Origin of the sequence: Mycobacterium talmoniae, assembly GCF_001854525.1 — a bacterium.
In the GTDB taxonomy this organism is placed as follows: domain Bacteria; phylum Actinomycetota; class Actinomycetes; order Mycobacteriales; family Mycobacteriaceae; genus Mycobacterium; species Mycobacterium talmoniae.
Genome location: NZ_MLQM01000014.1, coordinates 1 through 51,308, shown reverse-complemented (window position 1 = coordinate 51,308; position 51,308 = coordinate 1). Strand labels below are relative to the sequence as shown.

General features: G+C 70.0%; 60 protein-coding genes and 1 pseudogene. 19 read left to right on the top strand and 42 right to left on the bottom strand.

Going from position 1 to position 51,308, the window contains the following annotated elements:
- Positions 1 to 663 (bottom strand): annotated as a pseudogene (locus BKN37_RS29735) (protein translocase subunit SecD); the annotation flags it as partial.
- Positions 664 to 785: 122 nt separating this feature from the next.
- Positions 786 to 1,130 (bottom strand): preprotein translocase subunit YajC, encoded by a 345-nt coding sequence (gene yajC / locus BKN37_RS05070; protein ID WP_071022586.1) that lies wholly within the window; start codon positions 1,128 to 1,130, stop codon positions 786 to 788.
- Between the two features lie 164 nt (positions 1,131 to 1,294).
- On the opposite strand from yajC, the gene BKN37_RS05065 reads away from it, so the two are divergent.
- The 3 genes from BKN37_RS05065 (at position 1,295) to gabT (ending at position 3,998) form a co-directional block, all read left to right on the top strand.
- Complete coding sequence (locus tag BKN37_RS05065; RefSeq protein ID WP_071022611.1) at positions 1,295 to 1,981, top strand: nitroreductase family protein; 687 nt, start codon at positions 1,295 to 1,297, stop codon at positions 1,979 to 1,981.
- Positions 1,982 to 2,243: 262 nt separating this feature from the next.
- Complete coding sequence (locus BKN37_RS05060; RefSeq protein ID WP_071022582.1) at positions 2,244 to 2,564, top strand: hypothetical protein; 321 nt, start codon at positions 2,244 to 2,246, stop codon at positions 2,562 to 2,564.
- Between the two features lie 93 nt (positions 2,565 to 2,657).
- A complete protein-coding gene (gabT, locus tag BKN37_RS05055) occupies positions 2,658 to 3,998 on the top strand; it encodes a 4-aminobutyrate--2-oxoglutarate transaminase (protein WP_071022578.1) in 1,341 nt (446 codons plus the stop codon).
- 1 nt (position 3,999) lies between these two features.
- On the opposite strand, the gene BKN37_RS05050 is transcribed toward gabT, so the two are convergent.
- From BKN37_RS05050 to BKN37_RS04995, 12 genes are all read right to left on the bottom strand, one after another.
- The gene (locus BKN37_RS05050) at positions 4,000 to 4,611 is read right to left on the bottom strand and encodes a hypothetical protein (protein ID WP_071022574.1); all 612 of its coding nucleotides are present in this window, start codon (positions 4,609 to 4,611) and stop codon (positions 4,000 to 4,002) included.
- Positions 4,612 to 4,714: 103 nt separating this feature from the next.
- The gene (gene ruvB / locus BKN37_RS05045; protein ID WP_071022571.1) at positions 4,715 to 5,758 is read right to left on the bottom strand and encodes a Holliday junction branch migration DNA helicase RuvB; all 1,044 of its coding nucleotides are present in this window, start codon (positions 5,756 to 5,758) and stop codon (positions 4,715 to 4,717) included.
- Complete coding sequence (gene ruvA / locus BKN37_RS05040; protein ID WP_071022567.1) at positions 5,755 to 6,348, bottom strand: Holliday junction branch migration protein RuvA; 594 nt, start codon at positions 6,346 to 6,348, stop codon at positions 5,755 to 5,757. The genes ruvB and ruvA overlap by 4 nt, the downstream gene beginning before the upstream one ends.
- Positions 6,345 to 6,902 (bottom strand): crossover junction endodeoxyribonuclease RuvC, encoded by a 558-nt coding sequence (gene ruvC / locus BKN37_RS05035; protein WP_071022563.1) that lies wholly within the window; start codon positions 6,900 to 6,902, stop codon positions 6,345 to 6,347. The genes ruvA and ruvC overlap by 4 nt, the downstream gene beginning before the upstream one ends.
- Before the next feature lie 167 nt (positions 6,903 to 7,069).
- Entirely contained in the window at positions 7,070 to 8,479 is a 1,410-nt protein-coding gene (locus BKN37_RS05030) for a DUF2252 domain-containing protein (protein ID WP_071022560.1), read from the bottom strand.
- A 122-nt stretch (positions 8,480 to 8,601) separates the two neighbouring features.
- A complete protein-coding gene (locus BKN37_RS05025; protein ID WP_071022559.1) occupies positions 8,602 to 9,354 on the bottom strand; it encodes a YebC/PmpR family DNA-binding transcriptional regulator in 753 nt (250 codons plus the stop codon).
- Between the two features lie 66 nt (positions 9,355 to 9,420).
- Entirely contained in the window at positions 9,421 to 10,794 is a 1,374-nt protein-coding gene (locus BKN37_RS05020) for an ABC1 kinase family protein (RefSeq protein ID WP_071022557.1), read from the bottom strand.
- 57 nt (positions 10,795 to 10,851) lie between these two features.
- Positions 10,852 to 14,427, bottom strand: coding sequence for a carboxylic acid reductase (car, locus tag BKN37_RS05015; RefSeq protein ID WP_071022555.1), 3,576 nt, complete (start codon positions 14,425 to 14,427; stop codon positions 10,852 to 10,854).
- Between the two features lie 156 nt (positions 14,428 to 14,583).
- Complete coding sequence (pdxT, locus tag BKN37_RS05010) at positions 14,584 to 15,180, bottom strand: pyridoxal 5'-phosphate synthase glutaminase subunit PdxT (RefSeq protein ID WP_071022550.1); 597 nt, start codon at positions 15,178 to 15,180, stop codon at positions 14,584 to 14,586.
- Complete coding sequence (tesB, locus tag BKN37_RS05005; protein ID WP_071022547.1) at positions 15,177 to 16,022, bottom strand: acyl-CoA thioesterase II; 846 nt, start codon at positions 16,020 to 16,022, stop codon at positions 15,177 to 15,179. The genes pdxT and tesB overlap by 4 nt, the downstream gene beginning before the upstream one ends.
- Positions 16,023 to 16,026: 4 nt before the next feature.
- Positions 16,027 to 16,944: a pyridoxal 5'-phosphate synthase lyase subunit PdxS gene (gene pdxS, locus BKN37_RS05000; protein WP_071022544.1), complete on the bottom strand. Its 918-nt coding sequence runs from the start codon at positions 16,942 to 16,944 to the stop codon at positions 16,027 to 16,029.
- A gap of 73 nt (positions 16,945 to 17,017) precedes the next feature.
- The gene (locus BKN37_RS04995) at positions 17,018 to 17,671 is read right to left on the bottom strand and encodes a TetR/AcrR family transcriptional regulator (protein ID WP_071022540.1); all 654 of its coding nucleotides are present in this window, start codon (positions 17,669 to 17,671) and stop codon (positions 17,018 to 17,020) included.
- A gap of 73 nt (positions 17,672 to 17,744) precedes the next feature.
- Between BKN37_RS04995 and BKN37_RS04990 the strand changes: the two genes are divergently transcribed.
- Entirely contained in the window at positions 17,745 to 18,527 is a 783-nt protein-coding gene (locus tag BKN37_RS04990; RefSeq protein ID WP_071022538.1) for a Coq4 family protein, read from the top strand.
- Between the two features lie 74 nt (positions 18,528 to 18,601).
- Here the strand turns inward: BKN37_RS04990 and BKN37_RS04985 are convergent, their stop codons facing one another.
- From BKN37_RS04985 to BKN37_RS04940, 10 genes are all read right to left on the bottom strand, one after another.
- Positions 18,602 to 19,615, bottom strand: a complete 1,014-nt coding sequence (locus tag BKN37_RS04985; protein ID WP_071022535.1) for an alcohol dehydrogenase catalytic domain-containing protein — start codon at positions 19,613 to 19,615, stop codon at positions 18,602 to 18,604.
- A gap of 120 nt (positions 19,616 to 19,735) precedes the next feature.
- The gene (locus BKN37_RS04980; RefSeq protein ID WP_071022532.1) at positions 19,736 to 20,776 is read right to left on the bottom strand and encodes an NUDIX hydrolase; all 1,041 of its coding nucleotides are present in this window, start codon (positions 20,774 to 20,776) and stop codon (positions 19,736 to 19,738) included.
- Positions 20,776 to 21,900: a glycosyltransferase family 4 protein gene (locus tag BKN37_RS04975; RefSeq protein ID WP_071022529.1), complete on the bottom strand. Its 1,125-nt coding sequence runs from the start codon at positions 21,898 to 21,900 to the stop codon at positions 20,776 to 20,778. The genes BKN37_RS04980 and BKN37_RS04975 overlap by 1 nt, the downstream gene beginning before the upstream one ends.
- Complete coding sequence (locus BKN37_RS04970) at positions 21,900 to 22,844, bottom strand: phosphatidylinositol mannoside acyltransferase (RefSeq protein WP_071022526.1); 945 nt, start codon at positions 22,842 to 22,844, stop codon at positions 21,900 to 21,902. Before BKN37_RS04970 ends, BKN37_RS04975 begins: the two co-directional genes overlap by 1 nt.
- A complete protein-coding gene (pgsA, locus tag BKN37_RS04965) occupies positions 22,841 to 23,509 on the bottom strand; it encodes a phosphatidylinositol phosphate synthase (RefSeq protein WP_071022521.1) in 669 nt (222 codons plus the stop codon). Before pgsA ends, BKN37_RS04970 begins: the two co-directional genes overlap by 4 nt.
- Entirely contained in the window at positions 23,506 to 24,072 is a 567-nt protein-coding gene (locus BKN37_RS04960) for an ATP adenylyltransferase (protein WP_071022519.1), read from the bottom strand. The genes pgsA and BKN37_RS04960 overlap by 4 nt, the downstream gene beginning before the upstream one ends.
- On the bottom strand, positions 24,069 to 26,123 hold the full coding sequence (gene thrS, locus BKN37_RS04955; protein WP_071022516.1) for a threonine--tRNA ligase: 2,055 nt from the start codon (positions 26,121 to 26,123) through the stop codon (positions 24,069 to 24,071). Before thrS ends, BKN37_RS04960 begins: the two co-directional genes overlap by 4 nt.
- Before the next feature lie 82 nt (positions 26,124 to 26,205).
- The gene (locus BKN37_RS04950; RefSeq protein WP_071022606.1) at positions 26,206 to 26,829 is read right to left on the bottom strand and encodes a PaaI family thioesterase; all 624 of its coding nucleotides are present in this window, start codon (positions 26,827 to 26,829) and stop codon (positions 26,206 to 26,208) included.
- A 65-nt stretch (positions 26,830 to 26,894) separates the two neighbouring features.
- The gene (locus tag BKN37_RS04945) at positions 26,895 to 27,749 is read right to left on the bottom strand and encodes an aldo/keto reductase (RefSeq protein WP_165618292.1); all 855 of its coding nucleotides are present in this window, start codon (positions 27,747 to 27,749) and stop codon (positions 26,895 to 26,897) included.
- Between the two features lie 52 nt (positions 27,750 to 27,801).
- Complete coding sequence (locus BKN37_RS04940; RefSeq protein WP_071022512.1) at positions 27,802 to 28,137, bottom strand: hypothetical protein; 336 nt, start codon at positions 28,135 to 28,137, stop codon at positions 27,802 to 27,804.
- A gap of 62 nt (positions 28,138 to 28,199) precedes the next feature.
- On the opposite strand from BKN37_RS04940, the gene BKN37_RS04935 reads away from it, so the two are divergent.
- Positions 28,200 to 28,697 carry a DUF1990 domain-containing protein gene (locus BKN37_RS04935; protein WP_071022599.1) on the top strand — a complete coding sequence of 166 codons (498 nt, stop codon included), beginning with the start codon at positions 28,200 to 28,202 and terminating at the stop codon, positions 28,695 to 28,697.
- Between the two features lie 62 nt (positions 28,698 to 28,759).
- On the opposite strand, the gene BKN37_RS04930 is transcribed toward BKN37_RS04935, so the two are convergent.
- From BKN37_RS04930 to fdxA, 5 genes are read right to left on the bottom strand one after another with little or no spacing between them, the layout of a single operon-like run.
- Complete coding sequence (locus BKN37_RS04930; protein ID WP_071022595.1) at positions 28,760 to 29,728, bottom strand: NAD(P)H-dependent flavin oxidoreductase; 969 nt, start codon at positions 29,726 to 29,728, stop codon at positions 28,760 to 28,762.
- Positions 29,729 to 29,736: 8 nt separating this feature from the next.
- On the bottom strand, positions 29,737 to 30,078 hold the full coding sequence (locus BKN37_RS04925) for a cupin domain-containing protein (protein ID WP_071022509.1): 342 nt from the start codon (positions 30,076 to 30,078) through the stop codon (positions 29,737 to 29,739).
- A gap of 26 nt (positions 30,079 to 30,104) precedes the next feature.
- Entirely contained in the window at positions 30,105 to 30,530 is a 426-nt protein-coding gene (locus BKN37_RS04920) for a hypothetical protein (protein WP_071022504.1), read from the bottom strand.
- Positions 30,527 to 31,189 carry a helix-turn-helix transcriptional regulator gene (locus BKN37_RS04915; RefSeq protein WP_071022501.1) on the bottom strand — a complete coding sequence of 221 codons (663 nt, stop codon included), beginning with the start codon at positions 31,187 to 31,189 and terminating at the stop codon, positions 30,527 to 30,529. The genes BKN37_RS04920 and BKN37_RS04915 overlap by 4 nt, the downstream gene beginning before the upstream one ends.
- A 20-nt stretch (positions 31,190 to 31,209) precedes the next feature.
- Positions 31,210 to 31,557 carry a ferredoxin gene (gene fdxA / locus BKN37_RS04910; protein WP_071022498.1) on the bottom strand — a complete coding sequence of 116 codons (348 nt, stop codon included), beginning with the start codon at positions 31,555 to 31,557 and terminating at the stop codon, positions 31,210 to 31,212.
- 47 nt (positions 31,558 to 31,604) lie between these two features.
- Between fdxA and BKN37_RS04905 the strand changes: the two genes are divergently transcribed.
- The 5 genes from BKN37_RS04905 to BKN37_RS04885 all read left to right on the top strand — a co-directional run bounded on the left by BKN37_RS04905 (position 31,605) and on the right by BKN37_RS04885 (position 35,991).
- Positions 31,605 to 32,195, top strand: a complete 591-nt coding sequence (locus BKN37_RS04905; protein ID WP_071022494.1) for a DUF2249 domain-containing protein — start codon at positions 31,605 to 31,607, stop codon at positions 32,193 to 32,195.
- Entirely contained in the window at positions 32,195 to 32,995 is an 801-nt protein-coding gene (locus BKN37_RS04900) for a class I SAM-dependent methyltransferase (RefSeq protein WP_071022491.1), read from the top strand. The genes BKN37_RS04905 and BKN37_RS04900 overlap by 1 nt, the downstream gene beginning before the upstream one ends.
- 44 nt (positions 32,996 to 33,039) lie before the next feature.
- Positions 33,040 to 33,948 (top strand): aminotransferase class IV, encoded by a 909-nt coding sequence (locus BKN37_RS04895; RefSeq protein ID WP_071022485.1) that lies wholly within the window; start codon positions 33,040 to 33,042, stop codon positions 33,946 to 33,948.
- A gap of 191 nt (positions 33,949 to 34,139) precedes the next feature.
- On the top strand, positions 34,140 to 34,931 hold the full coding sequence (locus BKN37_RS04890) for an enoyl-CoA hydratase/isomerase family protein (RefSeq protein WP_071022482.1): 792 nt from the start codon (positions 34,140 to 34,142) through the stop codon (positions 34,929 to 34,931).
- A gap of 1 nt (position 34,932) precedes the next feature.
- On the top strand, positions 34,933 to 35,991 hold the full coding sequence (locus BKN37_RS04885) for a F420-dependent hydroxymycolic acid dehydrogenase (RefSeq protein WP_071022480.1): 1,059 nt from the start codon (positions 34,933 to 34,935) through the stop codon (positions 35,989 to 35,991).
- A 28-nt stretch (positions 35,992 to 36,019) separates the two neighbouring features.
- Here the strand turns inward: BKN37_RS04885 and BKN37_RS04880 are convergent, their stop codons facing one another.
- Genes BKN37_RS04880 through BKN37_RS04865 form a run of 4 tightly spaced genes read right to left on the bottom strand, consistent with a single transcriptional unit; the run spans position 36,020 to position 39,262 of the window.
- Positions 36,020 to 36,586 (bottom strand): hypothetical protein, encoded by a 567-nt coding sequence (locus BKN37_RS04880; protein WP_131823523.1) that lies wholly within the window; start codon positions 36,584 to 36,586, stop codon positions 36,020 to 36,022.
- A 47-nt stretch (positions 36,587 to 36,633) separates the two neighbouring features.
- Positions 36,634 to 37,023, bottom strand: a complete 390-nt coding sequence (gene pcaC / locus BKN37_RS04875) for a 4-carboxymuconolactone decarboxylase (protein WP_071022474.1) — start codon at positions 37,021 to 37,023, stop codon at positions 36,634 to 36,636.
- Positions 37,024 to 37,067: 44 nt separating this feature from the next.
- Positions 37,068 to 38,153, bottom strand: coding sequence for a calcium:cation antiporter (locus tag BKN37_RS04870; protein ID WP_071022591.1), 1,086 nt, complete (start codon positions 38,151 to 38,153; stop codon positions 37,068 to 37,070).
- 8 nt (positions 38,154 to 38,161) lie between these two features.
- Positions 38,162 to 39,262 carry a PPE family protein gene (locus BKN37_RS04865; RefSeq protein ID WP_071022472.1) on the bottom strand — a complete coding sequence of 367 codons (1,101 nt, stop codon included), beginning with the start codon at positions 39,260 to 39,262 and terminating at the stop codon, positions 38,162 to 38,164.
- 57 nt (positions 39,263 to 39,319) lie between these two features.
- On the opposite strand from BKN37_RS04865, the gene BKN37_RS30150 reads away from it, so the two are divergent.
- Positions 39,320 to 39,448: a hypothetical protein gene (locus BKN37_RS30150; protein WP_278184933.1), complete on the top strand. Its 129-nt coding sequence runs from the start codon at positions 39,320 to 39,322 to the stop codon at positions 39,446 to 39,448.
- A 100-nt stretch (positions 39,449 to 39,548) separates the two neighbouring features.
- Here the strand turns inward: BKN37_RS30150 and BKN37_RS04860 are convergent, their stop codons facing one another.
- From BKN37_RS04860 to BKN37_RS04835, 6 genes are all read right to left on the bottom strand, one after another.
- Entirely contained in the window at positions 39,549 to 39,875 is a 327-nt protein-coding gene (locus BKN37_RS04860; protein WP_071022469.1) for a hypothetical protein, read from the bottom strand.
- Between the two features lie 166 nt (positions 39,876 to 40,041).
- Positions 40,042 to 41,256: a lyase family protein gene (locus tag BKN37_RS04855; RefSeq protein WP_071022465.1), complete on the bottom strand. Its 1,215-nt coding sequence runs from the start codon at positions 41,254 to 41,256 to the stop codon at positions 40,042 to 40,044.
- On the bottom strand, positions 41,253 to 41,810 hold the full coding sequence (pcaG, locus tag BKN37_RS04850; RefSeq protein ID WP_071022461.1) for a protocatechuate 3,4-dioxygenase subunit alpha: 558 nt from the start codon (positions 41,808 to 41,810) through the stop codon (positions 41,253 to 41,255). The genes BKN37_RS04855 and pcaG overlap by 4 nt, the downstream gene beginning before the upstream one ends.
- Positions 41,803 to 42,564, bottom strand: a complete 762-nt coding sequence (pcaH, locus tag BKN37_RS04845; RefSeq protein ID WP_071022457.1) for a protocatechuate 3,4-dioxygenase subunit beta — start codon at positions 42,562 to 42,564, stop codon at positions 41,803 to 41,805. The genes pcaG and pcaH overlap by 8 nt, the downstream gene beginning before the upstream one ends.
- A 20-nt stretch (positions 42,565 to 42,584) precedes the next feature.
- On the bottom strand, positions 42,585 to 43,343 hold the full coding sequence (locus BKN37_RS04840) for a hypothetical protein (RefSeq protein ID WP_071022454.1): 759 nt from the start codon (positions 43,341 to 43,343) through the stop codon (positions 42,585 to 42,587).
- Positions 43,343 to 43,540: a hypothetical protein gene (locus BKN37_RS04835; RefSeq protein WP_071022451.1), complete on the bottom strand. Its 198-nt coding sequence runs from the start codon at positions 43,538 to 43,540 to the stop codon at positions 43,343 to 43,345. Before BKN37_RS04835 ends, BKN37_RS04840 begins: the two co-directional genes overlap by 1 nt.
- 211 nt (positions 43,541 to 43,751) lie before the next feature.
- Between BKN37_RS04835 and BKN37_RS04830 the strand changes: the two genes are divergently transcribed.
- Genes BKN37_RS04830 through phtC form a run of 5 tightly spaced genes read left to right on the top strand, consistent with a single transcriptional unit; the run spans position 43,752 to position 47,359 of the window.
- The gene (locus BKN37_RS04830) at positions 43,752 to 45,038 is read left to right on the top strand and encodes an aromatic ring-hydroxylating dioxygenase subunit alpha (protein WP_242657081.1); all 1,287 of its coding nucleotides are present in this window, start codon (positions 43,752 to 43,754) and stop codon (positions 45,036 to 45,038) included.
- Positions 45,035 to 45,550 carry a 3-phenylpropionate/cinnamic acid dioxygenase subunit beta gene (locus tag BKN37_RS04825; protein ID WP_095406999.1) on the top strand — a complete coding sequence of 172 codons (516 nt, stop codon included), beginning with the start codon at positions 45,035 to 45,037 and terminating at the stop codon, positions 45,548 to 45,550. The genes BKN37_RS04830 and BKN37_RS04825 overlap by 4 nt, the downstream gene beginning before the upstream one ends.
- A complete protein-coding gene (locus tag BKN37_RS04820; protein WP_071022442.1) occupies positions 45,547 to 45,819 on the top strand; it encodes a dihydrodiol dehydrogenase in 273 nt (90 codons plus the stop codon). The genes BKN37_RS04825 and BKN37_RS04820 overlap by 4 nt, the downstream gene beginning before the upstream one ends.
- A complete protein-coding gene (gene hcaB / locus BKN37_RS04815; protein WP_071022438.1) occupies positions 45,816 to 46,610 on the top strand; it encodes a 3-(cis-5,6-dihydroxycyclohexa-1,3-dien-1-yl)propanoate dehydrogenase in 795 nt (264 codons plus the stop codon). Before BKN37_RS04820 ends, hcaB begins: the two co-directional genes overlap by 4 nt.
- Positions 46,607 to 47,359 (top strand): 3,4-dihydroxyphthalate decarboxylase, encoded by a 753-nt coding sequence (gene phtC, locus BKN37_RS04810; protein WP_071022435.1) that lies wholly within the window; start codon positions 46,607 to 46,609, stop codon positions 47,357 to 47,359. Before hcaB ends, phtC begins: the two co-directional genes overlap by 4 nt.
- Before the next feature lie 10 nt (positions 47,360 to 47,369).
- Here phtC and BKN37_RS04805 read toward each other — a convergent pair whose 3' ends face one another.
- The gene (locus BKN37_RS04805) at positions 47,370 to 47,699 is read right to left on the bottom strand and encodes a hypothetical protein (protein ID WP_071022432.1); all 330 of its coding nucleotides are present in this window, start codon (positions 47,697 to 47,699) and stop codon (positions 47,370 to 47,372) included.
- Positions 47,700 to 48,491: 792 nt separating this feature from the next.
- On the opposite strand from BKN37_RS04805, the gene BKN37_RS30350 reads away from it, so the two are divergent.
- A complete protein-coding gene (locus BKN37_RS30350) occupies positions 48,492 to 48,713 on the top strand; it encodes a hypothetical protein (RefSeq protein WP_131823522.1) in 222 nt (73 codons plus the stop codon).
- A gap of 148 nt (positions 48,714 to 48,861) precedes the next feature.
- On the top strand, positions 48,862 to 49,590 hold the full coding sequence (locus tag BKN37_RS04800; protein ID WP_158260337.1) for a DUF5642 family protein: 729 nt from the start codon (positions 48,862 to 48,864) through the stop codon (positions 49,588 to 49,590).
- 25 nt (positions 49,591 to 49,615) lie between these two features.
- On the opposite strand, the gene BKN37_RS04795 is transcribed toward BKN37_RS04800, so the two are convergent.
- A complete protein-coding gene (locus BKN37_RS04795; RefSeq protein ID WP_071022427.1) occupies positions 49,616 to 50,389 on the bottom strand; it encodes an IclR family transcriptional regulator in 774 nt (257 codons plus the stop codon).
- Between the two features lie 93 nt (positions 50,390 to 50,482).
- On the opposite strand from BKN37_RS04795, the gene BKN37_RS04790 reads away from it, so the two are divergent.
- Entirely contained in the window at positions 50,483 to 50,941 is a 459-nt protein-coding gene (locus BKN37_RS04790; RefSeq protein ID WP_071022423.1) for an SRPBCC family protein, read from the top strand.
- Between the two features lie 16 nt (positions 50,942 to 50,957).
- On the opposite strand, the gene BKN37_RS29045 is transcribed toward BKN37_RS04790, so the two are convergent.
- A partial coding sequence (locus BKN37_RS29045) for a PPW family C-terminal domain-containing PPE protein (protein ID WP_479724547.1) occupies positions 50,958 to 51,308 on the bottom strand: 351 nt, incomplete at its 5' end.

Genomic DNA, 51,308 nt, shown 5'->3' with positions numbered 1-51,308 from the left:
GTCCTGTGGGTAGGGCCGCGGCTGCGGGGGTACCGGCTGGTCTGCGGGCGCCTGGGGCGCCGGCATGCCGCCCGGGCCCCCGCCCGGCTGTGCGCCGCCCGGTCCGCCCGGCAGGCCACCGCCGGGCAGGCCGGGAATCCCAGCACCCGGCACCGGGCCAGGTCCGCCCGGCGTGTCCGGTCCGGGTCCACCCGGTCCACCGGGCAGTCCCGGCACGGGGCCGCCCGGCATCCCTGGACCGCCGGGTCCGCCCGGATTTCCCTGTTGGGACTCCTCGTCCTGCGCCGGGACCGCATTGATCACCGGCCGGATATACAGCCGCGCGGTCTGGCCCAGGTTGCGGGCCTCGTTGCCGTCGTTGCCGGGCACGGTGATCACCAGGTTGTCGTTGTCGATGACGACCTCGGACCCGGACACCCCCAGCCCGTTGACCCGGTCGCTGATGATCTGCTGCGCCTGACGCAGCGACTCCTGGGAGGGGCTCTTCCCGTCCGGGGTGCGGGCGGTCAACGTGACGCGGGTGCCGCCCTGCAGGTCAATCCCCAGCTTGGGCTGGGCTTTCTTGTCCCCGGTCAAAAACACCAGCAGAAAAACACCGATGAGCAAGGCCAGGAACACCGACAAGTAGCGGGCGGGGTGCACCGGCGCCGAAGGCGATGCCACGTTGTTGAGTCTCCTCCGTTCGTGCGCGATCCGCTCCCGCGGCCGACGGGTGTCCCGCGCTCGGTCCTGGCTTGACGATCAGTTCACTGCACCCGCAAAGGGTACGTGCCGGTCGAAGGGTCTTAATCCTTGGGCAGCGGGTCGGCGTCGGCGGTCAGTCCCACGGCGTCGGCCTCGTCGGCGTCGTCGGCGGTTTCCGGGGTCTCGGGTTCGATGCGGTCGCGGACCGCCAGCTTCATCCAGGTGGTCACCACGCCAGGGGCGATCTCGAGATCCACCGTGTCGTCGGTGATGGCGGTGATGGTGCCCTGCAGCCCGGAGGTGGTGTGCACCCGATCCCCGATTTGCAGCGATTCATGCAGGTCGATGGTGGCTTGCATGGCACGCTTCTGCCGCCGCGACGCGAAGAACATGAACGCGGCCAAGGCGAGCAGCAGCGGCATGAAGACGACGAGGTTGCTGTTCATGACGGAACTATCTTTCCTGTGTGAGTCTTCTCGAAGAGGCTGTGGACCAGAACGGTCACCGGCCTGGTAAGCCACCAGTGTGCCATTGCCGCGGCCGATAACCGACCCGGTCCCGCCGCCGACGCCGGTTGCTCGAGCCCGCCGTGGGGCCCGAAGATGGCCTGATGGAGCTCACCGAGGCGCTGCGCAGCACCGGCGCGGTCCGCGATTTCACCGATCAGCCCGTCGACGACACCGTGCTGGCCCGGGTGCTCGACACCGCCCGATTCGCGCCCAGCGGCGCCAATGCGCAGGCCTGGCGGGTCGTCGTGGTCAAGGATCCGGTTCGGCGGCGTGAGCTGCGCGACCTGTACCGCAGCGGGTCGCGGGACTATCTGACGCTGAGCATGGCCGGTCTGCGGCCCTGGGCACCGACCAACGACCGCGACGCCGAGGCGGCGGCGCTGCGTGCCGGGGCCGACACCGCGACCGGCGGGGGTTTCGCCGACCGCTTCGATCAGGCCCCGGTGCTGCTGGCGGTGTTCGCCGACCTGTCGCAGCTGGCGGCGGTGGACCGCGACCTGGACCGGTATTCCTTCGCCGGCGGCGCGTCGATCTACCCGTTCGCCTGGAGCGTCCTGCTGGCCGCCCGGGCGGAGGGCCTCGGCGGCGTCCTCACCACCATCGCGATCCGGGAAGAGGCCGGGGTCAAGGCGCTGCTGGGCGCCGCCGACCCGCTGGCGCTGGCCGCGGTCATCGCGTTGGGGTATCCGGTCCGGGCGCCGCGCCGGCTGACCCGGGCGCCGGTGGCGTCGTTCGCCACCGTCGATTCGCTCGACGGCCCGGCGTTCGGCGGCCCCGGCGCGGGCTAACGCTCGCCGGCCCGCGCCGAACGTGCGGCTACGGCGAGGTTTTCGCGATTTTTCCGCCGTGGACGCACGCTCGGCGCCCAGCGGATCACGACAAGGACGCCTTCGACGACTTCATCGGCCTGCTCGACGACTTCCCGTTCTGGTTCAACATCGTCACGCCGTAAGCACCGGTGTGCTATCTGTTGAAGCCGCCCGAACTTGACCCGGCTCGCCTTTACGCCGGGCCCGCCGAACCGAGCATGCTCGATGGGAGAAGCCCGCGATGAGAAGGTTGGTTAGCCGTCTGGCGTTCGCTGCCATGTTGGCGGTAGCACCGATTGCCGCCGTCACGATCGGCGCCCCCGCCGACAGTTCGGCGGCCCCGCTGAACTGCCCGGACGGCCAGTATTGGGAACCCAGCACCAACACCTGCATGCCGCTCGGCCAGGGACCAACCCCGCTGGACTGCCCGGGCGGCCAGTATTGGGAACCGAGCACCAACACCTGCATGCCACTTGGCCAGGGACCAACCCCGCTGGACTGCCCGCCCGGCGAATGGTGGAACCCCTTCGGCAACGTCTGCCGGCCACTCGGCCAGGTCTGAGCCGCCGAAACCGTCACGAGCGGCGACGCGCTGCGGCTCCGCGGATAGGCTCGAAGTTGTCCGCGATCCCGCCGTCCTGTTGAGGAGACAGCCGTGCCTTCGCTCGACCAGAGTCGTCACCTAGCCACCGAGCTTCCCGGCCCCGTGTCCCGGAAACTCGCCCAACGCCGCGCCGCCGCGGTGGCCCGCGGCGTCGGCAGCACCATGCCGGTCTACGCGGTGCGCGCGGCCGGCGGCATCGTGGAAGACGTCGACGGCAACCGGCTCATCGACCTGGGTTCGGGCATCGGGGTCACCACCATCGGCAACGCCGCCCCTCGCGTGGTCGATGCGGTGCGCGCCCAGGTCGACGAGTTCACCCACACCTGCTTCATGGTCGCCCCGTATGAGGGCTACGTCGCCGTCGCCGAACAGCTCAACCGGATCACCCCCGGATCCGGGGAGAAGCGGTCGGTGCTGCTCAACTCGGGCGCCGAGGCGCTGGAGAACGCCGTCAAGATCGCCCGCTCGTACACCCGCAAACCGGCGGTGGTGGTGTTCGATCACGGCTACCACGGGCGCACCAACCTGACGATGTCGATGACCGCGAAATCGATGCCGTACAAGAGCGGGTTCGGGCCGTTCGCGCCGAGCATCTACCGGGTGCCGCCGTCCTACCCGTACCGCGACGGGCTGCTGGACAAGGAGCTGGCCAGCAACGGCGAGCTGGCCGCCGCCCGCGCCATCGACATCATCGACAAGCAGGTCGGCGCCGACAACCTGGCCGCGGTGGTGATCGAGCCGATCCTGGGCGAGGGCGGCTACATCGTGCCCGCCGAAGGCTTCCTGGCGGCGCTGTTGGCGTGGTGCCGGGAGAACAACGTGGTGTTCGTCGCCGACGAGGTGCAGTCCGGGTTCGCCCGCACCGGGGCGATGTTCGCCTGCGAGCACGACGGCGTCGCACCCGACCTGATCTGCACCGCCAAGGGCATCGCCGGCGGCCTACCGCTGTCGGCGGTGACCGGGCGCGCCGAGATCATGGACGCCCCGCACGTGTCCGGCTTGGGCGGCACGTTCGGCGGCAACCCGATCGCGTGCGCGGCGGCGCTGGCCGCCATCGCCACCGTGGAAAACGACGGGCTGATCGAGCGGGCGCAGCAGATCGAGCGGCTGATCAAAGACCGGCTGTTCCGGCTGCAGGCCGAGGACGACCGGATCGGCGATGTGCGCGGCCGTGGCGCCATGATCGGCCTGGAATTGGTGCGCTCGGGCACCAGCGAGCCGGATCCCGAGCTCACCGCCAAGCTGTCCGACGCCGCGCACGCGGCCGGGGTGATCCTGCTGACCTGCGGCACGTTCGGGAACGTGGTGCGGTTCGTGCCGCCGCTGGCCATCAGCGACGAACTACTCAACGACGGTCTCGACGTGCTGGGTGAGGCGCTGGCCGCGCTGTGAGTTAGCGGGCGGCCGACGCGCTCACATGCCGGCGGCGGAACAGGCCCCGCTTCTGCGGCTCCTCGGGCGGGCCGGGGATCTGCCCGGTGTACGCCTCGGGCGGCACGCTGGCCGCCGCATGCGCCACGTCGCGCACGCTGACCACCGACAGCGTCCCCAGCGCCACCCCGCCCAGGAACAGGATCACCGCCCCCAGCCCGGGAAAGTAGGCCAGCTCAATCAGCAGGCGCTTGGCGTCGGTGGAGGCCACCGGGTCGCCGATGTCACCGATGCGCAGCAGCGACGAGAAGCTGTTGCCGACCACGAACCAGGCCCCACCCAAAACGGCCAGCCAGCCGCCCATCATCGCGGTCGCCCGGTTGGCGGAAAACAGCAACATCGCTCCCCCGAACGCGGTGGCCGCCCCGGGCAGCACCTCCAGCCAGCCCCGCGCCGCGGTCCAGGTCATCACCTGGTCCGGCGTGTAGGCGAAGTTGAAGCGCGCCCCGACGAACGGGATCACCGCACCCCAAACACCGAGCAGAATCAGCAAGAATCCGCTGATCGCACCGCGGGTGCGGGGTATCCGCAACCCGCTGGAGCGGGCGCGGGCCCGCATATCCGAGTCGTTCATGAGAGCCTCCTCGGGCTTTTGGCGACTGCTCACTACCCTAATCGGCCCACGGGTAACCGGGCCTTCCCGCGTCAACCGTTATGGGATCGGTAGCGGGCACGCGTCAGTCGAACAGGCCGGGCTGGCCCAGGCCGGCCGCCCCGGCCGGCGGCGTCATGCCCAGATGCGTCCAGGCCTGCGCGGTGGCGACCCGCCCACGCGGGGTGCGCGCGATCATGCCGGCCCGCACCAAAAACGGCTCGCACACCTCCTCGACGGTGGCGGCCTCCTCCCCGACCGCGACCGCCAGCGTCGACACCCCGACCGGGCCGCCGCCGAAGCTGCGGGTCAGCGCCGTCAGCACCGCGCGGTCCAGCCGGTCCAGCCCCAGCTCGTCGACGTCGTACACCTCCAGCGCGGATTTGGCGACGTCGCGGGTGATCACCCCGTCGGCGCGCACCTCGGCGTAGTCACGCACCCGGCGCAGCAGCCGGTTGGCGATCCGCGGGGTGCCCCGCGAGCGGCGAGCCACCTCGGAGGCGGCGTCCGCACCCAGTTCGATGCCCAGGATGCCGGCCGAGCGGGCCAACACCCGCTCCAGCTCGGGCGGCTCGTAGAAATCCATGTGCGCGGTGAAGCCGAACCGGTCCCGCAGCGGGCCGGTCAGCGCACCGGACCGGGTGGTGGCCCCGACCAGGGTGAACGGCGCCACCTCCAGCGGAATCGAGGTCGCCCCGGGGCCTTTGCCGACGACGACGTCGACCCGGAAGTCCTCCATCGCCAAATACAGCATTTCCTCGGCGGGCCGGGCGATGCGGTGGATTTCGTCGATGAACAGCACGTCGTGTTCGACCAGGTTGGACAGCATCGCCGCCAGGTCGCCGGCGCGTTCGAGCGCCGGACCCGACGTCACCCGCAGCGAGGAGCCCAGCTCGGCGGCGATGATCATCGCCAGCGAGGTCTTGCCCAGGCCGGGCGGTCCGGACAGCAGGATGTGGTCCGGGGTGCCGCCCCGGTTTTTCGCGCCCTCGATGACCAGCTGCAACTGTTCGCGCACCCGCGGTTGGCCGATGAACTCCCGCAGCGAGCGGGGCCGCAGGCTGGCGTCGATGTCGCCCTCGCCGACGGTCAGCGCCGGGGTCACCTCGCGGTCCTCGGGCTCGCTCATGTCTTCTTGCCCAGCAGGCTCAGCGCCGCGCGCAGCGCGCTGGACGTGGTGGCGCCGTCCTCGGCGGCCAGCACCTTATCGGTGGCCTCCTCGGCCTGCTTGGCCGCGAACCCCAGACCCACCAGGGCTTCCACCACCGGGCCGCGCACCGCGTGGCCGTTGACGGCGGGTCCACCGGCGGCCGGGGTCACCGGCCCGATCTTGTCGCGCAGTTCCAGCACCATCCGCTCGGCGCCGCGTTTGCCGATGCCGGGCACCCGGGTCAGCGCGGTGACGTCCCCGTCGGCCAGCGCCTGGCGCAGCGCGGACGCGTCGTGCACCGCCAGGGTGGCCAGCGCGATCTTGGGCCCGATCCCGGAGACCCCGAGCAGGGTGAGGAACAGGTCGCGGGTTTCGCCGTCGCCGAAGCCGTACAGCGTCATCGAATCCTCGCGCACGATCATCGCGGTGATCAGCCGGGCTTCGGCGCCGCGGTGCAGCGTCGACAGCGTCGCCGGGGTGGCCATGACTTTGTAGCCCACCCCCGCGGCCTCGATCACCGCATGGTCCAACGCGATGTCGAGCACCTCACCGCGCACCGACGCGATCATTTCGCGGCCGCCTTCAGCCGGGCCTTGTACTTCTTGCGCTGTTCGGCGGCCTGGGCTTCCGCGGCCGCCATCCGGGCGATCATCGGGGCGCGCCAGCAGTGGCAGATCGCCAACGCCAGCGCGTCGGCGGCGTCGGCCGGTGTCGGTTTTTGCTGCAGCGCCAGGATTCTGGTGACCATCGCGGTGACCTGCGCCTTGCCGGCGGCGCCGTTGCCGGTGACCGCGGCCTTGACCTCGGACGGGGTGTGGAAGTGCACCTCGATGTCGCGTTTGGCGGCCTGCAGCGCGATCACCCCGCCGGCCTGGGCGGTGCCCATCACGGTGGAGACGTTCTGCTGGGAGAACACCCGCTCGATGGCGACGACGTCGGGTCGGTGGGTGTCCATCCAGTGCTCGACGGTGTCGCTGATCGTCAGCAGCCGGCGCTGCAGGGGTTGGTCGGCCGGGGTGCGCACCACGTCGACATCCAGGGCGATGACCTGCCGGCCCTGGCCGCCCTCGATGACCGACAGCCCGCACCGGGTCAGCCCCGGGTCGACACCCATCACACGCAATTCCAGGCCCCTTCAGTGAACACCTGTTCGAGAGCCTAGTGGGTGGGTCCGACATCGCCGGGCAGGACACGCGGCGGCGGGTTAGTGCAGTTGATACCGCTGTTGCGGGCCGGGCGCCGCCGGGCTGCGCAGGCCGCGGTTAAGCGTATGGGCCGACGGGCGGTCGGTCAGGCACCAATCGACCGGACCCCCTGGCCGATGACGGCGGGAACCTCGCCGGCGTTCACCCGACCGTTGGCCACCGCGGCCTGCAGCGCCTGGTAATCCCGCTGGTTCTGGTCGGCGTAGGCCGTAGCGAACCGGACCAGCGCCTTATCGGCGGCATCGCCCTTGCCGAGGTAGGCCGCGATCGCGATCCGGTCCCCGGTGCGGCCGTGCGCCCGGGCCAGCACCCGGCCACAGGCTTGCCCGTAGGCGGCCAGCACCTTCGGGCGCATCGCCGCAACATCGGCCGCCCCCTTCATGTCCCACAGTTGGCGCACGTAGTAGTCGCCCTCGTGGCCGTCGGGTCCCACCGCGTGCAGCCAGCCCAGCAGGGTGTCGCTGGCGGCCTGGATCAGCCGCTGTCCTTCGACCACCCGCTGACCGGAATTGGGGTATCGACTGGGGTCCAGGTAGCCCTCCAACACCGACAGTTGCGCCTGTTTGACCTGCATCAGCAGCGGGTCGCCGTCGTCGCGGCCCAGCAGCAGCACCACCCAGGCGCGAGTGCCGACGCTGCCCACGCCGACCACTTTCCGCGCCAGCCCCACATAGTCGTAGCGCTTGGCCAACGCCCGCCGATCGTCGGACAGGCTGTGCATATACGCCTCGATCAGCTCCCCCATCTGCTGGTGGTAGGCGTCGGCCATCGCCGCCCCCACGAGTTCGTCGACCGGAACCAGCAGCGGCGGGTCGCTGACCAGCCGGCGACGACCCTGCTCGACCCGGGTCAGCTTGGACACCGCCCGAAGGCGGTCGCGGGAGCGGGCTTTCGTCGCGACGCGCTGGATTTCCTTGCCCAGCGGCGGATCCACGCTGTCCACCAGGGCGTCGTCGACCACCGCCTGCGCGTACCACATCTCCAGCTCGCCCATCGTGGCCAGCTCCCGCATCTGGCTGCGGTACGCCTCGGCGCAGCCGCGCACCACCGTTTCCTGCTGGCCGGCGCGGAAACCGTTGCTGCGGCTGGCGATTGCCAGGCTGGCCACCAGCCGCTTGAGATCCCACTCCCACGGCCCGGCGAGGGTCTCGTCGAAGTCGTTGACGTCGAACACCAGCCGGCGCTCCGGGGAGGCGAACAACCCGAAATTCGACGCGTGCGCGTCGCCGCACAGCTGCACCGCCAGTCCGGTGTTGGGGCCGGCGGCCAGATCGGACGCCATGATCAACGCCGCGCCCCGGAAGAACGTGTACGGCGATACCAGCATGCGCGCGTACCGAATTGGCACCAGTTCGGCCACCCGTGCGGCGGCTTGGGTTTCCAGCAGGGCCACCGGATCGGGGCGATCCGGCGCGGGTGCGTACGCGGCCAGCGCCGATCGCGGCAGCACTTTCCGCTTGGCCCGCCCCAACTCGTGCCGCTCGGCCACCGTCATGGCCGGAGTTTAGTTCTGCGCCGTCCTACGCTGCTGAAATCGACGTCCATACGGCGCGAAACCGCCTTTTGAGGGGCTATGTGTCAATCTGGGCGTCGATTTCAGCAGACACCCCGCCCCCTTCACTCCTCCAGCGCGGCCAGCACCTCGTCGGAGACGTCGACGTTGGTGTACACGTTCTGCACGTCGTCGCTGTCTTCCAGCGCGTCGACCAGCTTGAACACCTTGCGGGCGGCCTCGACGTCCACCGGCACGCTGACCGACGGCACGAAGCTGGCCTCCGCCGAGTCGTAGTCGATGCCGGCGTCTTGCAGCGCGGTGCGCACCGCCACCAGGTCGCCCGGCTCGGAGACCACCTCGAAGCTGTCCCCGAGGTCGTTGACGTCCTCGGCGCCGGCGTCGAGCACCGCGGTCAACACGTCGTCCTCGGTCAACCCGTTCTTGTCCAGGGTCACCACACCCTTGCGGGTGAACAGGTAGGCCACCGACCCGGGGTCGGCCATGTTGCCGCCGTTGCGGGTCATCGCGACCCGGACCTCGCTGGCGGCGCGGTTGCGGTTGTCGGTCAGGCATTCGATCAGCACCGCCACGCCGCTGGGCCCATACCCCTCGTAGGTGATGTTCTGCCAGTCGGCGCCGCCGGCTTCCTCGCCGGCGCCGCGCTTGCGGGCCCGCTCGATGTTGTCGTTGGGCACCGACGACTTCTTCGCCTTCTGGATGGCGTCGTACAGGGTCGGGTTACCGCCCGGATCGCCGCCGCCGACACGGGCCGCGACCTCGATGTTCTTGATCAACCGGGCGAACATCTTGCCGCGGCGCGCGTCGATGACGGCCTTCTTGTGCTTGGTGGTGGCCCACTTGGAATGGCCGCTCATCGCCGTCCTACCTCACTCATCCTGGGAAAACTTCGCCCGACGAGTCTACGTGCCCGCCGCCGGGTGCTACTTCGGTGCCGCCTGCGCCCGCGCGCTGTGGCCGTCGCCGGGCGGGAAGAATCCCGGCACCCACCGCTCGATCAGTGTGGCGTAGCCCACCTGGGCGTCGAGTTGCACGGCGACCCCGAGCAGGCCGCCGAGGGTGCGCAGCAACATGACGTAGCCGGGTGGGATGGTCAGCTGCCGGGCCACCTTGAACCGATCGGCGAATCCTTCCGCCAACGGATCGGTGGTGGCCGAGGCCGACTTTTGGAACCAAGCGCGGGTGAAGTGGAACTCCCCGGACCGCAACGGGTCGATGTAGGCCCACAGCGGCCGGATGTACTCCACCACCTGCTCGGCGGTCAGCTCGTAGTCGCGCGGCATGAACCCGAGTGCCTTGAGCAGCCGGATCACCTCGTCCCACTGTTCGTCCCGGGCCCAGCACAGGAGTTCACCGAAGTCGGGCGGGATGCCGCCCGGATGCTCGGCCACGGCGCCGAAATCGATGGCGCCCAGCCGCCCGTCGGGGAGCACCATGAAATTGCCCGGGTGCGGGTCGGCGTGCACCAGTTCGACCCGGGCGGGTGAGCTGACGGTGAACTCAAGCAGCAAGGCGCACGCGGAGTCTCGTTCATCCGGGGTGCCGTCGGCGATGATCTTGGAGAGGCGCCGGCCCTCCATCCACTCCGAGATGATGACCTTGGGCGCGCTGGCGACCACCGCCGGGACGGAGAACTTCGGGTCACCCGCAAAGGCTTTCGCGAAGGCGCGCTGGTAGTCGGCTTCCAGCCGGTAGTCCAGCTCCGCTTCGATCCGTTCGCTGACCTCGGAAACCAGGCGGTCCACATCGGCGCGCGGCATCACCTGCTTGGCGACCCAGCTGAACCGTTGGATCAGTTTGAGGTCGGCGCGTAACGCTTCGTCGGCGCCGGGGTATTGCACCTTGACGGCGACCCGGCGGCCGTCTTTCCAGATGCCCTGGTGCACCTGCCCGATGCTGGCCGAGGCGACCGGCTTGTCGTCGAAGGACTGGAACCGTTCGCGCCATTTGGTGCCGAGTTGGGCGTCGAGGACCCGGTGCACCTTGGCCGCCGGCAGCGGCGGGGCTTCGCTTTGCAGCTTGACCAACGCTTCGCGAAACGGGTCGGCGAATTGCGGGGGTATCGCGGCCTCCATCACCGACAGCGCCTGACCGACCTTCATGGCGCCGCCCTTGAGCTCGCCCAGCACCTGGAACAGCTCGTCGGCGGCCTTCTCCAGAAGTTCGGCGTTGACCTCTTCCTTGGATTTGCCGGTCATCCGCTTGCCGACGCCGAGCGCGGCGCGTCCGGCCGCCCCGGCCGGAAGGCTCGCCAGCTTGGCGACGCGCCCCAGCCGTCCCCGCACGATGTCTGCCATGCGCCCATCATGCCCGCTATTGGCGCCCCCAGTTGGCGCGAGCAGTCGCAAAAGCCCCTAGTTTCGCGCCGAAACGGGTGCCTTTGTGTCTGCTCGCGGTCCGGTGGCCGCCCCCAGCAGGCCCAGTTGCCGCATGTCGGTGACGTACTTGGTGATCAGCGCCTCGGTCAGGTGCGGGACGTCGTGGTCCGCGCCGATCCCGGCGTGTTGCACCGCGGCGCGGAACTTGTCGGTCGGCGCGTGGCTGCCCGACGGCGCCGCCGGCCGCGCGTAGGCGCTCAGCAGCGGCAGCACCGAGTTCTTGCGCTCGTCGTCGGGCAGGGCCTGCAGCGCCGCGGAGAACCGGGTCAGCCAGTCGCCGTAGTCGGCGATGCGCTCGATCTGCTGGCCGTTGCCGATCAGCCAGTCGACGAACGTGTCCAGCGAGATGCCGTCGTCGTGGGTGTTGAGCACGTTGTAGGTGTGAAACCCGGTGGTGCTGTTCGCGCCGAGGGTGGTGATCGCCTCGGCGGTGAAATCGGCGGGTAGCCCGTCGTAGTGGGCGCGTTGCCGGTTGCCGTGCGCGTCGAGCTGGTAGAACGATGCCGGCGCGATCCCGGTGGCCACCAGGCTCAGGATCAGCCGGGTGAACATGTCGGTCAGGTTGAGCTGACCGGCATACCGGCTGTGCGCCAGGATCATGTCGGACCGGAACACCGCCACCGGCAGCCCGCACCGGTCGTGCGTCTCGGCCGCCAGCACCTCCCCCGCCCATTTGCTGGTCGCGTAGCCGCTGGCGTAGCTGGAGTCCAGGGAGCGCACCGGGCTGGCGGTGCGCACGTCGACGTCCTCGCCGACGAAGCCGCCGTCGGGCAGTGCGGTCACCGCGACCGTCGACAGATAGCTGACCGGCTTGAGCCGGGTGCTGATCGCCAACTTGAGGATCTCGGCGGTGCCCACCACGTTGGGCCCGAACAGCTGGCTGTAGGGCAGCACGTGGTTGACCATCGCCGCGGCGTGCACGATCAGATCCACCGTGCCCGCCAGCCGCTGCCAGGTCGGGGTGTCCAGGCCCAGGTTCGCCGCGGCCAGATCCCCGGCCAGCACCTCCAAGTGTTGGTCGGCCAGCGCGCGGAAGTGGGTGGACAGTTCGTCGTCGCCGCTGTCGATGGCGGCCTCGATGCGTTGGCGCGCCGCCACCGGATCGGTGCCGCGCACGATGCAGATCAGCGTGCCGCCGCGCGGCGCCAACCGCTCCAGCCATTCCAGGCACAAGAACCGGCCCAGATAGCCGTTGGCCCCGGTCAGCAGCACGGTGCGCACCGTGTCGGCCGGCGGTGCGAGGCTACCCGCCGCGGCCAGCGTGTCGGCGTCGATGAACTTCTCCAGCCGCAGCTCCGCGGCACGGGCTTGCACGGCGTCGCGCCCGTGCACCGAGGCGAAAGTGGGCCGGGTGCTGGCGGATTCGCGTTCGCCGTCGACATAGCCGGCGATGCTGGCCAGGGTGGCGGTGGGGCTGACGATGGTCTGCACCGGCACGTCGATGTGGAAGATACCCTCCAGCAACGTGGCGAACGAGAACGCCGACAGCGAATCACCGCCCAGATCAATGAATTTGGCGTCGGCATCGAATGCGGCGTCGGCCAGGCCCAGGGTGGCCGCCGCGGCGTCGCGCACGGTGTCCAGGGTCGGCCGCTGGCCGGCGGCGGCGCGCAACTGGTCGAGCCGGTCGTCTTGGCCGGCGGCGATGTCGGCGTACATGGCCTCCAGACGGTCGCCGTAGCGGGCCTTGAGCGCCGGGCGCAGCAGCTTGCCGACCCCGGACAGCAGCCCGTTGTCGCGGGTGAACGGCTCGGCTTCCAGCAGGAAATCCCGTGGGATCTCATAGGAGTTCAGCCGGGACTTCGCGGCGATGCGCTGCACCGACTCGGCGATCAGCGCGTGCGGGTCGCCGCCGCCGACCGCGTCGACGTTCGGCACCACCACCGCCAGCAGAAACGGTTGCTCGCTGGACCCGTACAAAAAGATCTGCCGGATGTAGCGGCTGGTGGAGTAGGTGGCCTCCAGTTTGGACACCGCCACGAACTCGCCCTGCGACAGCTTGATGACGTTGTTGCTGCGGTCCAGATACACCAGGTGATCCGGGGCGATCTCGGCCATGATGTCGCCGGTCTTGTAGTACCCGTCGTCGTCGAAGATCTGGGCGGTCAGCTCGGGATGCTTGTAGTAGCCGGGGATGAGCATGTCCGATTTGAGGTAGAGCTCACCGCGCGGATGCGGCTTATCGGTGGTGAAGTACTCCAGCTCGGGGACGTCGACGAGTTTGTAGTCGGTCACCGGCGGGCGCTTGATGATGCCGTTGCGCATGATGCCGCCGCCGGTCTCGGTGGAGCCGTAGCCGTCGCTGACGGTGATGTCGAGCATGGACTCCATGAAGGCGTGCACGGTTTTGGACAGCGGCGCGCTGCCGCACATCGCCGAGATCACCCGGCCGCCCAGAAACTCTTCGCGCAGTTCGGATCTCACCTCGTCGGCGATTTCGTCGGTGGGGCGCGGGTCTTCGGAGCGCTGGTCGAGTTCCTTGCGGTAGCGGCGATAGATCATGTCGCACACCCGCGGCACCAGGTTCAACCCGGTGGGCCGCACCAGCGCGATGTCGTCGAACAGGGTGGACATGTCGCTTTTGGCGGCGAAGTAGCCGATGCCGCCGGCGGCCAGCGTGGCGATCAGCCATTCCAGCCCGTACACGTGGGAAAGCGGCATGTACTGCAGGTGGATGGCCGGGATCGGCCGGCCGACGTCCAGGGACGGTCCGCGGGGGCGCTGCCAGATCCGGGTCATCATGTCGGTGGTGTACATGGCGCCCTTGGGGGCACCGGTGCTGCCCGAGGGGTAGATCAGGGTGGCCAGCGGGTTGTCGCCGTCGGCCGGGACGAACGCCGGCGCGGTCGGCAGCTGGCGTCCGCGGTCCAGGTCGTCGAGCAGCGAGACCGCCTGCAGCGCACTGCCGGCCGCGGCCAGCCGGGCGGTGCCGGCCTGGTAGCGCTCCCGCTGGTCGTCGTCGGCGGGGTTGTAGTCGAACACCACCAGCCGGTGGATCGACGGCGCCTCCAGGGCGACATCGACGGCGGTGTCCAACGATTCGATGCTGGCGGCGAAGATCCGCGGCTGCGTCTCGGCGATGATGGGCGCCAGCTGCGCGGCGGTCGAGCTGGTTTGCAGCGGGACGAACACCGCGCCCAGCCGGGCGCAGGTCAGGGTGATCACCGCGTAGCCGATGCTGGTGAACCCCAGCACCGCGATCAGCTCGCCGGGCCCGAACCCGGGCAGCTGGGTCTGCCAGGTGCTGGCCAACGCGGCCACCCGGTCGGCCAGGCCCCGGTAGGTGATGGTGTCGAAGCCGGACAACAGCGTCGTGGTGGTGCGGCCGGTGGCGTCGTCGCGGGTGATTTCCCGGGCCCGCTGCCCCAACGCCGGGCGGTCGGCGTAGCCGGTCAGATAGGTGTCGATGACCGGCCACAGCCGCAGGTCCGGGGCCAGCGCGGCCTCGGCGACGTCCGGCGCGGGGGCGGCGGCCCGAAACTGCGGATCGGTGCGGTTGAGCGTCTCGATGCGCCGGATCAGGCGCGCTTCCCTGCTGTCCTCGTCGGCCACTGCTCGACCCCCTGCCGTCTGCGTCGCTTGTCCCCCACCGTAACGACGGATGCCGGCGACCGTGCAAGACCACAGCGCGAACGTGCGCAAAATGCCAGGTTTCGGGCGTGTGGGCGTACATTTGCGCACGCTCGCGGCATAGCGCGCGACGCCGCGTCAGGCCCGGCCGGTGACGATGTCGACGAACAGCCGGTGGATGCGACGGTCGCCGGTCACCTCGGGATGAAACGCGGTGGCCAGCACCGAGCCCTGCCGCACCGCCACCACGTGGTCGGCGGCGCGGGCCAGCGGCTGCACGTCGGCGCCGACCCGTTCCACCCAGGGTGCCCGGATGAACACCGCGTGCACCGGATCCTCGAGGCCGTCGAACTTCAGGTCATCCTCGAACGAGTCGACTTGGCGGCCGAAGGCGTTGCGCCGCACCGTCATATCGATGCCCGCCAACGGCAGCGCCGCCCGCTCGCCCTCCCCGGCGTCCAGGATCTCGGAGGCCAACAGGATCATCCCGGCGCAGGCGCCGTAGGCGGGCAGCCCGTCGGCCAGCCGGGCCCGCAGCGGCTCCAACAGGTCCAGCTCCCGCAGCAGATGGCTCATCGTGGTGGATTCCCCGCCGGGAATGACCAGCGCGTCCACGGCGTCGAGTTCGCCGCGGCGGCGCACCGACACCGGGTCGGCGCCGGCGTCGCGCAGCGCGGCGAAATGTTCCCGGGTGTCGCCCTGCAGCGCCAACACCCCGACGCGGGGGGCGCTCACTGCGCGGCGGGCGTGAAGTTGCGCGGGTAGCGGGTCAACCCCTCCTGCATCACCGCGGCTACCATTTCGCCGTACTGGTTGTAGATCTTGCCCTGGGTCAACGCCCGCCCGGCGCACGCCGACGGCGACGACTGGTCATACAGCAGCCATTCGTCGGCCCGAAACGGCCGCATGAACCACATCGCGTGATCCAGTGACGCCACCTGCAGGTGGTCGCGTTCGGCGGGGTGAATCGACCAGGAGGTGCCCAGCAACGTCAGATCGCTCATGTAGGCCAGCGCGCAGATGTGCAGCACCGGGTCGTCGGGCAGCGGGTCGCGGTGGCGGAACCACACCTGCTGCTCGGCAACCTTGCCGGGGATGTGCGGCAGCTGATCGCGCGGCACCCGCCGCAGATCCCATTCCGCGAACGCCTTGAAGCCCTCGTCGTCGAAGGCTTTCATGCTGGAGATGTCGGGCAATTCCTTGGGATCGGGCGCCGACGGCATCGCGTCCTGGTGGTGGATGCCCTCTTGGTCGGTCTGAAACGACGCCGACATGTTGAAGATGGTTTCGCCGTGCTGGATCGCGTTGACCCGGCGGGTGCAAAACGAGCCGCCGTCACGCACCCGCTCGACGATAAACACGGTGGGCGCCTTGGCATCTCCGGGCCGCAGGAAATACCCGTGCAGCGAATGCACCTGGTAGCGCGGCTCCACGGTGCGCACCGCCGACACCAGGGCCTGACCGGCGACATGCCCGCCGAAGGTGCGCTGATGCTCGCTGGAGTTCGAGCTGAACACGCTGCCCCGATAGATGTTGACTTCGAGTTTCTCGAGGTCAAGGATCTGTTCGATCGTCAAAGTATTACCAGCCGCGCTCGGCGAGTCGGTGCGGCTGCGCGATGTCCTCCACGTTGATCCCGACCATCGCCTCGCCCAGCCCGCGGGACACCCGGGCCAGCACGTCGGGGTCGTCGTAGAAGGTGGTGGCCTTCACGATGGCCGCGGCCCGGGCGGCGGGGTCCCCGGATTTGAAGATGCCGGAGCCGACGAACACGCCCTCGGCGCCCAGCTGCATCATCATCGCCGCGTCGGCCGGGGTGGCGATGCCGCCGGCGGTGAACAGCGTGACCGGCAGTTTGCCGGCCCGCGCCACCTCGGCGACCAGCTCGTAGGGCGCCTGCAGTTCCTTGGCGGCGACGTACAGCTCGTCGTCGCCCAGCGTGGTCAGCCGGCGGATCTCGCCGCCGATGGCCCGCATGTGGGTGGTGGCGTTGGACACGTCGCCGGTGCCGGCCTCGCCCTTGGAGCGGATCATCGCCGCGCCCTCGGTGATGCGGCGCAGCGCCTCACCGAGGTTGGTGGCCCCGCACACGAACGGCACGGTGAACTGCCATTTGTCGATGTGGTGGGTGTAGTCGGCGGGGGTGAGCACCTCGGATTCGTCGACGTAGTCCACCCCGAGGCTCTGCAGGATCTGCGCCTCGACGAAGTGCCCGATCCGCGCCTTGGCCATCACCGGGATGGTGACCGCGGAGATGATGCCCTCGATCATGTCGGGGTCGCTCATCCGCGACACCCCGCCCTGGGCGCGGATGTCGGCCGGGACCCGCTCCAGCGCCATCACCGCGACCGCGCCGGCACCCTCAGCGATGCGGGCCTGCTCCGGGGTGACGACGTCCATGATGACGCCGCCCTTGAGCATCTCGGCCATGCCGCGTTTGACGCGGGCCGTTCCAGTTTGCCCGCTGGCGCCCGAACCGTTCTGGGCCGCACTGTCCACTGAATGCTTCTCCTTGCTGAACGGGGATACTCGCTCAGTGTAGTGGGCACCCGCCAGCGGATTTTCTCCCTCGCTACCCCAGTGGTGTGAAGACCGGGGCGGCCGGCGGCGGGTCGGCGACCAGCGCGGGCAATACGAACACCCGCACGTAGCGGCGGACCTGGTCGGCGTCGTCGACGCCGGGAATGAGTCCCAGCAGCAATCCGAGGGCGACCGACAGCACGAAGCGGGCGGCGTCGGCGGGGCGCAGGCCGGCTCGCAGGTAGTCGCCCGCCTGGCGGAACCCGATCTCGAACTGCCCGGCCAGCACCTGACTCAATGTCGCCGACCGGGCGATCAGCGCGGCGACGTTGCCCTCGTCGGTGTGCTCGGAGATCACCCGCAGCAGCGGGTCGTGGCCGACTTCGGTGGCCACGATCACCAGCGACTCGGTCACCAGCTCGCCGGGATCGGCCGCCGGCTGCATGCGGGTGGCGATGTCGGCCATCTTGCGCCCGGCGACCCGCACCACCAGGGCATCCAGCAACTCGTCGCGGGTGGCGAAGTGCCGGTAGATCACCGCCCGGGTGTAGCCGGCCTCCCGCGCAATGACCTGCATGGTCGACGCCCGGTAGCCGCGCTGGGCGAACGAGCGTTCCGCCGCGTCGAGCAACAGCTCTCGGGCGTGCTCGGGCGGATTTCCGCCGCCGGGCGGCCGGCCCCGGCGCCGCACCGTGGTTGCCGACATATATGGACATCTCCATTCAAATGTCTATTATTGCACTGAGTGCGTTTCCGTTACCCGGTGAAGGGATCGTCGCATGGCTACATCGTTCGTTGGCGTACCTGAGCAGCGGGACTGGCAGGCGGTGTTCGGTTCGTGGCGGCTGCTGGTCAATCCGGGCAAGAATGGCGCCTCCGCGTTCGATCTCATCGTGGGGTTGGCGGCGCCGATCCTCGCGCGCAGCTACCACCAACTGCGGGCCCACCCCAACGGGCGGCGGCTGCTGGCCGAGAAGCCGGACCTGTTGGCGCTGCTCGGCGACGACGACTACCTGGCGTCGCTGCCGGTCGGGTCGCTCGGCCACGCCTACCGGTCGTTTCTGCGCACCAATCGGCTGGATGCCGGGGTGTTCGACGTGGACACGGTGATCCGTCCGATCGCCGAGCGCCGCGGCTGGGACGAGGATTTCTTCTACATGATGCGGCGCGGCACCGCGCTGCACGACATGTTCCACACCCTCGGCGGCTACGGACCCGACATGGGCGGCGAATTCGGCAACCTCGGCTTTCACTGCGGCCAGATGGAGCCGTCCGGCGCCCTCAAGGCGCTCACCCTCGGGCTGCTGGGGACGATCATCCCCGCTTCCCCGCGCCGCAAGCTGCGCTACTTCCGCGAGGCGGTTCGCCGCGGGCAACGCGCCGACAACCTGATGGCCGCGCCCTACGAGGAGCTGCTGGACCAGCCGATCGGCGAAGTCCGTGACCTGTTGGGGATAGAACCGACCCGCACCGCCCATCGCGATGGGCATCTGTTCGTCGGGTGGGCGCCGCCCGGGATCAAACCGCCCACCCGGTGGGACTACGACGCCGCCGCTTCTTGAGCGCGAGCAGTCGCGAATGCACCCCATTTCGTGCAGAAAAGGGTGCCTTTGTGTCTGCTCGCGGTTCTAGCGCATCACATCGTCAGGACCATGCGGTAGCGCGCGCGGCCCTCGTCCATGGCGGCGTACGCCTCGGCGGCCTGGGCCAGCGGCCGCTCCTCGATGCGGGCCCGCACCCCGGACAGCACCGCGAACGCCATGGTCTCCTCGACGTCGCGGGCGGTGCCGGACGGGTGGCCGGTGATGCTGAGGCCCGGGGAGATCAGTTGCAGCGGGGAGATCGGCAGCGGCTCGGGGGTGACGCCGATGATGACCAGCTCGCCGCGCGGGGCCAGCCCGCCGATCGTGTCGGCCATGGCCTGCGAATTGGCGGCGGTGGCCAGCACCACCGCCGCCCCGCCCAGGGCCTGCAGCGCCTGGCCGACGTCGCCGGCGGTGGAGTCGATGTAGTGGTGGGCGCCCAGGGCGCGCGCGTCCTGGGCCCTGCCGGCGCCGCGGGCGATGGCGATGGTTTCGAAGCCCATCGCGGCGGCGAACTGTATCCCCAGATGCCCCAGGCCGCCGACGCCGAGGACCGCGACCCGGTCGCCGGGCCGGGCCCGGGTGGAGCGCAGCGCGTGGTAGGTGGTTACCCCGGCGCAGCCCATCGGCGCCGCTTCGGCGAACGACAGCCCCTCGGGGATGGCCGCCAGCGCGTTGGCCGGCACCGTCACCGACTCCGCGTAGCCACCCGGGTAGTGCCAGCTGGGCACCTGCCCGTTGGCGCAGTGGATGAAATCGCCTTTGCGGCAGGGGATGCAGTGGTTGCAATGCCCGCCGAACCAGCCCACCGCGACCCGGTCGCCGACGGCCCAGCCGGTCACGCCCGGGCCGAGCTCGGCGATGGTGCCCGCGATTTCATGCCCCGGTGTCAGTGGCCAGGTCAGTCCGGGGAAGGCGCCGTTGACGAAGGCGTGGTCGGTGCCGCACACCCCGCAGGCGGCGACGGCGATGCGGACCTGATCGCGCGCCGGGGCGGGCGTGTCGACGTCGGCGAGGGTCAGCGGCGCGCCCGCGGATTCGATGTGGACGGCGCGATGCGAGGGCATGGGACTCCTTCGGTGGTGGGTGGCAACCGTGCGCGAGCAGACGCAGAATCGCACAAAACGGCCGCGTTTTGCGCGATTCTGCGTCTGCTCGCCGGCTCGCGGGGGAAGGGGAAGGGTGCCTCAGCGGATGGGCTGCAGCTGGGGGGTGGACGGCGGTGCGTCGGCCAGCGCATTGGCCGCCTCGAGCAGCTCGCCGAGCTGCAGCGGGTAGACGGTCTCGCCGGCGGCGGCCAGCTCGGCGATCGCGGCGGCGTCACACCAGCGGTGGCCGTGCAGGTAGCGGTGTTCCAGCCCGGTGCGCCCGGCCGTGGCCGGCTCGAAGCGGCGGGTGCGGCACACGAAGAAGAACTCCTGGCTGTCGATCTCGGCGCCGTTGAACTCGAACACCGCGTCGCGCCGCCAGATCGGCCCGATCAGCTCGGCGGCGTCGACCCGCAGCCCGGTCTCCTCGGCCAGCTCGCGGGCCGCGGCGCGGGCCAGCCGCTCCCCCGGCTGCACCTGGCCGCCGATGGTGAACCACCAGCGCGGCGCGGCACCGTCGGACAGCGCCGGATCCGAACCGCACAACAGCAGCACAAAGCCGTCGTCGTCGAGCAGCACCACCCGCGCCGAGGTGCGCCGGCCCCGCGGCCCGTGGTCGCTGTGGGCCACCGCGGCCACCGCGTCCGGCCGCTCGGCGATCTCGAAATACGTGGGCAGCGCCGCCCGTCCACCCAGCCGCAGCAGCCGCACCAGCGGCCGCTCCCGCAGCGCGAGCGTGTCGCGCACCGCGTCGTTGTGGAACCGGCGGGCCAGCAGCACCCGGGCCTCCGCGTCGGCCAATTCGGCGACCAACGCGGCCGGCAGCGCCGCCGGGTCGACGTGCGCCAGCGCGGCCGCCAGCTCGTTTTCGCACGCCTCACGCCCGACCCGCGGCGCTCGCTCGGCGGCGTCGGCCAGCGCCGCGAGCCGTTTGCCGTCGGCCGCTTCACCGTAGGCGTCGATGGCCACCGCACGCGCCACTACCGCGCGGCGGGCCAACGCCCCGTCCAACGCCTGCCACGACAAGTCGTAGCGCACGTGCAGCCGGTCCAGCCGGTTGGCGGTCTGATACGCCCAGCCGGCCACCGCGATCAGCACCGCCGCCAGCAGCACCAGGACCGCGGTCAGCACCCACACCATCAACCGGCCACCTGCACCTTGGTTCCCGCGCCGGCGACGGTCTCATACACGCGCATGATCTGGCTGGCCACCACCGGCCAGTCGTAGCGGCGCACCGCGTCGGCGCCGGCCGCGATGTAGCCGCGGGCCAGCGTGTCGTCGTCCAGCACGGTGATCAGGCCGTCGGCCAACGCCGCCGGGTCGTCGACCGCCACCAGCCGCCCGGCCGCGCCGTCGCGCAGCACCCGGCGGAACGCGTGCAGGTCGGCGGCCACCACCGCGGTGCCGGCCGCCAACGCCTCGACCAGCACGATGCCGAAACTTTCGCCGCCGGTGTTGGGGGCGCAGTACACGTCGGCGCTGCGCATCGCCGAGGCCTTCAGCGCGTCGTCGGCCTGCCCCAGAAACCGCAGATGGCGCGCCAACCCGCCGGCCCGCTCGCGCAGGTCGTCCTCGTCGCCGCGGCCGACGATCAGCAGCTCCAGCTCCGGGTAGCGCTCCACCAGCGCCGGCAGCGCGGCCAGCAGCACCGCCATGCCTTTGCGCGGCTCGTCGTAGCGGCCGACGAACAGCACGGTCTTGCCCGGCCGCGGGTAGCCGTCCAGCCGCGGCGCCGCGGCGAACGCGCCCACGTCGACCCCGTTGGGGATCTCGACCGCATCGGAGCCCAGCGCCTCCATCTGCCAGCGCCGCGCCAGGTCGGACACCGCGATCCGGCCCATGATCTTTTCGTGCCAGGGCCGCAGCACCCCCTGAAACACGCTCAGCGTCAACGATTTGGTGGTCGAGGTGTGGAACGTGGCGACGATCGGGCCCTCGGCGACCCGCAGCGCCCACATCGACAGGCTGGGCGCGTTGGGCTCGTGCAGGTGCAGCACGTCGAAGTCGCCGTCGGTCAGCCAGCGCCGCACCTTGCCGTGCACCGCGGGGCTGAACTGCAGCCGGGCCACCGACCCGTTGTACGGGATTGGCACCGCCCGCCCGGCCGACACCACATAGCCGGGCAGCTTCACGTGCGGGGACGCCGGGGCCAGCACGCTGACCTCGTGCCCGCGGGCGCGCATCACCTCGGCCAGCTGCAGCACATGCGCCTGCACCCCGCCGGGGACGTCGAATGAGTACGGGCACACCATGCCGATGCGCATCAGTCCGCCCTCAACCGGGCCCGTCGCGCCTCGGACAGGTCGGCCAGCCACTGCGGCTGCAGCATGTGCCAGTCTTCCGGGTGCGCGGCGATACCCGCGGCGAACCGGTCCGCCAACGCCTGGGTGATGACGCCGACGTCGCCGCTGGCACAGTCCAATTCGGGATGGATATCGAAACACCAGCCGTCGCCGTCGAACCAGCAGTCCACCGGCAGCAGCGCCGCCCCGGTGTCCAGGGCCAGCTTGGCCGGACCGGCCGGCATCCGGGTGGGTTCGCCGAAGAAGTCGACCTCAACCCCGCTGCGGGTCAGATCGCGTTCGGCCATCAGGCACACCACCCGGTTGTCGGTCAGCCGCTCCCGCAGCACATCGAACGCGGGCCGCTGGCCGCCGGACAGCGGCACCACCTCAAAGCCGAGGCTTTCCCGGTAGTCCAGGAAACGCCGGTACAGCGACTCGGGTTTGAGCCGCTCGGCGACGGTGGTGAACGTGCCGTGGGTCTGCGCCAGCCACACCCCGGCCATATCCCAGTTGCCGCTGTGCGGCAACGCCAGCACCGCACCGCGCCCGGCGGCCAGCGCGGCCACCAGGTTGTCGTTGCCGCGCACCGAATCCTGCAGCACCACGCCCAGCGCGGTGTGGTCCATGCTCGGCAGCCGAAACGCCTCCCGCCAGTAGCGGGCGTAGGAGGCCAGCGAGGCGCGCATCAACGCGTCGGGCACCTCGGCCGGGGTGGTGCCGAGCACCCGGGCCAGATTCTTGCGCAGCTGTTCCGGGCCCCCGCCCAGCGCGGCGTAGCGGGCGCCGGCGTCAAAGGCGCTGCGGGCGACGGTCTCCGGCAGCGCACGCACCACCCGCCAGCCGGCCGCATACCCCCAATCGGTCACCCGCCCGGTCAGCGGGCTGAGCCCGGGCACCTTGAGACCGGTCGGCACGGCGATCACGATTCCGGCTTCTTGCGGTCCTGGCGTTCGGCCGGCTGCAGCGGCTCGGCCGCCCCGGGTGAGTGGCGCACATTGTGCAGCCGCTGGGCGCAGGTCAGCAGGCTGGCCGCCGCCAGCAGCCACATCGCGATCGGTAACGCCGGCGTCAGCGGGACGACCGGCAGATCCGACAACCCGGCGCCGACCAGCCCGATGATCAACCGCTCCGGCCGTTCGATCAGGCCGCCGTCGCCGCGCAGCCCGCTGGCTTCGGCGCGCGCCTTGATGTAGGAGATCACCTGCGAGGTGACCAGGCAGATCATGGTGGCCACCACCAGCGGGGCGTCGCGCAGCCCAAATGCCGCCCACCACAACAGTCCACAGAACACCGCGCCGTCGCTGATCCGGTCGCAGGTGGCGTCCAGCACCGCGCCGAACCGGCTGCCGCCGCCGCTTTGCCGGGCCATCGCCCCGTCGATCATGTCGAACATGACGAAGAACCAGATCACCAGCGCCCCGGCGAACAGGTGCCCGCTGGGGAACAGGGTCAGCGCCGCCAGCACCGCGGCCGCGGTGGCGATGATGGTGACGCCGTCGGCGGTGAACCCCACCCGCAGCAGGGCCCGCGCCACCGGCGTGGTGAATCCAGCGACCGCCGCCCGGGACAGAAACGGCAGCTTGCTCATGGCTGCTTCGCCCACTCGGCGGCCAGCAGCGCCCGGGTGTCGCGCAGCAGCTGCGGAATGACCTTGGAGTCACCGATGATGGTGATGAAGTTGGCGTCCCCGCTCCAGCGCGGGACCACATGCACGTGCAGGTGCTCGGCCAGCGAGCCGCCCGCCGAGGACCCCAGGTTCAGCCCGACGTTGAAGCCGTGCGGCCGCGACACCGCCTTGATGACGCGAATCGCCTTCTGGATGAACGCCATCAGCTCGGCGCTCTCGGCTTCGGTGAGGTCTTCGATTTCCGAGAATCGCCGATACGGCACCACCATCAGGTGTCCCGGGTTGTACGGGTACAGGTTGAGCACCGCGTACACGTACTCCCCGCGGGCCACCACCAGGCCGTCTTCGTCGGGCAGGGTGGGGATGTCGGTGAACGGCTGGGCTGAATTCCCCGCCTCCGACGCCTCGTCCTTGAGTGGCCCCTCGGCCAGATAGGTCATCCGGTAGGGGGTCCAGAGCCGTTCGAGTTGGTCGGCCTGGCCCACGCCCCGGTCGACGATCGCGCGCTCGTCCCGTTCGGTCACGCTGAATCGCCTACCTTCACCAAATCAGCGGTGGGGGCGGTGTTCTCGCGCTCGGCGATCCAGCCGACGATCGCGGCGATGGCATCGTCCAGCGGCACCCCGTTGATCTGGGTTCGGTCGCCGAACCGGAAGCTGACCGCCCCGGCGGCGACGTCGCGGTCCCCGGCGAGCAGCATGAACGGCACCTTCTGGTTGGTGTGGGTGACGATCTTCTTGGCCATCCGATCATCGCCGGAGTCGACCTGCACCCGCACGCCGCGCGCCTTGAGCTGGGCGGCAACCGATTCCAGATAATCCACGTGTTCGTCGGCGACCGGGATACCGACCACCTGCACCGGCGCCAGCCACGCCGGGAAGGCGCCGGCGTAGTGCTCGGTGAGCACCCCGAAGAACCGCTCGATCGACCCGAACAGCGCCCGGTGGATCAGCACCGGCCGCTGCCGGGACCCGTCGGCCGCGGTGTACTCCAGATCGAACCGGTCGGGCATGTTGAAATCCAGCTGGATGGTGGACATTTGCCAGGACCGGCCCAGCGCGTCGCGGACCTGCACGGAGATCTTCGGACCGTAGAACGCCGCCCCGCCCGGGTCGGGCACCAGCTGCAGGCCGGAGGCCTCGGCGACCTGCCGCAGCGTGTCGGTGGCTTCCTCCCACACCTCGTCGGAGCCGACGTATTTCTCCGGGTCCTTGGTGGACAGCTCCAGGTAGAACTCCTCCAGCCCGTAGTCGGCGAGCAGGTCGAGCACGAACCGCAGCAGCGAGGCCAACTCGTCGCGCAACTGCTCCCGGGTGGTGTAGATGTGCGCGTCGTCTTGGGTCATGCCGCGCACCCGGGTCAGGCCGTGCACCACCCCGGACCGCTCGTAGCGGTACACGCTGCCGAATTCGAAGAGCCGCAACGGCAGTTCGCGGTAGGACCGCCCGCGGGACCGGAAGATCAGGTGGTGCATCGGGCAGTTCATCGGCTTGAGGTAGTAGTCCTGGCCGGGTTTGCGCACCGTGCCGTCGTCGTTGTGCTCGGCGTCCAAGTGCATCGGCGGATACATGCCGTCGGCGTACCAGGCCAGGTGCCCGGACGTCTCGAACAGGTGCGCCTTGGTGATGTGCGGGGTGGTGACGAACTCGTAGCCGGCCTCGATGTGCTTGCGCCGTGAGTACTCCTCCAGCTCGCGGCGGATGATGCCGCCCTTGGGGTGGAAAACCGGTAAGCCGGAACCGATTTCGTCGGGGAAGCTGAACAGGTCCAGCTCCACACCCAGCTTGCGGTGATCGCGGCGCAGCGCCTCCTCGATCAGCTCCAGGTGGCGATCCAGCGCCTCCTGCGACTCCCAGGCGGTGCCGTAGATGCGTTGCAGGCTGGCGTTGTTCTGGTCGCCGCGCCAGTACGCCGCCGACGAGCGGGTCAGCTTGAACGCCGGGATGAACCGCGTGGTCGGGATGTGCGGGCCGCGGCACAAATCGCCCCACACCCGCTCTTTGGTGCGCGGGTTGAGGTTGTCGTAGGCGGTCAGCTCGTCGCCGCCGACCTCCATGATCTCGGCGTCACCGGACTTGTCGTCGACCAGTTCCAGTTTGTAGGGCTCGTCGGCCAGTTCGGCGCGGGCCTGCTCCTTGGACTCGTAGACGCGCCGGGCGAACAGCTGGCCCTCCTTGACGATCTGGCGCATCCGCTTCTCCAGCGCCGCCAGGTCCTCGGGGGTGAACGCCTCCGGGACGTCGAAGTCGTAGTAGAAGCCGTCGGTGATCGGCGGCCCGATGCCCAGCTTGGCCGCCGGGAACAGCTCCTGCACCGCCTGCGCCAGCACGTGCGCGCAGGAGTGCCGGATGACGCTGCGGCCGTCGTCGGAATCGGCGGGCACCGGGACGACCTCGGCGTCGACGTCGGGGGTCCAGCTCAGGTCCCTCAGCTTGCCCTCGGCGTCGCGCACCACCACCACGGCGTCGGGCGCCCCGCGGCTCGGCAATCCCGCGTCGCGCACCGCCGCGGCCGCCGTGGTCCCGGCAGGCACCCGGATCGGGGCTGCTGCGGGGGGCTTCGCGGGGGCGCTCATGGCGTCATCTCCAAGGGTGTGCGGGGTGTCCGGTCGGTCGCGACCATGCTATCGGGGCGGCCACCGGCGACCGCCCCGAGCCTCACGGCTGGCCGGGCTTCAGCAGCACAAACAGGCCCTGGGCCTCGGTCAGCAGGGTGTCGCCGTCGCACAACCGGCCCGATACGAAGATCTTGCGCCCATCGATCCGGTCCACCCCGGCGTCGACCTGCAGCTCCTTTTCGATCGGCACGATGTGGCGATAGTCCACGTGCAGGTAGGCGGTGCGCTGATAGCGGCTGCCGGTCAGCACCGCCGAGGTCAACCCCAGCACCGAGTCGAACAGCAGGCCCAGCGCCCCGCCGTGCACGGCGCCGTTGCGGCCGAGGTGGTACCGGGCGAAGCGGGCGGTGCCGCGGATCCTACCGGCACTCCCGTCCAGCGGCACTTTTTCCACCCGCATCGGCACGGTCAAGATGTTGCCCCGGTTGGGCAGGTCGAAGCGGCGACCCGACGGGGCGGACCACTCGTCGGCCTCGTACGGCGCCAGCAGCGCGGCGACCTTTTCGACCAGGTCGGCGGCCTCGCTGATCACCTCGTCGGGGGCGTCGGCGGCCCGGGCGCGGTCCTGCAGGGTGCGCACCGCCTCGACGAACCGGCCGTAGTCGGGGCCGCCCTTGGCGGTGGGTTGCGGCGGGTTGAACCCGCCGCCGGGGTGTCGGGGCATGTTTTCACCGTTCACTCTGCGTCCAGGGCGCGACCCACTCGAACTTTCGCGCCCTAGCCGCAGAGTCAATCCTGCTGGGCGGCGCCGGCGGCGGCCAGGGTGTCGAACTCGTCGTCGGACAGCGTGATCTGCGCGGCGGCGACGTTCTCCTCCAGGTGCGCCACCTTCGAGGTGCCCGGGATCGGCAGCATCACCGGCGAGCGTTTCAGCAGCCAGGCCAACGCCAGCTGCGACGGGGTGGCGTGATGCTCGGCGGCGATCTGCTGCAGCGGGCCGCCGGGGGCGGCCAGCGGCCCGGCGGCCAGCGGGAACCACGGGATGAAGCCGATGCCCTGCTCGGTGACCGCGTCCAGCAGCGGCTCGGCGCTGCGCTTGGTCAGGTTGTACTCGTTTTGCACCGACACGATCGAGGTGAGCTGCTGGGCGGCCGTCAACTGGTCGACGTCGATCTCGGACAGCCCGATGTGGCGGATCTTGCCCTCGTCCTGGAGCTTGACCAGCTCACCGACCTGGTCGGCCAGCGGGTAGTGGCGGTCGATGCGGTGCAGCTGGAACAGGTCGATGCGTTCGACGCCGAGCCGGCGCAGGCTCATCTCGCATTCCTGGCGCAGATACGCCGGGTTGCCCAGCGGGATCCAGGTGTCCGGGCCGGTGCGCAGCAGACCGGCCTTGGTGGCGATGACCAGCCCGTCGTAGGGATGCAGCGCCTCGCGGATGATGTCCTCGGAGACGTAGGGACCATAGGAGTCGGCGGTGTCGATGAAGTTGACGCCGAGGTCCACCGCGCGCCGCAGCACCCGCACGCATTCGTCGCGGTCGGCCGGCGGGCCCCACACCCCCGGCCCGGTCAGCCGCATCGCCCCGAAGCCGAGCCGGTTGATCGTCAGGTCGCCGCCGAGGGTGAAGGTCTGCGCAGTCACCTGGTCGACGTTACGCCCCGGATGGCGCCGGATCTGGCCGCGCCGGCCACCGCTACTCCCCCGCGCGGCGCCGCTTCGGCGCGGGCCGGGTGCTTGATCCGCGGGAGGCGACGGCAAAGACGGCCACAATGCCGACGAAACACACCGCGAAGGCGCCCAGCACGATCAGCGGATAGTAGAACGTCGGCCCGGAAGACCGGATGGCCAAGACCAGCGCGGTCAGATAGCCGCCGACGGGTACGCCCACCGCGATCAGCGTGACCACATCGTCGGCGCCGCCGTTGCTCAGCCGGACCACGCCGCGCGCGACCCAGAGAACCAGCGCCACCGGAACCGCGGCCAGGATGAACCCGGCGAACGTGAGAACGGCATCGGTATCCGGGCTCATCGCTACGTCCTCCCCGTCGGGCCAGCACCACAACTATCGCAGTCGGTGGCAGGGTGGCGTGGGTGGACCTGACCAAACTCACCACGCTGCCGCTGACCTATCCGGAGGTGGGCGCCACCGCCGATGCCCTGCCGGCCGGCTATCAGCACATCAACGCCTCGGCCCGCATCGGCACCGGGCGGCAACGCTTCGAGCAGGCCGGCGACGCGGTGCTGCACTGGGGCATGCAGCGCGGCTCCGGCCTGGGCGTCAACGCCAGCAGCGACGTCGCCGTCGTCGACGCGGTGCTGCTGGTGCGGCTCGGGCTGCTGCACGCGCCGTGCCGCGTCGTCTACGTCGTCGATGAACCCAACCGGCGCGGGTTCGCCTATGGCACCCTGCCCGGGCATCCCGAGTCCGGCGAGGAACTGTTCTCGGTGCGCTACGACCCCGAAGACGACGCGGTGTACGCCGAGGTCCGTGCGTTCTCCCGGCCGGCGACCTGGTGGAGCAAGCTCGGGTCACCGATTGCGGCCCTGCTGCAGCGCGTGGTCACTCGGCGCTATCTACGTGCGGTGTGACCGGTGTGCACGACCCGCGAGCAGACGCAGATTCGCACAAATTCGCGCCGCGGCGTGCGAATCTACGTCTGCTCGCGGGGGTGAACCCAGCCGGCCAGCAGCCGCTCGGCGCCGGTGCACAGCGTCTCGATGACCTCACCGGCCGGGCGCACGTCGGTGACCAGGCCGACGCCCTGACCGGCGTCGACGGGCGCGGTGCGGGGATCGTCGGCGGCGATCCCGGCGTTCAACGCCGCCCCGGCGGTCGGGTCGGCGCCCAGCGCATCCTCGCGGCCGGCCCACCGCACGACGAAGTCGTTGCGCAGCACCCGGGAGCCGAACCGGGTCGGCCACCGCAATCCCTGGCCGATGTCGAAGACCCGGGTGGTCACCGTGTCGGCGCCGGCGGCCCCGATCAGCGCGCGGCGGGCGCCGTCGCTGGTCAACGCCTCGGTGCACGCCGACAGGCAGGTGCCCAGCCACGCGCCGCTGGCCCCGGCGGCCAGCACCGCGGCAAGGCTTCGGGCCGAACCGATTCCACCGGCCGCCAGCACCGGCACCGACACCGCGTCGAGCACCAGGTCCAGCAACGGCAGCGTGCCGATCCGGTCCTCGCCGTGGCCGCCGCCTTCGGCGCCCCGCGCGACCAGCACGTCGACGCCGGCGTCCTGCGCACGCCTCGCCGTGACGTCGTCGTAAACCTGTGTGACGGTGACGATTCCGGCGTCATGGGCGCGCGACACCCAGGAGAAGTCGTCACCGAAGCTGAGCGACAACATCGTGGGCCGCGCGGCGAGGGCGGCGTCGAACAACTCGGGTTGCTCGCGAACCACCCAGTCCACCAAGCCGATTCCGAATCGCGGCACCTCACCGCGCTGGCGCAGCTCGGCCTGCAGCGCCGCCGCCGAGCCGGCGCTGCCCATGCCGACCATGCCCAGGCCGCCGGCCGACGTGACCGCGGCGGCCAGCCGACCGCCGGCCACCCCACCCATCGGGGCGTTGACGATGGGAACCCGCAACCCGAGGCTGCGCGACCACGGCGTCGACAACACCAAGCGGGCTAACCCTGCGCGACGCGCTTGCTGACCGTCAGGACGACGACGGAGTCTTCGATCGAATCCAGGGAGTGGCGTTGCGGCGGGATGGTGACATAGTCGCCGGCCTTGCCCTCCCAGGCGTCGTCGCCGGCGGTCAACCGGACATGGCCCTGCAACACCTGCAGCGTCGCCTCGCCGGGGCTGTCGTGTTCGGCCAAACCCTGCCCGGCGCGCAGCGCCACCAGGGTCTGCCGCAGATCGTGTTCATGACCGCCGTGAATGGTGTGCGCCGCCCGGCCGCTGTGCGCCTGGCGCGCCTCGGCCAACTTGTCGGAGGCCAATGTGGTCAACGAGATGGATTCCATCGATACGCCCTTCGCAGATAGTTCGGTTAGCTGAATAGTAGAAGAGCACCGGCCACCGCTAGGGCAATCATCTTGATCGCCTCCAGGCCGACGTAGTAGTAGTGCCCGTGGGATCGGGGCCCCTCCGCACCGGCGAGCACTTGATCGGAGCGGCGGTTCAGCCGCGGGCGCACCACCGCCAACTGGACGGCCAGCGCGGCACAGGCCACCGCGTACGCGACGATCGCCGACACCGCCGGCGGGCGGGCCACCACGGCAACCGCAATGGCGACGGCGAAAACGAGTTCGGTGCGGTTGAGGGCGCGAAACACCAGCCGGCCGATGCCGAGCCCGATCTGCAAGGTCACGTTGGGTGCGCGAAACTTCAACGGCGCTTCCAAAAACGAGATCCCGGCGACCATCCCCAGCCAGACGAAGGTGACGGCGACGGCGAGCGCCTGCGCGGCACTCACCCGGCGGCCCCATTCAGCAGCGACAGATGCGCCAAGCACAAATCCGGTTCGATGAACGCGTCGAGCCGGTCGATGGCGACCGGCGCATGCCAGGTTTCCAACGCCCCCTGCATGAGTCCCAGATGGATCGGACAGACCACGTTCGTTCGGGTTTCCGCCAACTCGAGGAACGGGCAGTGCCGCAGCCCGACCCGTTTCTCCCCCTCGCCGTCGCGGCGTTCCGGCGCAAACCCCAACTCGTCGAGCAGATCCACCAGATGGTCGATCGTTTCCTCCGGGCCCGCCGGAACTTCTTGGGTGACAGGGGGTTCCAGACGCTGCCCCCAGGCGCGGCCGGCGGCAAGCGCCTTGGCGCCCGGGTCGTCGTCGGAGGCGAAGCCGATCGAGAGAATCTCGGCCAGCAGCCGGTAACTGCGCGGCCCGCCGCGGTCCATCCGCCGAATCGACCGGAACATCAGCGGCGGGCGCCCCGGCCCCTTGTGCTCGGGTTCGGCGTGCTCGACCCGCCCCTCACCGAGCAAGGTGTCCAGGTGGAACCGGACGGTGTTGGGATGCACCCCCAGTTCATCGGCGATCTGGGCGATGCTCATCGGAGCATTCGCCGCCTTCAACACCTGCAGCACGTCGAGGCGACGGCCGCCGGATTCGCCGGATGACATGAGGCTGTCGTTCACTCTCCTTATGCATCGCCTTGATGAGGCAGGTTAGCGACCAGCGGAGTGTCCACCCCCAGCGGACCGATCTTAGCGGCCCCGCCCGGCGACCCGAGCGGTTCGTCGCGACCGGGCAGCGGTTCGGCGAAAAAGGCCGCGTTGTCGTCCAGGTAGGGCTGCAGCTCCTCGGGCAGATCGTCCTCGTAGTAGATCGCTTCGACCGGGCAGACCGGTTCGCACGCACCGCAATCCACGCATTCGTCGGGGTGGATATACAGGGCGCGGCCGCCCTCATAGATGCAGTCCACCGGACACTCCTCCACGCACGCCCGATCCATCACATCCACACATGGCTTCCCGATCACGTACGTCATGCGCTAGAGTTTACACAATCGAAATTGTAAAAACTAGGAAGGTCCCGATGAGCGACACCGAACTCGACGTCCGGGAGCTGCGCAAGCCGGACAAGCACCCGACGATCTTCGCCACCTACGCCAAACTCGGCGTCGGCGAGTCGTTCGTGCTGGTCAACAACCACGACCCCAAGCATTTGCGGGACGAGTTCGAGACCGATCACCCCGGCAGCTACGGCTGGGAGTACCTGGAGCGCGGCCCGGTCTGGCGGATCCGGATCAGCAAGCTCACCGCCACCCCGCTGCCGCGGCTGCTGGTCAACACCGCCGAGATCGCCGAACCCGACGTCACCGGCGCGGCGTGGAAGCTGGGCATCCGGGATCGGGATCTGGACTCGAACCTCATCGCGCTGCCCCCCAACGGCGGGATCGGGGAACACACCGGCGCCGACGTCGACGTGCTGATCCACGTGCTGTCCGGCAGCGGTCAGCTCACCACCGAGCAGGGGGTCATCGAGCTGCGGCCCGGGGCGCTGCTGTGGCTGCCGCGGCTGTCGCGGCGCCAACTGGACGCCGGGCCCGAGGGATTGCGGTACCTGACCGTGCACCAACACCGCGAAATCGGCGGCCTGATGCCCACGGTGCGGCAGGCAGTCTGATGCCCGGCGACGGGGTGCCGTTCGCCAACCGGGACGACGACACGGTGCAGGGGCATTGGCTGCTGGCGCGGCTGGGCAAGCGGGTGCTGCGGCCCGGCGGCGCCGAACTCACCCGCAGCCTGCTGGGCCGCGCCAACCTGGCCGACGCCGACGTGCTGGAGCTGGCGCCGGGGCTCGGCCGCACCGCCACCGAAATCCTGGCCGGCAATCCCCGGTCCTATATCGGGGCCGACCAGGATCCCGACGCGGCGCGCACGGTCCGCGGCATCGTCGAGGAACAGGGCGGCGAGGTGCGGGTGGCCGACGCGGCCGAGACCGGGCTGCCCGACGCCAGCCGCGACGTCGTGGTCGGCGAGGCGATGCTGAGCATGCAAGGTGAGGTCGCCAAGAACGCGATCGTCGCCGAGGCGGCCCGGGTGCTGCGGCCGGGCGGGCGCTACGCCATCCACGAGCTCGCGCTGACCCCCGACACCATCGCCGACGACATCAAAACCGACATCCGCCGGGCGTTGGCCCAGTCGATCAAGGTCAACGCCCGTCCGTTGACGGTCGCGGAGTGGACGCAGCTGCTCGCCGGCCACGGCCTGGTGGTGGACGAGGTGGAGACCCGGCCGATGGCGCTGTTGGAGCCGCGCCGGCTGATCGCCGACGAGGGGGTGGTCGGGGCGCTGCGGTTCGCCAGGAACCTGCTCACCCACCCCGACGCCCGACGGCGGGTGCTGCGGATGCGCCGCACGTTCCGCCGCCACCGCAAGGAGTTGGCCGCGGTCGGCATCGTCGCGCACAAACCGGCCGCCTGAAAAATCGGTTCGTTCCGCCGGGCCCGGTTTGCTAGGTTGCGTCGATGGCCGACCCGTACCCGCAGGTGTTCTACCGTGATGCTCTGGTGCCCGCCGCGCAGGCGGCGCTGGGGGTGGCCACCTCGGCCGTGCTGTACGGGCTCAGCGTCTACACCGTGTTGCCGGTCCGGGTCGATGGCCGTTGCAGCGCATTCCGGCTGCCGGAACATTACCGCCGACTGGTCGAGTCCTGCACCATCATCGGCATCGACCGGTTCGCCGCGCAGTGGAGCTATGACCGCTTCGCGGCGACGGTGCAGCAGCTGGTGACGGCCAACGCCCCGCAGCGCGACGTGTTTGTCCGGGTGACCGTGCACGTCGACGAGTCGATTCCGGGCACCCGGGTGCGCGGCTGCTCGACGGCGGTCAGCGCGTTCGTCTACGACGCGGTGCCGATCGTGCCGCAGGACGGGATGCGGCTGAAGTCCAGCCCGTGGCGGCGCATCCCCGACTACGCGATCCCGTCACGCGCCAAGGTCAACGGCGCCTACGTCAACTCGGTGCTGGCCAAACAGGATGCCATCGACAGCGGCTACGACGACTGCGTCTTCCTGGACGCCGCCGGGCACGTGTGCGAATTGAGCGCGGCGAACATCTTTGTGGTGCGCGGCGAGACGCTGATCACCCCGGACGTGTCCTGCGACATCCTCGACGGCATCACCCGCCGCACCGTGCTGACCCTGGCGGCCGAGGAAGGTATCCCGGTCGCCGAGCGGCGGGTCGATCTCACCGAGCTCTACATCGCCGACGAGGTGTTCGCCACCGGCACCTCCTCCGGTGTCGCCCCGGCGCTGCAGGTCGACGGCCGCACGGTCGGCGACGGTAAACCCGGACCGATCCTGCAGGCGCTGCGCAAGCGGTACGCCGCCGCGCTGCGTGCCGATGACCCGCACGGCTGGGTGACGATCCTCTAGTTGAGTGTGCGCCCAGGGCGCGACGCTAGTTGAGTGTGCGCTCAGGGCGGGATTTAGCCCGGATTCCCGCCCTGGAGGCACAGTCAACGCCGCCAACGCACAGTCAACATCTGGGTTCCCAAGCCGCATCGGGGGCGAGCGGTTGGCCGTATCGTCGGAACCGGCAGAAACCGACGTGAGGAGCCCATCCGATGCCCCGCAGCTATGACGATTTCCCCAGCCTTCGGTTCGAAACCGGCGACCACGGGGTGCTGCACCTGGTCCTCGATGCGCCCGGACTCAACGCGGTGGGACCGCAGATGCACCGCGACCTGGCCGACGTGTGGCCGGCGATCGACCGCGACGACGACGTGCGGGCCGTGCTGGTCCGCGGTGAGGGCAAAGCGTTTTCGGCCGGCGGCAGCTTCGAGCTGATCGACGAGACCATCGGCGACTACGCCGGGCGGATCCGGATCATGCGCGAAGCCCGTGACCTGGTGCTCAACCTGGTCAACTTTTCCAAGCCGGTGGTGTCGGCGATTCGCGGCCCCGCGGTGGGCGCGGGCCTGGTGGTGGCGCTGCTGGCCGACATCTCGGTGGCCGGGCGCGGTGCGCGGATCATCGACGGGCACACCAAACTCGGGGTGGCCGCCGGGGATCACGCGGCGATCTGCTGGCCGCTGCTGGTCGGCATGGCCAAGGCCAAGTACTACCTGCTCACCTGCGAACAGGTGCTCGGCGAGGAGGCCGAGCGGATCGGGCTGGTGTCCAAATGCGTCGACGACGACGCGGTGCTCGACACCGCCACCGGAATCGCCGAGAACCTGGCGCAGGGCGCCCAGCAGGCGATCCGCTGGACCAAACACAGCCTGAACTACTGGTATCGCATGTTCGCGCCGGCGTTCGAAACGTCGCTGGGGTTGGAGTTCATCGGGTTCAGCGGCCCCGACGTGCACGAAGGGTTGGCCGCCAACCGCGAGAAACGGCCACCGCGGTTCGGCTGAGATGGCGCTGTCCCGACGGACCTTCGGCCGGCTCGCCGCCGGCGTGGGCGTGCTGGCGGCAGCGTGTGCCCGTAGACCCACCCAGTCACCAACGCCCGGTCCCGGTGTGGGATTCGTGCTCTCGCATGAACAATTCACCACCGCCCAGCTGGTGGAGCAGGCGGTGGCCGCCGAACAGGCAGGGTTTCAACATGTTTGGGCCAGCGACCACGTGCAGCCATGGCAAGACAATGAGGGGCACGCCATGTTCCCGTGGCTGACGCTGGCGCTGGTGGCCCAACGCACCAGCCGCGTCAGCCTCGGGACCGGGGTGACGTGCCCCAGCTACCGCTATCACCCGGCCACCGTGGCGCAGGCGTTCGCGTCGCTGACCCTGTTGGCGCCCGGACGGGTGTTTCTCGGGCTGGGCACCGGCGAGCGGCTCAACGAGCAGGCCGGCACCGGGCAGTGGGGCCGCTACACCGAGCGGCGTGACCGGCTGATCGAGGCCATTCAGCTGATCCGGCAACTGTTCACCGGCCAGCGGATCTCGTTCAGCGGACGCTACTTTCAGACCCAACAGCTCAAGCTCTACGACCGGCCCGACTCCCCGCCGCCGATCTTCGTGGCCGCCAGCGGCCCGAAAAGCACGCAGGTGGCCGGGCAGTACGGCGACGGCTGGATCACCCAGGCCGCCGATGTCACCAAAGCACCGCTGCTGGCCGCCCTGGCCCGGGGCGCGCAGACGTCCGGCCGCGACCCGGCCGCGGTGGATAAACGCGCCGAGATGTTCGCCGTGGTCGGCGATCACGACGAGATCACCCGCGCGGCCGAGTTGTGGCGGTTCACCGCCGGCGCGGTGGATCAACCCAATCCGGTCGAGATCCAGCGGGCCGCGCAGGTCAACCCGCTGGACAAGGTGATCGCCGGCTGGACCACCGGCACCGACCCGGCCCGGCATGTGGCCGCGGTGCAGGCCATACTGGATGCCGGCGCCACCCCGTTTGTGCACTTTCCGCAGCGCGACCCCACCGCCGCCATCGAGTTCTACCGCGACCACGTGCTCGGCCGGCTACGGTGACCGCCGCACCGGCAGGGCGGGCGGTGGTTCAGAACGTCGAGCTGCCCTGCGGGGATAGCACGAATCCGTGCCGCTCCCCCGTCGGGCCGCCTTCGATCTCGCAGGCCGTCATGGCTGCGTCGACTCCGCAGGTCCCGGACTGGGCCCCGGTCCCCTGTTTGGTCACCTTGCTGCCCGACGGAAGTGGCTTGTAGTCGTCCGGGTTGACGGTATAGGTATGCGGTTCGGTGCCCTCGTAACGTTGATAGGTCTCCTGCGCGGCTAGGTCGACGGTGCTGAATCTCGCCGGCGACATGTCGCCGCCCGTAACCAGGTTCTGCGATGTTCCGGGTAGCGAACCCCAGCACGAGACCGACATCCAGCCGCCTCGCACGTTTTTGATCATGCGGCATCGGTAACCGCCCGGGGTGCTGAACTGCACACCGCGGCCGTCCGAACCGTAGGTCGTGTAGGTCTCGAACGGCGCGGGATCCACCTGGACGTAGCTATTCAGATCCGGGAACTGCCCAGGGTCCCCCCACCCGGCGGGTGGCGAGACGACTACCACTGCCGCGAGCATCGCCGCGCCGCCCGCCAACCTTGCCATCCCAGCCATGAAGCGCACCGTACGCCCTCGGAGCGCTTGTCGCGGCGGAGTTGCCGTTATGTGCCGTCCGTCGCGTCGATCTCGTCGAACACCCGCTGGGCGACCCGGAACGCGGTGTTGGCGGCCGGCACCCCGCAGTAGATCGCGGCCTGCAACAACACTTCCTTGATCTCGTCGCGCGACAGGCCGTTGCGCAGCGCGCCCCGCAGATGTAGCGCGAGTTCCTCGGTGTGGCCGCAGGCGATCAGCGCAGTCAGGGTGATCATGGACCGGCTGCGCCGATCCAACCCGGGCCGGCCCCAGATCGCGCCCCAGGCGTATTCGGTGATGAAGGCCTGGAAATCGCCGGTGAAGTCGGTGGCATGCGTCGCCGCGCGGTCGACATGGTCGTCGCCGAGCACCGCACGGCGCACCGCCATGCCGCGGTCATAGGGGCTGTCCGTCATGGGTCCTCCGCTCGCGAGTGTTGCCTGCAGGCTACCGGCGACCGTCACGGCATGACCGCCAGAAAGATGTACGCGGCCAACAACACCAGATGCACCTCGCCCTGCAGCAAGGTGGCCCGACCGGGCACCACGGTCAGCACACTGACCGCTACCGTCAAGACCAGCAGCACCAGGTGGGTCGCGCTCAAGCCGAGCAGTAACGGGCCGCTCAGCCACAGCGACGCCAGCGCGATCGCCGGGATGGTCAACCCGATGCTGGCCATCGCGGATCCGTAGGCCAGGTTGAGGCTGGTCTGGATGCGCCCCCGCCGCGCGGCACGCGCCGCCGCCAGGGTCTCCGGCAGCAGCACCAGCGCGGCGATCACCACGCCGACAAACGACGGCGGGAATCCCACCGCCAGCACCGCGTCCTCGATCTGCGGTGATTCCACTTTGGCCAGGCCCACCACCGCGACCAGCGCGGTGAACAGCAGGAGCAGGCTGACCAGCACCGACCGCGTGCTCGGTGGCGCCGCATGCTGTTCATCGTGCGACACGGCGCCTTTCTCGGTGACCGGCAAAAAGATGGTGCGGTGCCGCACGGTTTGGGCGAAGACGAACAGCAGATAGAGCCCGAGCGAGGCGACGGCGGCGAAGGTGAGCTGTGCGGGGGCGAATTCCGGCCCCGGGTGGCTGGTGGTGAAGGTGGGCAGCACCAGGCTCAGCGTGGCCAGCGTGGTGACGGTGGCCAACGCCGCGCCACTGCCGTTGGCGTTGAACAACGGCACCCGGTGGCGCAGTGACCCGAGAAGCAAAGACAGGCCGACGATTCCGTTCGTGGTGATCATGACCGCGGCGAATACCGTGTCGCGGGCGAGGGTCGCCGCCTGCTGGCCGCCGGACACCATCAGGGTGACCACCAAGGCCACCTCGATGATCGTGACGGCGACGGCCAGCACCAGCGACCCGAACGGCTCGCCGACCCGGTGGGCGACCACTTCGGCGTGGTGCACCGCGGCCAGCACGGCGCCGGCCAGCAGGCCCGCGGCCACCACGGCCGTTACCGGCTCGATGTGGTGACCCCAGGTCCAGGCCAGCGCCGTGACCGCCAATAGCGGCACTACCGCGGTCCACGACGGCCGCTGCACCAGCTGCAATGTCACCCGCCCACCGGCCAGCGCGGAAGCATGCTGGGCCGCAACAAGAACCGTGCGTCGGCAAGGCGGCCGCCACCGCGCCCGGCCATCCCGGCCAACGGCATCATCGGCACGCCGGCCGGCGCCACCACCGGACCGACGGTCCCGGCGGCGCTGGGCACCGCCGCGGCGACCGGGCTGGCGGCGGGGGCGGCGGCGAACCAGGTCTGCGGCACCGACAACGCCCCGGCCGAGGTGGCCCGGGCCAAACCCGCCGACACCGCTCCCCCGCCGGCGGCGCTCACCCCGCGCGCCGTTGACCCGAGCACACCGCCCGCCGCTGCCGGAACCGCGGCGGCACTCACCACGCCGCTCCCGCGGTTCATGTTCCACGCCAGCGCCGCCGCCCCGGTCAGGAAGCTCAGCGTCGAGGCTGCGGTGCGCGCGTGCCCACTCAGCGCGGTCGCCTGCTCGCCCAGCGGATCCAACACCGACAAACCCGACGGGGAGGCCAGCGTCCGCAAAGTGTATGCGACGGTGGACATCAGCCGCGATCCGTTGGCCACCGCCTCGCCCGCCTGGGCGCCCTGCCCGGCCGGGTTGGTGGTCTCTGGCGGCGGGGTAAACGGGGTCACCTGCGCGGCTGCCGCGGAGGCCCCGGCGTAGCCGTACATCGCGGCCGCGTCCTGGGCCCACATCTCGCCGTAATGCGCCTCGGTGGCCGCGATCGCCGGTGTGTTCTGGCCCAAAACGTTGGTTGCCGCCAGCGACATCAACAAGCTGCGGTTGGCGGCGATCAACGGCGGCGGAACCGTCATCGCCCGCGCAGCCTCGTAGGCGCCCGCCGCGGCGCGGGCCTGGGTTGCGGCCTGTTCGGCCTGGGCGGCGGTGGCGTGCAGCCATCCCACATACGGTGCGGCCGCCCGCACCATGGAGGACGCGGCCGGGCCCCGCCACGGCCCGCCGGTCACGGCCGAAATGGTCGACTGGTAACCCGCTGCGGTGGTGTGCAGTTCGGCGGCGAGGGTGTCCCAGGTCACCGCGGCTGCCAGCATCGGCCCCGAACCGGGACCGGAATACATACGGGCGGAATTGATTTCCGGTGGCAATGCGCCGAAGTCCATCGCTGCAGCCCCCCTCAGCCGGTCGAGACGAGGTGGGCGGTGCTGGCCAGTCGGGACATGGCCGACGATGCGCCGAATGGTGTTGCAACAAAAAACATCAGATTCTCCCTGGAAGTGGATGTGGCCAACCGATCCATCGACTGGCGCAGTGCGCACGCGGCCGCGCAGACCGATTCAGGCGGGTGATGGATTAATCCCACGGCCGCCGCAGCGATGCGGCAGATACCGCGGGCGAGTGGTCACCGGCCGTTGTTCCCTCTGGACACAACAGCCTGGCGCTGACCGGTCAGACCCTGGCGATGCAGAACCGGGTCAGGAGTTCTCGACCCGCAGGGGAATTCGTGCACGCACCGGAACCAGCCAAGTCGGCTCGGTCCCAGCTCATGGACGCCAACGGCGGAAACCCGTGCCCCAGCGGTGACGAGCGCAACCGGGGCAGCGAGCGGTGTTGGGTGACGGTGCTGGATGCCTTCTCGGTTGTGGGCAACGCGTCGTCGTCAATGTCGGCGCCATCGACGTCGTCGGCGTTCAGCGACACCAGCATGGCGGACGGTGATACCGGCCCGGCCAGCTCGGAGCGCACCAGCCCGTATCCGATGAGCCCGATCAGCACGCAGATAGCGAGTGCGATGGCGCTGACAGACTGCGACGCTAGCGGTCTACGTCCATCACGAATCATCACAATGCCCGCAACTCTACCAACGGATCCTGTGGACCCGCACCCGCCCGTGTGAGCTTGTCAGGCTAAAGTCCAACTACCACTTGCGTTTTCCGTCGATCTATGAATTCTCTTTGAGAATCAGCCTGACATGCTCCAGCGTCTCGTCGATCAGCAGGTCTATCGCCCCGAAATACGTTGATGACGGCGGCTTCCCCACCAAGGAGGCGATCGCCCGCTGCTCGCCGAGGACATCGGTCGCGGCGAGGTTGCGCGCCATCGCCTCGGGGTGGATCTGCAGTCCGGCAAGCAGTTCGCCGCACTGCGATCCGGCGACGACGGTGCGCCGCGCCAGAGTGCGCAGGGTATCCCATTCGGCGTGCCAGGCGCCGTCGGGCCGCTCGTCGTTGGCCAGCGCGGCGGCGGTGTGCAGGGTCGCGGCCAGCGGCGGGGCGGCGATAGCGGCGCGGCGGATCAGGATGGATAGCACCGGGTTGTGTTTGTCCGGCATGGTGGAGGACCCACCGCCGCCGGGCTCGCTGAGTTCGCCGATCTCCGGGCGGGCCAACACCACCACGTCCGCGGCGATGCGCCCCCAGGCGTCGGTGCAGCCGAGTAGTGCGTCGGCGGCGGCGGTCACCGGGGTTCGGGTGGTGTGCCACGGCGGCCGGGCGTCCAGCCCCAAACTGGTTGCCGCGGCGCGCACCAGCCGCGCGCTGACCTCACCGGGATCACGCACCCCGGTCAGCGCGGCCAATTCGGTGATCGCCGCCCGTGTTCCGGCCGCACCGCCGATCTGGATGGGGGTGGCCAGCGCGGTGAGTTGACGATAGGCGTCGAGAAGGCCGCGCAGCCAGCCGGCGGCCTTGGCCCCGAAGGTGGTGGGCACCGCCGGCTGGGTCAGCGTCCGCGCCACCATCGGGGTGCCGCGATGCGTTGCGGTCAGTGTCGCCAGCACCGAAATCTGTTGGCTCAGCTGCGCTACCAGGAGATCCACTACGGATCGGGTAGCCAGCATCAGGGCGGTATCAACCACGTCCTGGCTGGTCAGGCCCCGGTGCAGCCACGCCGCGGCCGGAGCCGGGGCGCGCTCGCGCAGCAACCCGACTAACCCGAGGACCGGGTTCCCGCCGTCCTCGGCGCCGGCCGCCAAAAACTCGGCGTCGCGCGGCCCGACCAAGCAGGCCAGGTCCGCGCCCGCGCACACCGGCGGCACCACGCCGGCCTCGGCCAGCGCCGTCAACCAGGCGGACTCCACCGCGACCATCGCCGCCAGCAGCGCCGCATCGGTCATCAGCGCGCCGGCGCGCTGATCCCCCGGCCACAACAAATTCATGGCCGGTCACCGCGATACTCGAGGAAGACCGTCTCCTCCGGCCCCTGCAGGTGGATATCGAAGCGGTAGCCACCCGAATCCGTTTGGCACAGCAGGGTTTCCCGACGGGCGCTGTCCAGCCCGGCCAGCAGCGGCTCGCCGTCCGGGTCGGCTCCCGGTAGGTAGGCGCGGGTGAACAGGCGGTTCAGCAGTCCGCGGGCGAAGACGGTGATCGCGAAAAACGGGGGCCGCCCGGCCGTCGTCGGCCCCGGTGTCAGCGTGCTGAATCGGTAGTGGCCCGCGGTGTCGGTGGCGCAGCGGCCCCAGCCGGTGAAGGTGTCGTCGTCGCGGCGCAGTGAGCCGGGCCGCTGCACGATGCTGCCGGCGGGGTCGGGTTGCCACAGTTCGAGCAGCGCATCGGGGACGCCGTCGCCGGCGCCGTCGTAGACCGTGCCGTGCAACCGGATGGCGTCGCGGTGCGCGTCGCCGATCAGCCGGTGGTCGCCGGGATAGGGCAGCGCGCAATGAAAGAACGGGCCCACCGTCTGGCCCGGAGTCACGACGAACTCAGCCATGCTCGGTCCAGGTCCGCTGATTGCCGGACAGCACGATGTCCCAGCGGTAGCCGGTCGCGTATTCGGGCTGGGTCAGGTCGTGGTCGTAGACCGCGACCAGCCGAGCGCGGGCGGCCGGGTCGACGATGGACTGGTAGATCGGGTCCAACCCGAACAGCGGGTCGCCGGGAAAGTACATCTGGGTGACCAGGCGTTGGGTGAACGCGGTCCCGAACACCGAGAAATGGATGTGCGCGGGCCGCCAGGCATTGTGGTGGTTGCGCCACGGGTACGGGCCGGGCTTGATGGTGAGGAAGCGGTAGCTGCCGTCCGGCCCGGTCAGGCAGCGGCCGGTGCCGGTGAAGTTGGGGTCCAGGGGCGCCGGGTGCTGGTCGCGGGCATGCCGGTAGCGACCCGCCGCGTTGGCCTGCCAGATCTCGACCAGTTGGCCGACGACCGGCCGGCCCGCCCCGTCCAGGACCCGGCCGGTCACGATGATGCGCTCCCCGATCGGCTCACCCGCCCTCCCGGCGGTCAGGTCGGCGTCGAGCGGGTCGACGTCAGTGTCGCCGAAACACGGTGCCCAACGTTCGATCTCCGCCGGATCCACCGGCTGCAACGGCCGCCGGGGATGCCGCCACCGGCTGCTGCGATACGGCGGGTAATCCAGCCGCGGCTGGGTCTCCACACCGCCGCGCGGGTAGTCCGCGGCGATGCGGGCGATCTCCGTAGTGATCTCCCGCTGGGACGCCGACGACTCGGGTGCGGCCCTCACCCGACTGACGCTAACCGATTTCAGCCGCGGTAGACGGTGGCGACCCACGGTTGCGAGCAGAACCGCTGCTGCGCGGTGCCGGGGTCGATGCCGGCAGCCCGCAGCGCGGCACCCTGGTCACCGCTGCTCAGCGCGCACAGCGTGTTGCCGTTGCGCACCCAGTCGGGTCGGTCAGCGGGCGGCCGGTCGGCGGCGACCGCCATCTCGAGCACCGCGACCTCGGTCAGCGTGTTGTTCGCCCACCGATACAGCGTGACGCCGCCCGACATCGCGCTGGCGTGCGCGTAGTTGCCGAAGAAGCCCTCCGGGGTGCGGTAGAACAGCCGCTTGCCGAATAGGTCACCGGCACGGACGAATTGCTGGGTTTGGTCGGCCAACCGCCATACCGCCATGGGCTCACCGCCGCTGCCGCCCCGGCCGGTGACCACCAGCAGCTCGGGGATGCCGTCGTCGTCGATGTCCTGCAGCAGCGGGACCACCCCGGTCTCCCCGATCGCGTCGGTGGGTTCCCGGAACGCTTGGCCCGCGGCACCGTCGCGGCGCACCACGAACGACCACGCCGGATCGCTGGTCACCTCCAGGTTCAGGTGGGCATTGACCCGCAGCACACAGCGGACGTGCTGATCGGCCAGCCTGGTGCCGTAGGACAGGTCGACGCGATCACAAGGCGGGTTCGGCGCGGCTCCCGCCGCCGGCGCCCAACCGAGCGGCACCAGCAGCGCCACCAGCCCTACCGCCGCAGCGCGGACCCAGCCCGTTCCGACCGTGCCGTCCCGCATTAGGCGCCCCATGCCGGCCCGACCGGATCCGGGGTGCGCGGTTCGAGCGTGCCCACCACCCAGCGGGCCGGTTGGGCCTGCTCGGCCCAGCCCGGCGGTCGCGTCACCCACCAGTAGGCCAGCAGCTCGCTCGGGCCGAACGCCGCGAAAGCGACCACCAGCGACATGATGACGAATTTGTGCAGCCCGCCGGTCATGGTCGCCCCTTACCTGTCGAAACCGTCGCGATTAACGACTAACTGTAGCACTATTTCCGTAGCATTAGTACATCTTTGGCGTTTGCGTTGACCTTGCGGCGCCGCGGGAGCATTCTCTTAGTAGAGGAATACATCTCTGCTAACCAGACAAATGTGCTTGGGGAGCCCGGTGACCGACCACAGCAGCGTCTTCGCCGATGTCCGGCGCGGGATGATCCCCGCCCACATCTACAACGACGCCGAGATCTTCGCGCTGGAAAAGGAGCGGCTGTTCAGCCGGGCGTGGGTGTTCGTCGCGCACGAATCGGAGATCCCGCACAACGGTGACTACGTGGTGCGCCGGGTGCTCGACGATTCGTTCATCATCACCCGGGACTCCGAGGGCGTGGTGCGGGCCATGTTCAATATGTGCCTGCACCGGGGCATGCAGGTGTGTCGGGCCGAGCTGGGCAATGCGTCGAACTTCCGCTGCCCCTATCACGGCTGGACCTACCGCAACGACGGCCGGATCACCGGGCTGCCGTTTCACCGGGAGGCCTACGGCGGCGACGCGGGGTTCGCCAAAACCGGGCAGTCCCTGTTACCCGCACCGAATCTGGGCAGCTACAACGGGTTGCTGTTCATCAGTTTGGATCCGCACGCCGAGCCGCTGGCCGACTACCTAGGCGACTTCCGGTTCTACCTGGACTTCTACACCAACCAGAGCCCGCACGGCCTGGAGGTGCGCGGCCCGCAGCGCTGGCGGATCAACGCGAACTGGAAGATCGGCGCGGAGAATTTCGCCGGGGACATGTACCACACCCCGCACACCCACACCTCGGTCGTCGAGATCGGGCTGTTCCGGGAACCCAAGGCGCAAAAACGCAAGGACGGGGCCACCTACTGGGCCGGCAAGGGCGGCGGCACCACCTACAAGCTGCCGCCGGGCACGTTCGCCGAGCGGATGCGCTACGTCGGCTACCCCGACGAGATGATCGCCCGCGCCGAACAGGTCTGGACCCGGGAGCAGCAACGGGTGGTCGGCGAGGACGGGTTCATGGTGTCGGCGGCGTCGTGCTTTCCGAACCTGAGCTTCGTGCACAACTGGCCCAAGGTCGAAGACGGCCACGATGTGTTGCCGTTCATCTCGATTCGGCAATGGCAGCCGATCAGTCACAACCAGACCGAGGTGTGTTCGTGGTTCGCCGTCGACGCCGCCGCGCCGGCGGAGTTCAAGCAGAAGTCGTATCGGGCGTATCTAATGTGTTTCGGGTCGACCGGCATGTTCGAGCAGGACGACGTGGAGAACTGGGTGTCGTTGACCAACACCGCCGGCGGGACGATGGCGCGGCGGCTGTTGCTCAACAGCCGGATGGGTCTGCTCGCCGATGACCGACCGGTCGTCGACCCGTTGCCGGCCGAGGCGTTTCACGGGCCCGGATACGCCCAAGTCGGCTACAACGAACACAACCAGCGCGCCCTGCTGCGGCTGTGGGCCGACCACCTGGAGACGACGTGAAACCGTTGCCGTTCAACGATCCCCGGCACCTGCAGGCGCACCAGTTCCTGGTCGATGAGGCCTATCTGCTGGATGCCCAACACTACGAGGCCTGGCTGGACACGCTGACCGACGACATCCGCTACCTGATGCCGGTGCGGGTCACCACCGCGCTGGGCGCCGGGTTCGACACCGCACCCGGGATGGCGCATTTCGACGAGAACAAGTATTCGCTGCAGCGCCGGGTGGCGCGGTTCGCCACCGAACATGCCTGGACCGAGGATCCGCCGTCGCGGCTGCGGCACTTCATCACCAACGTGCGCAGCTTCGCCGGCGCGGACCCCGACGAACTGCAGGTGCAATCGGCCGAGCTGCTGTTCCGCAGCCGCGGCGACGTCAACGAAGCCGCCCTGGTGTCCTGCGGCCGCGACGACGTGTTGCGCCGCGACGGCGACCGCTGGAAGTTGGCGCGGCGCACCATCACCGTCGACGAGTCGGTGTTGCGGATGCAGAACCTGGCGGTGTTCCTGTGAACGACGACCTGGCCGGGCTGCTCGACGGTACGGTGGGCGAACCGCTCACCGTCGCCAACGAATTCGCCGAGGTTCAGCTCCGCCGCGTCGACACCCGCAACGGGTCGCGGCTGCTGATCACCGCCCCCAAATCCGGGCGATGGATCAGCCTGGATGCGTTGGAGGTGGAGGCATTGACCCGGCAGAATCCGCGCACCCTGGCGGCGATGGTCGGCACCGGCGACGGTCCGCTGCTGCCCGATGATGCCGACGACGGAGCGGCGCCGTGACCGGGTGGCTGGACGGCAAGCGGGCGCTGATCGTCGGCGCCGGATCGGGCATCGGGCGCGCCGTCGTCGACGCCTTCCGCGCCGAAGGCGCCCAGGTGGCGGTGCTGGAGCGGGACCCGGACAAATGCGCGGCGCTGCGCGGTGAGCTGCCGGACCTGCCGGTGGTGGCCGGCGACGCCACCACCCGCGACGCCAACGAGCGGGCGGTCACGGCGACCGTCGACGCCTACGGCGGCCTGGACACCCTGGTCAGCTGCGTCGGCGTGTTCGACTTCTACCGCGGCCTCACCGACCTCGACGCCGACGAGCTTCCCGGCGCGTTCGACGAGATGTTTCACACCAATGTGCTCAGCCACCTGCAGTCGGTGAAGGCGGCGTTGCCCGCGCTGCAGGCCCAGGACGCGGCCTCGATCGTGCTGACCGAGTCGGCGTCGTCGTTTTATCCGGGCCGCGGCGGGACGCTGTATGTGGCGTCGAAGTTCGCGGTCCGCGGGCTGGTGGCCACGCTGGCACACGAACTCGCGCCACGAATCCGGGTCAACGGGGTGGCGCCGGGCGGCACGCTGCACACCGATCTGCGGGGCCTGCGCAGCCTGGGGCTGGCCGACACCCGCCTGGATGACGCCCCGGACCGCGCCCAAGAGCTGGCCGCGCGGACGCCGCTGCAGGTGGCGCTGTCCGGGGCGGATCACGCCTGGAGCTACGTGTATTTCGCGTCCGACCGGTCCCGCGGCATCACCGGCGACAGCGCCCACCCCGACGGCGGCTTCGGACTGGGTGCGCACCCATGACGCGCGCCGGCGACGACGACGCGGCGCCGACAACGCTCGCAGCAGAGCGCGCGCTGGTCGCGACGGGGTGCCGGGTGGCGGCCGCGCGCGGGTTGGTCGACGGCATCCTGGGTCATCTCAGCCTGCGCGTCGACGACGACCGGCTGCTGATCCGCTGCCGCAGCGACGACGACGCCGGGGTGGCGTTCACCCGCGCCGCCGACATCCGGTTGATCCGCCTGGACGGCTCCCCCGGCGCCGCCGGCGAACTCGACGGCTACCGCGTGCCCAACGAGCTGCCCATCCACGTCGAAACGCTGCGGGCCGATCCGGGCCGCCGGGCCGTCGCCCATCTGCACCCGCCGGCCGTCGTCGCCGCCGATCTGGCCGGCATCGCCCTGCGCCCGATCTACGGGGCCTACGACATCCCGGGGGCGGGGCTGGCCCGCGGCGGGGTGCCGGTTTATCCGCGGGCGGTGCTGATCCGCACCACCGAGCTGGCCGAGGAGATGGTCGCGGCGATGCGCGGGCGGCCGGTGGTGATCTGCCGCGGGCACGGCATCGTCAGCGCCGCGACCAGCGTGCAGCACGCGGTGCTGCAGGCGATCAGCCTCGACCGGTTGGCCCAGCTGTCATTGCGGGTGCGCGCCGCCGGTGGGACGCTGCGCGAGATCGACGAGGCCGACTGGGCGGACCTGCCGGACCTGGGCGCGGGGTTCGCCGTCGACGCGGCCTGGCGCCATGAGGTCGCGCGGGCTCAGCCGAGCTGAGCGGCCGAGCTCACCGCCGAGCGGTGCGCAGGGCGAGCATGATCTGAGCGGAAAGTTCGGGATCGGTCAACAGCTGGTCGACCAACGCGCTGAGCACCTCTTGCCCGGTGACCCGGGTGACCCCCAGGCGGGAGGCCGCGTCGAGCTGCCAACTGTCCAGGGCGCGGTGTGTCTCCCGCGAGATGTCGACGGTGCGTCGGGTCCGCCGCTCGCTGGGTTGTCCGATGCCGATGGGCTGGGTCATCGCCGCCCCGGCCGGCGGCCTGGCCCCAGGCGCGGCGGCGGGTGGGATGCGGAGTCGGTCCGCGTCCCGCGGGAACGGGTTGATGGCGGCGCTCAATGTGGTGACCTTCTTCTCGCCTGGTGAAACGCTCTATCAGTAGATCCGAGTGTCAGTATGTCCGTAGTTCAGCCGGTATGCAACGGCGTTACGGCGGGCATGCCCTGAGGGTAACGGTCCGCATCCGCGATGAACGGACGGACACCCCGATGCCGGCGAAGCGGCACTGAGTTTTCCGGTGGGTCCGCCGCGGCGGCATTGCGGCGCCCGAATTTTGTCCCCCGCGATATCGCCCGCCCCTGGTTGGCACCACTCGCAGCGCAGGTCAGCCAAGGCCAGGGCCCCGCGTCGTGGTCGGCCGACCACGACGAGATCGGACACTTCATTTTGCCCAGCGAAAAACACCATTTCTGGAGCCGTGCAAATATCCTCGAATTGGAATTGTAACCAGATTATTTTGGATTGCTGCAGCAATTATCCAAACACGGCCATAGTGGCACCTGCGCCGCGGTCGGCCGACGCCCGGACGCGGAGTTACTGAACTACGGAAATGCTCGGGTACGTAGCCGCACAAAGCGTCTCTACCTGTAGCGTTGCATCTACTGAACTACTGCGAAGGGCAACGGCGGAGGCGCCGCAACCGCCGCGCAGCTGGCCGACCGGACCGGGGGCTCCGCTGCACGCACCGCTTGGGACAACAATTCCACGAGGTTGCTACCGTCGAATTGATAGATAGATCACACACCCGGCTGAAAACTTTTGCGAAGCATTGTCGTCGGGTTAATATCGTCGCCGTAAGGACGCAGTTATCCGACTTGTGATCAACAAACAACCGATACGAAGGAGGGTGTCATGTCGATCTCGGTGAGGTCAGCACGCCGCACGGCTGCTGGCGCGGTCGGTGCCGCCGCAGTCGCCGGTGCGATGCTATTCGGTGCGGTGCCGGCGGCGCAGGCCGCCCCGGCCGTCCAAGACAACCAGGTCGCCGCCGCGGGCTGGCACAACGCGCCGATGCCGGACCACCACTGGCATCACCACCACCACTTCTGGCGGCACTGGTGGTGGTGGTGGTGATGTGGCGCTGACCTAGGCCGGCCTAGGTCAAGGTCATGCGACCCGCGAAAGTTCCCGGTGAGCACCCGATCCGCCCGATGCGGATCGGGTGCTCATCTCGCGGTGTCGGGCAGGGTTCGGACTACACCACCATCAACCAGGAGATCTGATGACTTCCCCGCGACGTACCACCCGTCACGCCGTTTCGTTGCTGATCGCCGTCGGCGTCGGCGTCACCCTCGCCGCCTGCGGCGATTCCACCGAAAGCGCGCCCGCCGACTCGTCGACGCAGCCGCAGCCATCGTCCCCCGCGGCCACCTCGGCAGCGCCCGCCGCCGTCGACTACGACATCGCCCGGGTCGACAGCGTCAAGGACGCCTTCCCGGCGGGTTTCAATCCCCAGGCCGAGCCGGCGAAAACCTTGTCCCAAGCCGACATCGACGGCTCCGGCATCAACGCCTTCACCGGCGCCCAGGTTGATCCGCCGCAATGCCGCGCGCTGATCATCCCGCCCTACGCCGAGCCGTCGGTGGGCGCCCAGGCCGCCGGCATCCGCGGGGAGGGCGACCAAGGCAACATCGACGTCGTCGCGTTGAAGCTGCCCCAGCCCATCAAGGCCACCCCGGTTCCCGCGGGCTGCGACCAGGTGAAGTTGTCCGGCTCCCCGGAGGCGAGCGGAACGGCCCAACCCGTGCCGGCGCCCGCCATCGCCGGTGTCACCACCAGCGCGGCCAAGCTCACCGTCGATTCCGGCGACGACCCCGATTACGTCTACAGCGCGGCGCTCGACGATCGCACCACGGTCGTCGTGATGGGCGGCACCGACCCTGACCTCAACCCCGAACAGGTCATGTCCGACCTGTTGGTCAAGGCGGTCGCCGCGGTGCGGGGCCAGTAGGAATCGCGGGGGGGGGGGCCGCGGTTCAGCCGAGTTGATCCCCGATCTCGGTGGCCGCCGCCACCAACACCTCCGCCACCCCGGGGTACTGGGCTTCGCTGAGCCGGTGGACCGGGGCGGCGGCGTTAACGGCGAGCCGCAGCCCGGGCGCGCGGGTCGGGATCGCCACCGCGACCGAGGCGACGCCGTCCTCGCTTTCTTCGCGGTTTGTGGCGTAACCCTGTGCCCGGACTTTCGAAAGCTCGTCGAACAGTTGCGATCTGCTGCCGATCGAATGCTCCGTGACGCGCTGCAGCTCCTCGCCGGGCAGCAGCCGGTGCAGCTCCGGCTCGGGCAGTTGAGCCAACATGGCCTTGCCGGTGGACGTGCAGTGCGCAGGCAGGCTGCGACCCAGCCGGGAGGCCACCCGCACCGCGGCCGGGCCTTCGACCGCGGCGATGAAGCGCACGCTGGCGCCGTCGAGCACCCCGATGTGCGCGGTTTCGCGCAGCCGGTCACTGATGTCGCGCAGCACCGGCGCCGCGACCCGCGGGATGTCGAGCCGGCCGAACACCGCGAACGCGACCCCGGTCAGCGCCGGACCGGGTCGATACGCCTTCGACACCGGGTCCTGGCGGACAAAGCCGCGGTAGGCCAACATCGCCAACAACCGGTGCGCGGTCGACGACGCCACCCCCAGATACCGGGTGGCCTCGGTGAGCCGGATCTCGGGTTGTTCGCCGAGCAGCAACAGCAGCTTCAGCGCATTGTCGACCGACTCGATCGGGTACTGCGGCACAGGCGGGTCGGCGCTCTGCATACCCGAGACGCTACCTGGCTTAAGCCCTTGCGCACCGGTACTCACCGCGTTCGGAGGTCAGCATGGTCAGGTCGAACTACGTAGGGTGAAGCCATGGCCGACGACACCGATGTCCCCCGGGTGGTGAGCGCAAGCCGCGAGATCGCCGCGGCCGCCGATCGCATCTTCGAGCTGATTGCCGATCCCGCGCAACAACCGCGCTGGGACGGCAACGACAACCTCGCCGAAGCCGAAGCGGGACAGCGGGTTCGCGGTGTCGGCGATGTTTTCAGGATGCGGCTGACCCTGGGCAGCATCCGGGAGAACCACGTAGTGGAGTTCGACGAGGCCCGCCGGATCGCTTGGCGACCGTCGGAACCGGGTCGCCGCCCGCCGGGGCACCTGTGGCGCTGGGAACTCGACCCCATCGACGCCACCCACACCCGGGTCACGCACACCTACGACTGGTCGCAGTTGACCGACCGAAACCGGCTCCCCCGCGCCCGTGACACTACCGCCGACCGGCTGCGCGCCTCACTGGATCGGCTCGCCGACATCGCCGAACACGGCTGAGCCGCAACGGCGCCCGTCAGCCGTCGTCGCCCGGTGGGGGTTCCTCGATGTCGGTCGCCCAGCTGCTCGGCATCATCGGCATCCGCGGGCCGCTCTCGAGCGAATCGTCGGTCAGCGTGGTTAATCCGGCCGCGTGCTCGGCGCCGGCCTTGTGGGCGGTGCCGGCGAACCCCAGGGTTCCCGCGCCCTGAGCCGAGGCGGTCACCGCGGCCACCCGCTCGCCGCCGCCCGCGGATGCATCCAGGTATTCGTAGCGGTGCCCGAGATCGGTCAGGCCGGTCCGGCGCCGACGCCGCCGGGCCTGTTTGGCCGCGGAAGCCGCGGCCGCCGCCGCAGCGGATTCCGGTTCCGACGCCCTTGCCTTGAT

Coding starts and splice junctions, on each gene's coding strand:
- BKN37_RS05020 (WP_071022557.1), bottom strand. CDS start 10,794: ATGGCAGACATCGTGCGGGGACGGCTGGGGCGCGTCGCCAAGCTGGCG.
- BKN37_RS04950 (WP_071022606.1), bottom strand. CDS start 26,829: ATGCCCCGACACCCCGGCGGCGGGTTCAACCCGCCGCAACCCACCGCC.
- BKN37_RS04835 (WP_071022451.1), bottom strand. CDS start 43,540: ATGACCGGCGGGCTGCACAAATTCGTCATCATGTCGCTGGTGGTCGCT.
- BKN37_RS04975 (WP_071022529.1), bottom strand. CDS start 21,900: ATGCGCATCGGCATGGTGTGCCCGTACTCATTCGACGTCCCCGGCGGG.
- BKN37_RS04880 (WP_131823523.1), bottom strand. CDS start 36,586: ATGGCTGGGATGGCAAGGTTGGCGGGCGGCGCGGCGATGCTCGCGGCA.
- BKN37_RS04890 (WP_071022482.1), top strand. CDS start 34,140: ATGCCCCGCAGCTATGACGATTTCCCCAGCCTTCGGTTCGAAACCGGC.
- BKN37_RS05050 (WP_071022574.1), bottom strand. CDS start 4,611: ATGAACGACTCGGATATGCGGGCCCGCGCCCGCTCCAGCGGGTTGCGG.
- pcaC (WP_071022474.1), bottom strand. CDS start 37,023: ATGACGGACAGCCCCTATGACCGCGGCATGGCGGTGCGCCGTGCGGTG.
- BKN37_RS04830 (WP_242657081.1), top strand. CDS start 43,752: ATGATCCCCGCCCACATCTACAACGACGCCGAGATCTTCGCGCTGGAA.
- BKN37_RS04895 (WP_071022485.1), top strand. CDS start 33,040: ATGGCCGACCCGTACCCGCAGGTGTTCTACCGTGATGCTCTGGTGCCC.
- BKN37_RS04800 (WP_158260337.1), top strand. CDS start 48,862: ATGACTTCCCCGCGACGTACCACCCGTCACGCCGTTTCGTTGCTGATC.
- BKN37_RS05065 (WP_071022611.1), top strand. CDS start 1,295: ATGGAGCTCACCGAGGCGCTGCGCAGCACCGGCGCGGTCCGCGATTTC.
- BKN37_RS04885 (WP_071022480.1), top strand. CDS start 34,933: ATGGCGCTGTCCCGACGGACCTTCGGCCGGCTCGCCGCCGGCGTGGGC.
- BKN37_RS04990 (WP_071022538.1), top strand. CDS start 17,745: ATGGCTACATCGTTCGTTGGCGTACCTGAGCAGCGGGACTGGCAGGCG.
- BKN37_RS05030 (WP_071022560.1), bottom strand. CDS start 8,479: ATGACGGTGGCCGAGCGGCACGAGTTGGGGCGGGCCAAGCGGAAAGTG.
- BKN37_RS04995 (WP_071022540.1), bottom strand. CDS start 17,671: ATGTCGGCAACCACGGTGCGGCGCCGGGGCCGGCCGCCCGGCGGCGGA.
- BKN37_RS04900 (WP_071022491.1), top strand. CDS start 32,195: ATGCCCGGCGACGGGGTGCCGTTCGCCAACCGGGACGACGACACGGTG.
- ruvB (WP_071022571.1), bottom strand. CDS start 5,758: ATGAGCGAGCCCGAGGACCGCGAGGTGACCCCGGCGCTGACCGTCGGC.
- yajC (WP_071022586.1), bottom strand. CDS start 1,130: ATGAACAGCAACCTCGTCGTCTTCATGCCGCTGCTGCTCGCCTTGGCC.
- BKN37_RS30350 (WP_131823522.1), top strand. CDS start 48,492: ATGTCGATCTCGGTGAGGTCAGCACGCCGCACGGCTGCTGGCGCGGTC.
- phtC (WP_071022435.1), top strand. CDS start 46,607: ATGACGCGCGCCGGCGACGACGACGCGGCGCCGACAACGCTCGCAGCA.
- BKN37_RS04925 (WP_071022509.1), bottom strand. CDS start 30,078: ATGGAATCCATCTCGTTGACCACATTGGCCTCCGACAAGTTGGCCGAG.
- BKN37_RS05025 (WP_071022559.1), bottom strand. CDS start 9,354: ATGAGCGGCCATTCCAAGTGGGCCACCACCAAGCACAAGAAGGCCGTC.
- ruvA (WP_071022567.1), bottom strand. CDS start 6,348: ATGATCGCGTCGGTGCGCGGTGAGGTGCTCGACATCGCGTTGGACCAT.
- BKN37_RS30150 (WP_278184933.1), top strand. CDS start 39,320: ATGGCCGACGATGCGCCGAATGGTGTTGCAACAAAAAACATCAGATTC.
- pgsA (WP_071022521.1), bottom strand. CDS start 23,509: ATGAGCAAGCTGCCGTTTCTGTCCCGGGCGGCGGTCGCTGGATTCACC.
- fdxA (WP_071022498.1), bottom strand. CDS start 31,557: ATGACGTACGTGATCGGGAAGCCATGTGTGGATGTGATGGATCGGGCG.
- BKN37_RS05060 (WP_071022582.1), top strand. CDS start 2,244: ATGAGAAGGTTGGTTAGCCGTCTGGCGTTCGCTGCCATGTTGGCGGTA.
- thrS (WP_071022516.1), bottom strand. CDS start 26,123: ATGAGCGCCCCCGCGAAGCCCCCCGCAGCAGCCCCGATCCGGGTGCCT.
- BKN37_RS04790 (WP_071022423.1), top strand. CDS start 50,483: ATGGCCGACGACACCGATGTCCCCCGGGTGGTGAGCGCAAGCCGCGAG.
- BKN37_RS04985 (WP_071022535.1), bottom strand. CDS start 19,615: ATGCCCTCGCATCGCGCCGTCCACATCGAATCCGCGGGCGCGCCGCTG.
- BKN37_RS04915 (WP_071022501.1), bottom strand. CDS start 31,189: ATGTCATCCGGCGAATCCGGCGGCCGTCGCCTCGACGTGCTGCAGGTG.
- BKN37_RS04795 (WP_071022427.1), bottom strand. CDS start 50,389: ATGCAGAGCGCCGACCCGCCTGTGCCGCAGTACCCGATCGAGTCGGTC.
- BKN37_RS04855 (WP_071022465.1), bottom strand. CDS start 41,256: ATGAATTTGTTGTGGCCGGGGGATCAGCGCGCCGGCGCGCTGATGACC.
- pcaG (WP_071022461.1), bottom strand. CDS start 41,810: ATGGCTGAGTTCGTCGTGACTCCGGGCCAGACGGTGGGCCCGTTCTTT.
- BKN37_RS04940 (WP_071022512.1), bottom strand. CDS start 28,137: ATGAGCCCGGATACCGATGCCGTTCTCACGTTCGCCGGGTTCATCCTG.
- BKN37_RS04905 (WP_071022494.1), top strand. CDS start 31,605: ATGAGCGACACCGAACTCGACGTCCGGGAGCTGCGCAAGCCGGACAAG.
- BKN37_RS04865 (WP_071022472.1), bottom strand. CDS start 39,262: ATGGACTTCGGCGCATTGCCACCGGAAATCAATTCCGCCCGTATGTAT.
- BKN37_RS04840 (WP_071022454.1), bottom strand. CDS start 43,343: ATGCGGGACGGCACGGTCGGAACGGGCTGGGTCCGCGCTGCGGCGGTA.
- BKN37_RS04980 (WP_071022532.1), bottom strand. CDS start 20,776: ATGGTGTGGGTGCTGACCGCGGTCCTGGTGCTGCTGGCGGCGGTGCTG.